The sequence below is a fragment of the Geodermatophilus ruber genome (assembly GCF_900114385.1).
In the GTDB taxonomy this organism is placed as follows: domain Bacteria; phylum Actinomycetota; class Actinomycetes; order Mycobacteriales; family Geodermatophilaceae; genus Geodermatophilus; species Geodermatophilus ruber.
The window spans coordinates 55,671-97,865 of sequence record NZ_FOSW01000017.1; the positions used below are offsets into that span (position 1 = coordinate 55,671).

General features: G+C 75.3%; 39 protein-coding genes (1 of these 39 cut by a window edge). 18 read left to right on the forward strand and 21 right to left on the reverse strand.

The window, feature by feature from the left end:
* A protein-coding gene (locus BMZ50_RS21130) for an MFS transporter (protein WP_245753782.1) crosses the window boundary here: on the forward strand, positions 1 to 818 show its 3' portion. Its footprint begins 322 nt before the window's first position; 818 of the gene's 1,140 nt are visible here — the last part of the coding sequence; its start codon lies beyond the left edge, outside the window; the stop codon is at positions 816 to 818.
* 29 nt (positions 819 to 847) lie between these two features.
* Here the strand turns inward: BMZ50_RS21130 and larC are convergent, their stop codons facing one another.
* The 3 genes from larC to BMZ50_RS21145 all read right to left on the reverse strand — a co-directional run bounded on the left by larC (position 848) and on the right by BMZ50_RS21145 (position 6,588).
* The gene (larC, locus tag BMZ50_RS21135) at positions 848 to 2,020 is read right to left on the reverse strand and encodes a nickel pincer cofactor biosynthesis protein LarC (RefSeq protein WP_091329180.1); all 1,173 of its coding nucleotides are present in this window, start codon (positions 2,018 to 2,020) and stop codon (positions 848 to 850) included.
* Between the two features lie 9 nt (positions 2,021 to 2,029).
* A complete protein-coding gene (locus BMZ50_RS21140) occupies positions 2,030 to 4,819 on the reverse strand; it encodes a diguanylate cyclase domain-containing protein (protein ID WP_245753783.1) in 2,790 nt (929 codons plus the stop codon).
* 113 nt (positions 4,820 to 4,932) lie between these two features.
* A complete protein-coding gene (locus tag BMZ50_RS21145; RefSeq protein ID WP_091329183.1) occupies positions 4,933 to 6,588 on the reverse strand; it encodes a GGDEF domain-containing protein in 1,656 nt (551 codons plus the stop codon).
* A gap of 111 nt (positions 6,589 to 6,699) precedes the next feature.
* On the opposite strand from BMZ50_RS21145, the gene pheA reads away from it, so the two are divergent.
* The gene (gene pheA, locus BMZ50_RS21150) at positions 6,700 to 7,635 is read left to right on the forward strand and encodes a prephenate dehydratase (protein WP_091329186.1); all 936 of its coding nucleotides are present in this window, start codon (positions 6,700 to 6,702) and stop codon (positions 7,633 to 7,635) included.
* A gap of 23 nt (positions 7,636 to 7,658) precedes the next feature.
* Here pheA and BMZ50_RS21155 read toward each other — a convergent pair whose 3' ends face one another.
* The 4 genes from BMZ50_RS21155 to BMZ50_RS21170 form a co-directional block, all read right to left on the reverse strand.
* Positions 7,659 to 8,537: a ketopantoate reductase family protein gene (locus BMZ50_RS21155; RefSeq protein WP_218146375.1), complete on the reverse strand. Its 879-nt coding sequence runs from the start codon at positions 8,535 to 8,537 to the stop codon at positions 7,659 to 7,661.
* A 77-nt stretch (positions 8,538 to 8,614) separates the two neighbouring features.
* Positions 8,615 to 8,953, reverse strand: a complete 339-nt coding sequence (locus BMZ50_RS21160) for a GroES family chaperonin (RefSeq protein ID WP_245753785.1) — start codon at positions 8,951 to 8,953, stop codon at positions 8,615 to 8,617.
* A gap of 121 nt (positions 8,954 to 9,074) precedes the next feature.
* Positions 9,075 to 9,422, reverse strand: coding sequence for a metallopeptidase family protein (locus tag BMZ50_RS21165; protein WP_091329188.1), 348 nt, complete (start codon positions 9,420 to 9,422; stop codon positions 9,075 to 9,077).
* Complete coding sequence (locus BMZ50_RS21170) at positions 9,419 to 10,852, reverse strand: GuaB1 family IMP dehydrogenase-related protein (RefSeq protein WP_091329190.1); 1,434 nt, start codon at positions 10,850 to 10,852, stop codon at positions 9,419 to 9,421. Before BMZ50_RS21170 ends, BMZ50_RS21165 begins: the two co-directional genes overlap by 4 nt.
* Before the next feature lie 146 nt (positions 10,853 to 10,998).
* Between BMZ50_RS21170 and serS the strand changes: the two genes are divergently transcribed.
* From serS to BMZ50_RS21190, 4 genes are all read left to right on the forward strand, one after another.
* Positions 10,999 to 12,300, forward strand: coding sequence for a serine--tRNA ligase (gene serS, locus BMZ50_RS21175; protein WP_091329192.1), 1,302 nt, complete (start codon positions 10,999 to 11,001; stop codon positions 12,298 to 12,300).
* Positions 12,297 to 13,208, forward strand: a complete 912-nt coding sequence (locus BMZ50_RS21180) for an HAD family hydrolase (protein ID WP_091329194.1) — start codon at positions 12,297 to 12,299, stop codon at positions 13,206 to 13,208. Before serS ends, BMZ50_RS21180 begins: the two co-directional genes overlap by 4 nt.
* Positions 13,201 to 14,004: a Cof-type HAD-IIB family hydrolase gene (locus tag BMZ50_RS21185; protein WP_091329196.1), complete on the forward strand. Its 804-nt coding sequence runs from the start codon at positions 13,201 to 13,203 to the stop codon at positions 14,002 to 14,004. Before BMZ50_RS21180 ends, BMZ50_RS21185 begins: the two co-directional genes overlap by 8 nt.
* 125 nt (positions 14,005 to 14,129) lie before the next feature.
* Positions 14,130 to 15,758 carry a methyl-accepting chemotaxis protein gene (locus BMZ50_RS21190; RefSeq protein WP_091329199.1) on the forward strand — a complete coding sequence of 543 codons (1,629 nt, stop codon included), beginning with the start codon at positions 14,130 to 14,132 and terminating at the stop codon, positions 15,756 to 15,758.
* Between the two features lie 127 nt (positions 15,759 to 15,885).
* On the opposite strand, the gene BMZ50_RS21195 is transcribed toward BMZ50_RS21190, so the two are convergent.
* Positions 15,886 to 16,434: a bacterial proteasome activator family protein gene (locus BMZ50_RS21195; protein ID WP_091329278.1), complete on the reverse strand. Its 549-nt coding sequence runs from the start codon at positions 16,432 to 16,434 to the stop codon at positions 15,886 to 15,888.
* A 98-nt stretch (positions 16,435 to 16,532) separates the two neighbouring features.
* Here BMZ50_RS21195 and BMZ50_RS21200 point away from each other — a divergent pair, with 98 nt between their 5' ends.
* The 5 genes from BMZ50_RS21200 (at position 16,533) to BMZ50_RS21215 (ending at position 19,570) form a co-directional block, all read left to right on the forward strand.
* The gene (locus BMZ50_RS21200) at positions 16,533 to 17,756 is read left to right on the forward strand and encodes a cysteine desulfurase-like protein (protein WP_091329201.1); all 1,224 of its coding nucleotides are present in this window, start codon (positions 16,533 to 16,535) and stop codon (positions 17,754 to 17,756) included.
* Positions 17,757 to 17,827: 71 nt separating this feature from the next.
* On the forward strand, positions 17,828 to 17,962 hold the full coding sequence (locus BMZ50_RS25100) for a hypothetical protein (protein ID WP_281245454.1): 135 nt from the start codon (positions 17,828 to 17,830) through the stop codon (positions 17,960 to 17,962).
* 20 nt (positions 17,963 to 17,982) lie between these two features.
* Positions 17,983 to 18,432 (forward strand): hypothetical protein, encoded by a 450-nt coding sequence (locus tag BMZ50_RS21205; RefSeq protein ID WP_143087246.1) that lies wholly within the window; start codon positions 17,983 to 17,985, stop codon positions 18,430 to 18,432.
* An 8-nt stretch (positions 18,433 to 18,440) separates the two neighbouring features.
* Positions 18,441 to 18,953 (forward strand): sigma-70 family RNA polymerase sigma factor, encoded by a 513-nt coding sequence (locus BMZ50_RS21210; protein ID WP_245753786.1) that lies wholly within the window; start codon positions 18,441 to 18,443, stop codon positions 18,951 to 18,953.
* Entirely contained in the window at positions 18,950 to 19,570 is a 621-nt protein-coding gene (locus tag BMZ50_RS21215; protein ID WP_091329207.1) for an anti-sigma factor family protein, read from the forward strand. The genes BMZ50_RS21210 and BMZ50_RS21215 overlap by 4 nt, the downstream gene beginning before the upstream one ends.
* 11 nt (positions 19,571 to 19,581) lie before the next feature.
* On the opposite strand, the gene BMZ50_RS21220 is transcribed toward BMZ50_RS21215, so the two are convergent.
* Complete coding sequence (locus tag BMZ50_RS21220; RefSeq protein ID WP_091329209.1) at positions 19,582 to 20,574, reverse strand: NAD(P)H-quinone oxidoreductase; 993 nt, start codon at positions 20,572 to 20,574, stop codon at positions 19,582 to 19,584.
* A 138-nt stretch (positions 20,575 to 20,712) separates the two neighbouring features.
* The gene (locus BMZ50_RS21225; RefSeq protein WP_091329211.1) at positions 20,713 to 22,305 is read right to left on the reverse strand and encodes a 4-coumarate--CoA ligase family protein; all 1,593 of its coding nucleotides are present in this window, start codon (positions 22,303 to 22,305) and stop codon (positions 20,713 to 20,715) included.
* A gap of 172 nt (positions 22,306 to 22,477) precedes the next feature.
* On the opposite strand from BMZ50_RS21225, the gene BMZ50_RS21230 reads away from it, so the two are divergent.
* On the forward strand, positions 22,478 to 23,167 hold the full coding sequence (locus BMZ50_RS21230) for an RNA-guided endonuclease InsQ/TnpB family protein (RefSeq protein WP_091329213.1): 690 nt from the start codon (positions 22,478 to 22,480) through the stop codon (positions 23,165 to 23,167).
* Positions 23,168 to 23,228: 61 nt separating this feature from the next.
* Here BMZ50_RS21230 and BMZ50_RS21235 read toward each other — a convergent pair whose 3' ends face one another.
* Positions 23,229 to 23,663: a PaaI family thioesterase gene (locus BMZ50_RS21235; RefSeq protein WP_091329215.1), complete on the reverse strand. Its 435-nt coding sequence runs from the start codon at positions 23,661 to 23,663 to the stop codon at positions 23,229 to 23,231.
* A gap of 72 nt (positions 23,664 to 23,735) precedes the next feature.
* Positions 23,736 to 24,119 (reverse strand): VOC family protein, encoded by a 384-nt coding sequence (locus BMZ50_RS21240; RefSeq protein WP_091329218.1) that lies wholly within the window; start codon positions 24,117 to 24,119, stop codon positions 23,736 to 23,738.
* A gap of 214 nt (positions 24,120 to 24,333) precedes the next feature.
* On the opposite strand from BMZ50_RS21240, the gene BMZ50_RS21245 reads away from it, so the two are divergent.
* A complete protein-coding gene (locus BMZ50_RS21245) occupies positions 24,334 to 24,777 on the forward strand; it encodes a hypothetical protein (RefSeq protein WP_091329220.1) in 444 nt (147 codons plus the stop codon).
* A gap of 26 nt (positions 24,778 to 24,803) precedes the next feature.
* On the opposite strand, the gene folP is transcribed toward BMZ50_RS21245, so the two are convergent.
* The 3 genes from folP to BMZ50_RS21260 all read right to left on the reverse strand — a co-directional run bounded on the left by folP (position 24,804) and on the right by BMZ50_RS21260 (position 27,453).
* Positions 24,804 to 25,664 carry a dihydropteroate synthase gene (gene folP, locus BMZ50_RS21250; protein ID WP_091329222.1) on the reverse strand — a complete coding sequence of 287 codons (861 nt, stop codon included), beginning with the start codon at positions 25,662 to 25,664 and terminating at the stop codon, positions 24,804 to 24,806.
* A gap of 130 nt (positions 25,665 to 25,794) precedes the next feature.
* Positions 25,795 to 27,048 carry a serine hydrolase domain-containing protein gene (locus BMZ50_RS21255; RefSeq protein ID WP_091329224.1) on the reverse strand — a complete coding sequence of 418 codons (1,254 nt, stop codon included), beginning with the start codon at positions 27,046 to 27,048 and terminating at the stop codon, positions 25,795 to 25,797.
* 120 nt (positions 27,049 to 27,168) lie between these two features.
* Positions 27,169 to 27,453 (reverse strand): HU family DNA-binding protein, encoded by a 285-nt coding sequence (locus BMZ50_RS21260; protein WP_091329227.1) that lies wholly within the window; start codon positions 27,451 to 27,453, stop codon positions 27,169 to 27,171.
* 190 nt (positions 27,454 to 27,643) lie between these two features.
* Here BMZ50_RS21260 and BMZ50_RS21265 point away from each other — a divergent pair, with 190 nt between their 5' ends.
* Positions 27,644 to 28,567 (forward strand): aldo/keto reductase, encoded by a 924-nt coding sequence (locus BMZ50_RS21265; RefSeq protein WP_091329228.1) that lies wholly within the window; start codon positions 27,644 to 27,646, stop codon positions 28,565 to 28,567.
* A 44-nt stretch (positions 28,568 to 28,611) separates the two neighbouring features.
* Here BMZ50_RS21265 and BMZ50_RS21270 read toward each other — a convergent pair whose 3' ends face one another.
* Both BMZ50_RS21270 and BMZ50_RS21275 read right to left on the reverse strand, forming a co-directional pair.
* Positions 28,612 to 28,785, reverse strand: a complete 174-nt coding sequence (locus BMZ50_RS21270) for a DUF1059 domain-containing protein (protein WP_091329229.1) — start codon at positions 28,783 to 28,785, stop codon at positions 28,612 to 28,614.
* 67 nt (positions 28,786 to 28,852) lie between these two features.
* Positions 28,853 to 29,923 (reverse strand): EAL domain-containing protein, encoded by a 1,071-nt coding sequence (locus tag BMZ50_RS21275; protein WP_245753788.1) that lies wholly within the window; start codon positions 29,921 to 29,923, stop codon positions 28,853 to 28,855.
* Positions 29,924 to 30,118: 195 nt separating this feature from the next.
* On the opposite strand from BMZ50_RS21275, the gene BMZ50_RS21280 reads away from it, so the two are divergent.
* Positions 30,119 to 32,857, forward strand: coding sequence for a SpoIIE family protein phosphatase (locus BMZ50_RS21280; protein ID WP_245753789.1), 2,739 nt, complete (start codon positions 30,119 to 30,121; stop codon positions 32,855 to 32,857).
* Positions 32,858 to 32,860: 3 nt separating this feature from the next.
* On the opposite strand, the gene BMZ50_RS21285 is transcribed toward BMZ50_RS21280, so the two are convergent.
* Both BMZ50_RS21285 and BMZ50_RS21290 read right to left on the reverse strand, forming a co-directional pair.
* Positions 32,861 to 34,090, reverse strand: a complete 1,230-nt coding sequence (locus BMZ50_RS21285) for a saccharopine dehydrogenase family protein (RefSeq protein ID WP_091329280.1) — start codon at positions 34,088 to 34,090, stop codon at positions 32,861 to 32,863.
* A 38-nt stretch (positions 34,091 to 34,128) separates the two neighbouring features.
* Positions 34,129 to 34,884 (reverse strand): trimeric intracellular cation channel family protein, encoded by a 756-nt coding sequence (locus tag BMZ50_RS21290; RefSeq protein WP_091329243.1) that lies wholly within the window; start codon positions 34,882 to 34,884, stop codon positions 34,129 to 34,131.
* Positions 34,885 to 35,092: 208 nt separating this feature from the next.
* On the opposite strand from BMZ50_RS21290, the gene BMZ50_RS21295 reads away from it, so the two are divergent.
* Complete coding sequence (locus tag BMZ50_RS21295; protein WP_091329244.1) at positions 35,093 to 36,643, forward strand: amidase; 1,551 nt, start codon at positions 35,093 to 35,095, stop codon at positions 36,641 to 36,643.
* 96 nt (positions 36,644 to 36,739) lie between these two features.
* Here BMZ50_RS21295 and BMZ50_RS21300 read toward each other — a convergent pair whose 3' ends face one another.
* Complete coding sequence (locus BMZ50_RS21300; protein ID WP_091329246.1) at positions 36,740 to 38,764, reverse strand: acyl-CoA dehydrogenase family protein; 2,025 nt, start codon at positions 38,762 to 38,764, stop codon at positions 36,740 to 36,742.
* The gene (locus tag BMZ50_RS21305; protein ID WP_245753790.1) at positions 38,761 to 39,405 is read right to left on the reverse strand and encodes a TetR family transcriptional regulator; all 645 of its coding nucleotides are present in this window, start codon (positions 39,403 to 39,405) and stop codon (positions 38,761 to 38,763) included. The genes BMZ50_RS21300 and BMZ50_RS21305 overlap by 4 nt, the downstream gene beginning before the upstream one ends.
* An 85-nt stretch (positions 39,406 to 39,490) precedes the next feature.
* On the opposite strand from BMZ50_RS21305, the gene BMZ50_RS21310 reads away from it, so the two are divergent.
* Positions 39,491 to 40,774, forward strand: coding sequence for an acetyl-CoA C-acetyltransferase (locus BMZ50_RS21310; RefSeq protein ID WP_091329248.1), 1,284 nt, complete (start codon positions 39,491 to 39,493; stop codon positions 40,772 to 40,774).
* A 104-nt stretch (positions 40,775 to 40,878) separates the two neighbouring features.
* Positions 40,879 to 42,195 (forward strand): 3-oxoacyl-ACP reductase (locus tag BMZ50_RS21315; RefSeq protein ID WP_091329250.1); only part of this gene is annotated, 1,317 nt, incomplete at its 3' end.

Below are 42,195 nucleotides of genomic sequence, written 5' to 3' on the forward strand. Positions count from 1 at the left end.
TGGCCTCCGGCGCCGTGGAGGCGCTGGTCTACGACGGCCTGGCCGCCCTCGGCGCGCGGGACTCCTACGCCCGGGTCAACGGCTGGATGACCTCGGCCGAGCTGCTCGTGCAGGTGCCCACGGCGGCCGCGGCCACCGTGCTGTTCGCCGTGGGCGGGTACCCGCTCGTCGGGTGGGTCAGCGTCGGGGTGTGCCTGGCCGCCGCCGCGCTCGCGCTGCGCTTCCCCGAGGCCCGGCACGTCGCCGAGGACGACCCCGCGGGCGCCCTGCGGCAGGGGCTGGCCCAGGCGCTGCGCCGTCCGGGCCTGCGGCTCGTGGTGCTCGCCGTCGCGCTGCTCGGCGGCCTCGACGCGGTGGAGGAGTACATCCCGGTGATGGCCCGCGACTGGGGCGTGCCGACCGCCGCCGTCCCGGCCGCCGCCCTCGCCGTCGCGCTGGCCGGGGCGCTGGGCGCCGCGCTGGGGGGCCGGGCCGAGCGGCTGCCCACCCGCTGGCTGCTCGCGCTGCTGGTGGGCGCCGGGCTGAGCCTGGCGGCTGCAGCCCTGTGGGCCCGGCCGGCCGCGCTCGCCGCGGTCGCCGCCGGGTACGGGCTGTACCTGGCGGTGCTCGTCGTCGCCGAGGCCCGGCTGCAGCACCGGATCGTCGGTGCACACCGGGCGGCGATCACCTCGGTGGCCGGCCTGGGCCTGGAGCTCGCCTCGCTGCTGGTCTTCGCCGCGTGGGCGGTGGGCGGGCCGTTCGCGGTCGCGGGGCTGTTCCTCGCCGTCGTCCCGGTGGTCGCCGCGGGGCTGCACACCCGCACCCCGGTGGCCCGGTAGCCGACCGTCCGCGCTGAGAGCCCGCCGCCTCAGGTCACCGGGTGGGCCGCCTCGGCGGCCGCCGTGGCCGCGCGGAGCACCTCCTTGACCGGCAGGCCACGCTCGCGGGCCAGCGCGGCGACGTCCTCGAACTCCACGCTCACGTTGACCGGCCGCCCGCCGGCGACGGCGAGCTTCACGCCCACCCGCCCGCCGAGCACCTCCACCGACCCCGTTGTCCGCTCGAGCGCCACCTTGCCGACCGGCACCACCCGCAGCCCGATCGTGGAGGTCGTCGCGAAGACCGCCGCCTGCACCGCCGCGACCCGCTCGGGCGGGCACAGCGCGGAGAGGGTGTGCGCGGGCCGGCCCTTCTTCATGAGGATCGGCGTGAGCCAGGCGTCCGAGGCGCCCGCGGCGTGCAGGGTGTCGAGGACGCCCGGCCACAGCCGCGGGTCGAGGTCGTCGACGTTGGCCTCGAGCACGACCGTCGTCGCCGGGGTGGGGCCCGCCGGCTCGCCCAGCACCAACCGCACGACGTTGGGCGCCTCGACCGGGTCCCGGGCGCCGGCGCCCACCCCCACGCGCTGCACGCGCATCGGCGGCAGCGTCGTCCACTCGTCCACCCGGGCGGCCAGCAGCGCGGCCCCGGTGGGGGTGCACGCCTCGGCCGGGACCGGGCCGGCGTGCACGGGCGCGCCGGCGAGCAGCTCGAGCACGGCCGGGGCGGGCACCGGCACCACGCCGTGCGCGCTGCGCGCCGAGCCGCTGCCGAGCGCGACCGGCGAGGCGGTCAGCCGGTCCAACCGCAGGTGCTCCAGCGCCGCGACCACGCCGACCACGTCGGCGAGCGCGTCCAGCGCGCCGACCTCGTGGAAGTGCACGGTCTCCGGCGCCACGCGGTGCACCCGCCCCTCGGCGAGGGCCAGCCGCTCGAAGACGGCGAGCGCCCCGTCGCGCACGGCCGGGGCCAGGGCGGCGCCGGCGAGCAGGGCGCGGACGTCGTCCCACGTCCGGTGCTCGGTGGTCACCGGCGCGTGCACGTGCACGCGGGTGGCGCCCAGCCCGTGCCGGCTCACGAGCTCGGAGGTCAGCTCGATGCGCTCGACCGGGAGCGCGGCCACGGCGGCGGCCGGCACGTCGAGCGGCACCCCCGCGTCGACCAGCGCGCCGAGCAGCAGGTCACCCGAGGCGCCCGCCGCGAGGTCCAGCCAACCGATCACGCCGTCGTCCTACCGGACGACACCGCGGCCAGGCGCCGTCCCCGACCTGGTCCTCCTGGCGATGCGGGCGGCGAAGACACCGGCGGCGTGGCCGTTGTCGATGTTGCTCACCACGACGCCGGGGGAGGCGGAGTTGAGCATGGTGATCAGGGCGCTGAACCCGCCGAACGAGCCGGGCTGCCCGGTCGAGGTGGGGACGGCGACGATCGGCACGTCGGTCAGCGCCGCGACCAGGCCGGCCAGCGAGGCGTCCAGCCCCGCGACCACGACCAGGCAGTCGACGTCCTGCAGCGCCGCGGGGTCGGCCAGCAGCCCGCGGATCCGGGTGCCGCCCAGGTCGTCGACCCGCACGACCTCGGTGCCGGTGATCCGGGCGACGAAGGCGGCCTCCGCGGCCACCGAGGTGTCGCCGCCGTTGCCGCTGAGCACGGCAACCCGGCCGACGGCCTCGGGGAGCGGGCCGACCGCCGCGGACATCGCCGCGGCGTCGACGGTGGTGTAGGCGTCGTGCTCGCTCGCCAGGGCGACCAGGGTCTCGGCGGTGGCGCGCACCACGACCGCAGGCCGGTCGGGGAACTGCCGGCGCGCCTCACGGACCAGCGCCAGCACCTGCTCGGTGGTGCGGCCGGTGCCCCAGATGACGTCGGGCTCGGAGGGCACATCGCGGAACGGCAGGGCCGGGGCGGGGGCCGTCGTGCGCGCGGGCTCGGCCGGGCCGGAGGAGGCCGGCGGGGCGGGTGCCAGCGGCGGGTCGGTGGGGCCGCCCAGGCCCAGCGGCGGGTCGACGAGGAGGGGGGCGAAGCCGCCGGGATCGCCGGTCGGGTCGTCCAGCGGGGAAGGCTGCACGGCAGGGACACTAACCGCCGCGGGGACCTTCTCCGGGGCTCCGACCAGGGCCGTGTCGTCCCCGGCAGGCTCGTCCGTCACAGCCGCCGCAGCCGCCCTCGGCGGGCCGAAGAGCGCGTCCAGCGGGCTGGCGCCGGCCCGGGTCTGGGTGACCGCCGAGAGCCGGACGACGCGGTCGCGGCCCCGCCGCTTGGCGTCGTAGAGCACGCCGTCGGCGGCGGCGAAGAGGGTGCGCCGGTCGTCGCCGCGGGTCGCCGAGGCGATCCCGACGCTGATGGTCACCGGCAGGCCGACACCGAGGCCGGCCCAGTCGTGGGCGGCGACCGCGCGGCGGGTGCGCTCCAGGGCGCGCTCGGCCTGCTCGGCGGTGGTCTCGGGCAGCAGGATGACGAACTCGTCGCCGGCCCAGCGGCAGACCTCGTCGGTGTCCCGGACGCCGGCGACCAGCAGCTCGGCGACCCGGCGCAGCACGGCGTCGCCCCCGGGGTGCCCGACGGCGTCGTTGATGGTCTTGAACCGGTCGACGTCGACCACCGCGAGCGCCGGCGCCGCGCCGGAGGACAGCAGCCCGTCCAGCCGCGCCTCGGCGTAGCGGCGGTTGGGCAGGTGGGTGAGCGGGTCCTCGTAGGCCTGCCGGCGCAGCTGCCCGGCGGCCCGCTCGGTCTCCAGCAGGCTCTTGCGCCGGCCGAACAGCTCCACCCAGCGGGTGCGCCGCTCGTCGACCCGGTCCAGCTCGTCGGCGAGGTAGGCCTGCAGGTAGGGCAGGGCCCGGCCGGCGTCGTCCAGCTCGGAGTGCAGCGTGCACAGCTCGCGCAGCGCCGCCCGGCGCAACCGGGAGAGGCCGTGCTCGGTGGCGATCGCCAGCGCGCCGGCCAGCTGCTCGTCGGCGCCCGCACCGTCGCCCTGCCGGCGCAGCGCCCGGCCCAGGGCCAGCAGCGCCGCGGCCAGCAGGTCGCGGTCCCCGGAGGTCGCGGTGGCCCGGACGGCGGCGCGCAGCGGGCCGGCCGCGGCGGTGTGCTCGCCCAGCCCGACCAGCGCCCAGCCGTGCACCACCTGCGCGGCGACGACGGCCTCGGCCGACTCCGGGGGCAGCAACGCCAGCGCCTGCTCGGCCAGCCCCCGCGCCTCGGCGAAGTGCGGTCCGGCCGACTCCGGGACGCCGTCGTCGAGCAGCCCCTCCCCGAGCTCGGCGCACAGCTCGCCCAGCCGGGTGGCGGTGCGGGCCACGAGGACGTCGGCCTCCCCGTCGGCGGCATCCAGCGCGCCCGGGGTGGCCGCCGCCTGCACGGCGGTCTCGTGGGCCCGCCGCTGGTAGTCCAGGGCCAGCGGCATGAGCTCCAGGTCGGCGAGCACGCCGGCGAGCGTGCTCAGGGTGTCGACCAGCAGCAGCGACGCCGGGAGCCCGGGGTCGAGCAGGCTGGCCGCCTCCACCGCCTCGTCCATGGCGGCGTCGACGCGGCGGGACAACAGCTCGATGCGGGCGTGCCGGGCCAGCCCGGCGGCTCGCTGCAGGTCGTCGGCGGTCGCGTCGAAGGCGGCCCGGGCCGAGCGGACCAGGGCGATGGCCAGGGCGGCGCGGGCGGCGCACTCCGCGCGGAGGTCGCCGTCGTCGCCCGGCCCGTCGCCGTCGATCAGCTCGGCCACGCCCGCGTGCAGGTCCAGGGCCGGCGGGGAACCGGTGCCGTGCGGCGGTTCGACCGGGTCGCCGACGAGGGTGAAGCCGGCCTGGCGCAGCCGGCGGACCAGCAGCTCGGCGTGCAGGGTGTCGGCCCAGGCCCGGCCGAGGTCGGCGGGCTCCTCGGCGGGTTCCTCGTCGGGGGAGCCGTCGCGGGGGGCGGGGGCCGCGTAGGGGGAGAGCTCGCCCTCGACGCCGGCGAGCAGCTCCTCGGCGTCGTCGAGCCGCCAGTGCGCGAGGGCGGCGGTCACCCTCTGGTGCAGGGTTCCCGGTGGCACGAGCGCACTGTGCACGGCGGTGGGGTTGGTGTCGAGCACCGGTCGGGGGGCGCGCCGGAGGGTGTGGTGCGCGTCGTCCGTTTCGTCACAGGAGCCCCATCCGGGCTGGGCGCTCACGCCGACCCCCCGGCGGCCGGGCGGGCGCCGGGCGCGCGCACCCGGTTGCGGCCACCGCGCTTGGCGGAGAACAGGTGCAGGTCGGCGGCGTCGAACAGCGAGCGCCAGCCCACCGGCTCGTCGGCGGCCGGGCAGGCGGTGGCCACACCGATGCTGACGGTGACCGGTTCGGGCAGCTGCAGGTCGCCCCAGTCGGCGCCGGCCACGGCGGCGCGCAGCCGTTCCATGGCGGCCAGGGCCTGGTGCTCGGTCGCCGTCGGCAGGACGACGAGGAACTCGTCGCCGGCCCAGCGGTACACCTCGTCGCCGGTGCGGCTGTGCTCGCGCAGCAGGTGGGCCACCCGGCGCAGCACCTCGTCGCCGTGCGAGTGCGAGGTGTCGTCGTTGACGGCCTTGAACCGGTCGATGTCGACGACGGCCAGCGACAGCGGCTGCTCGTCCAGCCGCAGGCTGCGCAGCCGGCGCTCGGCGCTGCGCCGGTTGCCCAGCCCGGTGAGCGGGTCCTCGAGGGCGTGCCGGCGGAGCAGGTCGGTCTGCCGCTCGGCCTCGCGCAGCCGGCTGCGGCGCACGAACATCTCCGCCCACAGCTCGCGGCCGCGGGCGTGCGCCCGGCCGGTGTCGGCGCGGTAGGCCTCCAGCCAGTGCAGCGCCTCGGCGGGGCGGCCCATCGCGGCGGTGCTCTGCCCCAGCTCGAGCAGGCACTGGCGGTAGCGCCGCCGGTCGCCCGCGGCGGCGAAGGCCCCCGCGGCGTCGACGAGCAGGTCGGTCGCCTCCGCGCCGTGGCTCCCGCCGGCCTGCGCCTGCGCGAGCCGGCCCAGGAGCTGGGCCAGCACCAGGTCGGCGTAGCCGCGCAGCCAGGTCCCGCCGTGGGCGTGGACCCGCCGGTGCGCCCGGCGCATCGGCCCGATCGCCTCGTCCAGCTCGCCGCGGCAGGTCAGCCCCCACGCCTGGACGACATCGAGCAGGTCCTGCTCGGCGGGGTCGGGCTCCCAGTCCAGCGCGCGGGCGGCAGCGGCGCAGTCGACGGCCACCCCGGCCAGCTCCCGGGAGCGCTCGACGCGGCCGCGCCGGTGCAGGGTCTGGGCCAGCTCGGCGTGCTGCTGGGCGCACAGCCGCAGCAGCAGCCACTGGTCGGCCACGTCGGGCAGCGCCGCGGCGATGACGTGGCCGCGCAGCGCCTGGGTGACGGCGAGCTCCTCGAGGTCGAGGGCGGTGAGGGTCAGCGACAGCCACAGGTGGGCCTGGTGCAGCGCCCGGGACGGCCGGCCGGCGGTGGGGCTCTCGGTGAGCAGGCTGGCGTCGACCGCGAGCAGCATGGCGGCGTCGAAGTGGTCGGCGGTGGCCTCGACGTGGGCGAGGTAGGCCAGGGTCAGTGCGGTCTGCGGGCCCGGGGGGCAGGCGCCCAGGGCCTCGCGGGCCGCCGCCACCCCCGCCGCGGTGGCGTCCAGGTCGGACCCGACCAGCCCGCGGCGGGCGTCCAGGGCGTGCCGCCAGGCGATCCAGCGCGGGTCGGTCGAGGCGGCGAGGGCGTCCTCGACCCGCTCGTGCTCGGTGACGAAGGCGGCGGGGTCCTCCCGGTCGTTGACGGCCAGCAGGCGCCAGAGCGCAGCATCGAGATCACTCTCGGTGAAGCGCACGGTGCCAGGCGTCACGCATTCCTCCATCGACGGGGTGTCGGCCGGTGCGGCCGTTCTCTGCCGGCAGCGAGGCAGCTTCCCCCGGGGGGAGCTACCGCCCCGACCCCGCCGCACTACCCTCGTCGGATGCGTGCGACGCCTCCGACTCGGTTCGCCTATCTGGGCCCCGAGGGTACCTTCGCCGAAGCGGCGTTGAGCAGGGCCGTTGCCTCCTCGGAGGGAGCCCGGTATCCCGCGCCGAGCATCGCCGCCGCGCTGTCGGCCGTCCGGATCGGGGACGCCGACGCCGCTCTCGTCCCGCTGGAGAACTCCGTCGAGGGCTCGGTGCCGGCCACCATGGACGGCCTGGCCGACGGCGAGCCGCTGCTGATCACCCGCGAGGTGTTCCTGCCGGTGTCCTTCGTGCTCGCCGTCCGCCCGGGCACCGAGCTCCCCGACGTGGGCAGCCTGGCCAGCCACCCGCACGCCCTGGCGCAGACCTCCCGCCGGCTGACCGAGCTGCTGCCCCGCGTCGTCCCGCTGCCGATCGCCTCCACCGCCGAGGCGGCCCGGCTGGTAGCGGCCGGGAAGTACGACGCCGCGGTCTGCGCCCCGTTGGCGGCCGAGCGCTACGGGCTCACCGCGCTGGTCGACGACGTCGCCGACCACCCCGGCGCGGTGACCCGGTTCGTGCTGGTCGCCCCGCCCGGCCCGCTGCCCGCGCCCACCGGCAACGACAAGACCTCGCTGGTCGCCGTCGTCGGTGACCGCACCGGCGCGCTGCTGGAGCTGCTCCGCGAGTTCGCCGTCCGCGGGATCAGCCTGACCCGCATCGAGTCACGCCCGACCCGCGAGCGGCTCGGCGTCTACTCCTTCTCCCTGGACTGCGAGGGGCACGTCGCCGACGCCCGGGTGGGGGAGGCGCTGGCCGCGCTGCACCGGGTGTCCGACGACGTCCGGTTCCTCGGCTCCTACCCGCGCGCCGACGGCCGGGAGAACAAGCCGCTCGAGCCGACGTCCACCGACGCCGCCTTCACCGAGGCCAGCGGCTGGCTGGCGGACGTGCGCGCCGGCCGCGCCTGAGCCCGCACCTTCCGCCGTCCGCGTCAGCGCAGGCGGGCGCGCAGCTCGGTGACGATCCGGCGGGTCACCGGGGCGTCGACGCCGAGGCGGTCGGCGGCCCGCAGGACCGCCCCGCCGATCGCCTCCAGCTCGGTGGCGTTCCCCGCGGCGGCGTCCCGCTGCATCGAGGACCGCATCCCGCCCGGGACGCCCTGCATGAACGCGAGCGTGGCCGCGGCGTCGGATGCGGCGCCGTCGGCCCGGGCCACCGCGGCGACCTCCTCGACCACCGCGCGCAGGTCCTCGCCCCGCTGCTCCCGGACGGTGCCCAGCGGCGCGCCCAGGGTGGTGGTCAGCAGCGCGACCGGCGCGAGGAAGGCCAGCTTGTCCCACAGCAGGCCCGCCTCGTCCGGGCGGACGGCGACGTCCAGGCCGGCCTGCTCGAGGGCGCTCGCCAGCGGCTCGGCGCCCGGGGCCAGCTGGACGGCGGCCAGCTGGCCCTCGTGCCGGATCTCGCCCGGCGCCGTCCGGCTGGCCACCACCCGGATCGCGCCGGCGACCGTGCGGGCCGCGGGGTAGCGCTCACGCAGCAGGGCCATGTGCTCGATCCCGTTGAGGAACGGCACGAGCACGGCGCCGTCCAGGACGTCGGCCGGGACCCGTTCCAGGGCGGTCTCGAGCTGGGTGGCCTTGGGCGTGACCAGGACGGCGTCGACCGGCGCGTCCAGCCGTTCGGCGCCGCGGGCGGGTGCGGTCAGCTCGCCGTAGCGGTCGCTGGTCAGCCGCAGCCCGCGCTCCTCGATGCGGGCCGCCGTCGCCGGCCCGGCGAGGCAGAGGACGGCGTGGCCCTGGCCGGCGAGGAGGGTGCCGAGCAGCCCGCCGACGCCGCCGGGACCGAGCACCGCGATCCGAAGAGTCTCCACGCGCCGACGCTATCCGTCCGACGCGGGCCGGCTCGCCGGGCCGGTGCGTGCACCCACCGGCGTCTCCGGCGGCGGCCTCAGAGGTAGAGGCCGGTGGACTCCTCGATCCGCTCGGCCGCGACGGCGTGCACGTCCCGCTCGCGCAGGATGAGCAGGTCCTCGCCGTGCACCTCGACCTCGTGCTGGTCCTCGGGGGAGAAGAGCACCTGGTCGCCCACCTTCACCTGGCGGACGCTCGCGCCCACACCCCGCGCCTCACCCCAGATCAGCCGCTTGGCGACCTGGGCGGTCGCCGGGATCAGGATGCCGCCGCTGGAGCGACGCTCACCGTCCTCCTTGCGCAGCGCCACGAGGATGCGGTCGTGCAACATCTTGATCGGCAGCCCGCTGCCCTTGACCTCGAGCACGGTGATCACGTTACGCGGTGGTGAAGTGCTCGAGCGGCCCGCTCCCGGGGCCGGCCGCGAGCCTGCCAGCGGTGGGGAGGACCCCCTCCCACGTGCCCTTCGCACGCTCAGGCCACGACCGGAGGGGGCCTCATCCCCAGCCGAGCTCGTGCAGCCGGCCGTCGTCGATTCCGAAGTGGTGCGCGATCTCGTGGACGACGGTGATCGTGACCTCCTCCGTGATCTCCTCCGCGGTCTCGCAGATCTCACAGATCGCCTCGCGGTAGATCATGATCCGGTCCGGCAGGGCCCCGCCGTAGTGCCAGCCGCGCTCGGTCAGCGCGTACCCCTCGTAGAGGCCGAGCAGCTCCGGCTCGTCGGGATTGCGGTCCTCGACCAGGACGACGACGTTGTCCAGCAGCGCCATCAGCTCCGCCGGCACCTCGTCGAGGGCGTCGGCGACCAGCGCCTCGAACACCGGCAGCGGCAGTGGCTTCACCAGCTGGTCGGCAGCGGCCGGCCCTCCTCGTACCCGGCCGCGCTCTGCACCCCCAGCACCGCGCGCTCGTGCAGCTCGTCGACGGTGCGCGCGCCGGCGTAGGTGCACGAGGAACGCACCCCGGCGACGATCTGGTCGATGAGGTCCTCCACGCCGGGCCGGGCCGGGTCCAGGTACATCCGCGAGGAGCTGATGCCCTCCTCGAACAGCCCGGCCCGTGCCCGCTCGAAACCGCTCTGGGTCGACGTCCGGGCCTTGACCGCCCGCGCCGACGCCATGCCGAAGGACTCCTTGTAATAGCGGCCCTGGCCGTCGTCGTGGATGTCGCCGGCGCTCTCGTAGGTGCCGGCGAACCAGGAGCCGACCATGACGTTGGCCGCGCCGGCGGCCAGCGCGAGGGCGATGTCCCGGGGGTGGCGGACGCCGCCGTCGGCCCACACGTGCTTGCCCAGCGCGCGGGCCGCCGCGGCGCACTCCTCGACGGCGGAGAACTGCGGCCGGCCGACGCCGGTCATCATCCGCGTGGTGCACATGGCGCCGGGTCCGACGCCGACCTTGACGACGTCGGCGCCGGCCTCGATCAGGTCGCGCGTCCCCTCGGCGGTGACCACGTTGCCCGCGACGACCGGTACGGAACCGGCCACCGACCGCACCGCGCGCACGGCCTCGATCGCCTTCTCCTGGTGCCCGTGCGCAGTGTCCACGACGAGCACGTCGACCCCGGCGGCCAGCAGGGCGCCGGCCTTGCCCGCCACGTCGCCGTTGATGCCGACGGCCGCGGAGGTGAGCAGGAAGCCGTCCTCGTTGACGGCCGGGGTGTACAGCGCCGAGCGCAGCGCGCCCTTGCGGGTGATGATCCCGACCAGCCGGTCGCCCTCGACCACCGGTGCCGCGCTGACCCGCGCGTCGGACAGCACGTCGAACACCTTGGGCAGGTCGGTGCCCGCCGGGATGGTCAGCGGGTCGGGCGCCATCACCTGGGAGAGCTGGGTGAAGCGGTCGACGTCCTGGCAGGCGCCGTCGGTGACCACGCCGACCGGGACGCCGTCCTCGACCACGACGACCACGCCGTGCGCCCGCTTGGTCAGCAGCGACAGCGCCTCGGCCACGGTGGACGACGGCGACAGTGTGATCGGGGTGTCGTAGACCGGGTGGCGCGATTTCACCCAGGAGACCACCTCGCCGACGACGTCGACCGGGATGTCCTGCGGCAGCACGGCCAGCCCCCCGCGGCGGGCGACGGTCTCGGCCATCCGCCGTCCGCTGATCGCGGTCATGTTGGCGACGACGACCGGGATGGTCGTGCCGACGCCGTCCGGCGTGGTCAGGTCGACCTCCAGCCGGGAGCCCACCGTGGAGTGGTTGGGCACCATGAACACGTCGGCATAGGTCAGGTCGGTGGCCGGCCGGGTCTCGCCGAGGAAGCGCATTGCCTCATTGTCGCCCTCCGGAGCACACCCCGGCCAATGGCCGCGCCCCCGCTGCGACGAGGGCATCCTGCCCACGGCGCCGGGAGGCCTCCGGTCTCCGCGCCACCGCGCCCACCCTCGCGGGGCGGCTCCGTACCATCGTCTGGGTGATCGACCTGCGACTCGTGCGCGAGCACCCCGACCTCGTCAAGGCCAGCCAGCGCACGCGTGGGGCCGACGAGTCCCTGGTCGACGTCCTGCTCGCCGCCGACGCCGCCCGCCGCGAGGCGGTCCGGCGGGCCGACGACCTGCGGGCCGAGCAGAAGGCGGCCTCCCAGGCGGTGAAGAAGGCCTCCCCCGAGGAGCGGCCCGCCGTCCTGGAGCGCGCCAAGGCGCTGGCCGCCCAGGTGAAGGAGGCCGAGGAGGCGCAGCGGGCCACGGACGCCGCGCTGCGCGAGGCGCACCTGGCGATCCCGAACGTCGTCCACGACGACGTGCCGCCCGGCGGCGAGGACGACGCGGTGACCCTGCGCACCGTCGGCGAGGTGCCCACCTACGACTTCCCCGTGCGGGACCACGTCGAGATCGGCGAGCTGCTCGGCGCCATCGACATGGAGCGCGGCGCGAAGGTCTCCGGCGCCCGGTTCTACTTCCTGACCGGCCCGGGCGCGCTGCTGGAGTTCGCGCTGGCCCAGCTGGCGATCAGCCGGGCCGTCGCCGCCGGGTTCACCCCGGTCATCGCGCCGGCCCTGGTCCGCCCCGAGCCGATGGAGGGCACCGGCTTCCTGGGCGCGCACGCCGAGGAGGTCTACAAGGTCGAGCGCGACGACCTCTACCTGGTGGGCACGTCGGAGGTCCCGCTCGCCGGCATGCACATGAACGAGGTCCTCGACCTGGGCGCGCAGCCGCGGCGCTACGCCGGGTGGTCCTCCTGCTTCCGGCGCGAGGCCGGCTCCTACGGCAAGGACACCCGCGGCCTCATCCGCGTGCACTGGTTCGACAAGGTCGAGATGTTCAGCTACTGCCGGCCGGAGGAGTCCGCCGCCGAGCACCAGCGGCTGCTGGCCTGGGAGGAGGAGTTCCTCCAGGCGCTGGAGGTGCCCTACCGCGTCGTCGACATCGCCGCCGGCGACCTGGGCACCAGCGCCGCGCGCAAGTTCGACATCGAGGCCTGGTTCCCCAGCCAGGGCACCTACCGCGAGCTGACGTCGGCGTCGGACTGCGCGACCTTCCAGGCCCGGCGGCTGAACATCCGCTACCGGGACGAGGACGGCAAGCCGCAGACCGTCGCCACCCTCAACGGCACCCTGTGCGCGATCGCCCGCACGATCGCCTGCCTGCTCGAGGTGCACCAGCGCGCCGACGGCTCGGTCCACGTGCCCAAGGCGCTGCGGCCCTGGCTCGGCGGGGTGGAGCTGCTGACCCCGGGCATGACCCTGACGGCGGCGGTCCCGCCGACGGCCGCATGAGTCCACCGCACCCGGGGGTGCTGCCCTCCTCCGGGCACGCCGGGCTCGGCTCCGACGTCGTCGTCGACCTCGGGGACCTCGACGGCTGGCGCCCCCGGCTGGTCGCCACCGATCTCGACGGCACGCTGCTGCACTCGACCGGCGCGGTCACCCCGCGCACCCGCGCGGCGATGGAGGCCAGCTGGGCCGTCGGCATCCCGGTCGTCGGCGTCACCGGGCGCGGGCCGCGGCTGCTGGACAGCGTCCGCGGCGCGCTCGACGGCCGGGGCATCGCCGTCCTCGCCCAGGGCGGCTTCGTCGTCGACCTGGAGCGCGACGAGGTGCTGCGCACCGTCGGGCTGCCCCGCGCGCAGGCCGTGGCGGTCATCGAGCGGATCGAGGAGGTCGCCGGCGAGCTGATCGTCGCCGTCGAGGACGCCGCCGAGCAGGCTGAGTCCCAGGGGCCGCTCCGGGTGCAGCACGGGTTCGACTGGCCCTACCCGGAGCCCGCGCACCTGCTGCCCCGCAACGAGGTGCTCCCGCCCGGGCCGGTGCTCAAGGTCTTCCTGCGGTCCTCGTCGGTGGGGCAGGACGAGCTGCTCGCCCGCGCCCGCCAGGTCGTCGACCCCACCGAGGCCGAGGTGACCCACGCGGGGCTGGGGTTCATCGAGGTGCTGCCGCCGGGGATCACCAAGGCCACCGGGTTGGCGCTCGCGCTGGAGCGCTACGGGGTGGGGTTCGGTGACGTGCTCGTCTTCGGCGACATGCCCAACGACCTGCCGATGATCGAGGCGGTGCAGGCCGCGGGCGGGCGGGCGGTCGCGGTGGCCAACGCGCACCCCGCCGTCCGGGCGGCCACGCCGCTGGTGACCAGCGGCCACGACGTCGACGGCGTCGCGCGGTACCTGGAGGCGGTGCTGGGTGTCTGACTGGCGGCCGCGGCTGATCGCCAGCGACATGGACGGCACCCTGCTGCGCGCGGACGACACGGTCAGCGACGCGACCGTGGCCGAGCTGGAGCGCTGGCGGGCCGACGGCGTGCCCGTGGTGCTGGCCACCGGGCGGCCCCCGCGTTGGATGCACCGCATCCGCCAGGTGTTGCGGCACGGGACAGCGGTGTGCTGCAACGGTGCGGTGCTGCTGGACCTGGAGAGCTTCGAGATCCTCGACGAGGACCTCCTGCACCCGGAGGTGCTGCGGGAGATCACCGCCGAGCTGCGCCGGCACCAGCCCGACACCTGGTTCGCCGTCGAGTACGGGCTGGAGTTCCGGCACGAGCCGATCTACCAGCCGCGGTGGGACGTCGACGCGCCCGGCGTGGCCGTCGCGGAGCTGCCCGAGCTGATCGCCGCGCCGGTGGCCAAGCTGCTGGCCCGGCACGAGGCGGTGCCCCGGGACGAGTTCGTCGCGCTGGTGGAGACCGTGGTGGGGAGGAGCGCGACGGTCACCAACTCCTCGAGCGAGGCGCTGGCGGAGATCTCCGCGCTCGGCGTCACCAAGGCCACCGGGCTGGCCAAGGTCGCCGCCCGGCACGGCGTCGACCCGGGGGACGTCGTCGTCTTCGGCGACATGCCCAACGACATCGCCGCCTTCGAGTGGGTCCGCGAGGGCGGCGGCCGGGCGGTGGCCATGGCGCACGCCCACCCCGATCTGCTCGCCGCCGCCACCGACGTCACCGGCACCAACGGCGACGACGGCGTCGCGGCCTTCCTCGCCTCGCTCTGACCGCTCCGCGGACCGCTGTCCGTCGGTTCGGTGGTCTGACTCAAGAATGTGAGATCGCTGACGAAAGTCGGTGTACGAGGACCGCTCACCCGGCGGTCCACCGTCCCGACCCGAGGAGCCCCGGCATGGATGCCGCTCACGCCCAGGTACCGCCCGCCGCGCCCGAACCAGGTCTCCTCGGCCGGGTGGGGCTGCGCGGGCGCTTGATGGGCGCCATCCTCGTGGTGGCGCTGACCACCCTGGCCGTCGGCGTCCTCGGGGTGCAGCGGATGAGCGCGCTCAGCGACAGCGCCGAGCGGGTCTACACCGAGGGGACCGTCCCCCTCAACGAGTTGCAGAAGCTGCAGGCGAGCTGGTGGACTTTCCAGACCTTCGCCTCCCGGGCGAACATCGTGACGGTGGCGCCCGAGGTCATCGCCGCGAACCGGGCCAAGGCCGAGGACGCGCGCGAGGCGCTGCTGGCCCAGGGCGAGGTCGTGTCGGCGGTTCCGCTGGGCCGGGAGGCGGCCGAGCGCTTCCGCGAGTTCGTCACCGCCCAGGACAGCTACCTGGTGGTGCTGGAGCAGGTGAACGTCGCGCTCCGGACGAACGACTGGGCCACCGCCGTGCCCGCGATCGCGCAGCTGGAGGCCGACGAGGCGGCCGGGGTGGCGGCGCTGGACGCGGCCACGGAGGCGGAGGCGCACTACGCGGCGCAGATCGCCGCCGCCGCGCACGACGCGTACGTCAGCGCCCGGAACATCACCGTCGCGCTCATCGTCGTGGGGCTGGTCGTCTCCCTGGTGCTGGCGGTGCTGGTCGCCCGGAGCGTCACCCGGCCGGTGCAGCGGATCCGGGACGTGCTCGGCCGGGTGGCCGGCGGCGACCTGACCGTCCGCAGCGGGCAGGCCGGAGGGGGCGAGCTGGGCGAGGTGGCCCGCTCCCTCGACCACACCCTCGACGCCATCGGCAGCGTGCTGACCCTGGTCGGCGACTCGGCCCACCAGCTGGAGGGGGCGTCGCACAAGCTGAAGGCGGCGGGGGACGCGATCGCCGACAACGCGCGGACGGCGGCGGGCCAGGCCGACCGGGTCGTGGCCTCGGCCGGTGAGGTCGCGACCAGCGTGGACACGGTGGCGACCGGGTCGTCGCAGATGGAGACGGCGATCCGGGAGATCGCGCAGAACGCGACGGAGGCCGCCCGCGTCGCCGGTCAGGCGGTGTCGGTCGCGGAGACGACGACGCAGACGGTCGGGAAGCTCGGGGACTCCTCGAAGGAGATCGCGACCGTGGTGAAGCTGATCAACGGGATCGCCGAGCAGACGAACCTGCTGGCGCTCAACGCCACCATCGAGGCGGCCCGCGCGGGGGAGGCGGGCAAGGGCTTCGCCGTGGTCGCCAGCGAGGTCAAGGAGCTGGCGCAGGAGACGGCGCGGGCGACCGAGGACATCTCCCGGCGGGTGGAGGCGATCCAGGCCGACACCGCCGGCGCGGTGGAGGCGATCGGTCAGATCAGCGCGGTGATCGCGGAGATCAACGATTTCCAGGCGACGATCGCCGCCGCGGTGGAGGAGCAGACGGCGACCAGCAACGAGATGAACCGCAACGTGGCCGAGGCCGCGAGCGGGTCGCGGGACATCGCCGCGGCGATCACCGGCCTGGCCGCCGGAACGCAGCAGACCAACGACCGGGTGTCCGACGCCCAGCGGGCCTCGGCGGAGCTGGCCCGGATGAGCGGGGAGCTGCAGGCCGCCGTCCGCCGGTTCACCGTGTGACCGCAGACGGATGACGAACTGACGTGTCCCGGCGTGGAGGCCGGAGGCCTCCACGCCGGGACACGTGCAACGGCTCCGCGCACCTCGGCGGCTCCTGGCGACACGGTCGTCCGGTCGGACGACAGCGTCAGAGGTACTGGCCGCCGCCGGGGCGCAGGTGGTGGTCGGGCTGCTGCGGGGGGTGGCCGCCCGGCAGCGCCCGGCGCATCTCCTCCAGCTGGGCGCGGGCGGCCATCTGCTGGGCGAACAGCGCGGTCTGGATGCCGTGGAAGACGCCCTCGAGCCAGCCGACCAGCTGCGCCTGTGCGATCCGCAGCTCGGCGTCCGAGGGGGTCTCGCCCTCGCTGAACGGCAGCGTGATCCGCTCCAGCTCCTCGCGCAGCTCCGGCGCCAGGCCCTGCTCGAGCTCCCGGATGGAGGAGGCGTGGATGTCGCGCAGCCGGTTGCGGCTGGCGTCGTCCAGCGGCGCCGCGCGGACCTCCTCGAGCAGCTGCTTGATCATCGTGCCGATCCGCATGACCTTCGCCGGCTGCTCGACCATGTCGTTGACGCTCACCGCGACCTGCCCCTCGGCCCCCTCGGGCGGTGGTGCGGGCATCGCGCCGACCGGCCGGCCGTCGGGCCCGACGACGAGGACCTGCTGAGAACGTTCACTGCCGTTTCCCGGTGCGGTCATGCCGTCCATGTTCCCCCGCTGACCGAACGGGTGAACGTCGGAGGGTGGGCGGCCGGGCCGGCGTCGGCCCGTGCTGCCAGCGTCTAGGGTCGATGGCCATGGGGACGGGGGAGGGGCGGCTGGACGTCGCCCGCGTCCGCGGCCTGTTCCCGGGGCTCTCCGACGGCTTCGTGCACGCCGACGGCGCGGCCGGCACCCTGCTCCCGGAGAACGTGGTGCTGGCCGTGGCCCAGGCGATGCGGGTGCCGATCGCCGCCCGGGGCGGGGCGTTCCCGGCCTCGGCGCGCGCCGAGGGGCTGGTCGCCAGCGCCCGGGCCGCCGTCGCCGACCTGGTGGGCGGGGTCTCCACCGGCGTCGTCCTGGGGCCGAACATGACCACGCTGACCTACGCGCTGGCCCGGGCGCTGGCCCGCACCTGGCGCCCGGGCGACGAGATCGTCGTCAGCCGGCTCGACCACGACGCGAACGTCCGGCCGTGGGTGCAGCTGGCCGAGGAGATCGGTGTGCTGGTGCGGTGGGCCGAGGTGGACATCGAGACCGGTGAGCTGCCCGACTGGCAGTACGACGAGCTGCTCGGCGACCGGACCCGGCTGGTGGCGGTGACCGCCGCCAGCGGCGCGATCGGCACCCGCCCCGACGTGGCGGCGATCGCCGAGCGGGCACACGCGGTGGGGGCGCTGGTCTACGTCGACGCCGTGCACGCCGCCGCGCACCACTTCCTCGACGCCCGGGCCATGGGTGCGGACTTCCTCGCGGTCGCGGCGGACAAGTGGTGCGGCCCGCACGTCGGCGCGGTGGTCGCCGACCCGGCGCTGCTGCAGGAGCTGGAGCCCGACAAGCTGGTGCCCGCACCCGAACGGGTGCCCGACCGGTTCGAGAACGGCAGCCCCGCCTTGGAGCTCCTGGCGGGTGTGAGCGCCGCCGTGGACCACCTCGCCTCGCTCAGCGAGGACGCGACCGGCTCGCGGCGCGACCGGCTGCGCGGCTCGATGGGCGCGGTGGCCGCCTACGAGAGCAGCCTGTTCGCCTGGCTGGACCAGGCCCTGCGCGCCATGCGGCACGTCCAGGTGCTCGGCTCGCCGGGGGACCGCACCCCGGCGCTGTCGTTCACCGTCGACGGCATGCGGCCGCGGCAGGTCGCCGTCGAGCTGGCCCGGCGCGGCATCTGCGCCTGGGACGGCGACTTCTACGCCCGCGAGCTCTTCGACGCGCTCGGGGTCAACGAGCAGGGCGGGGCGGTCCAGCTGGGACTGATGCACTACAACACCGCCGAGGAGGTCGGTTACGTGATCGACTCGGTGGCCGCGCTCCGCGCCCGCTGAACCGTTCCCGCTCCCCGGCCGTGCTCCCTGGTGACGGCCCCCGCCCGGGGGCCGCCGGGAGGAGAGCTGCCGTGCGGACGAGACCGGTCCTGACCGCCGCGCTGGTCCTGGGGGCGCTCCGGACGGCCGGGTGCGCCGACGACGACACGTCCGAGGGCACCCGCGTCACCGAGCCCCCCGCGACGGCCCCGCTGCCCGGATACTGACCGGCCCGGAGGAGAGCCCCGTGAGCCGTTCCCGTCCCGCCGTGCCGTGGTCGCAGCTGTCGCAGTTCGGGCTGCTGATGCTGCGGGTGCTCGGGGCCGGCCTGCTGGCCGCCACGGCCGGGATCCACCTCTACCTCTGGAACGCCGGGTACAGCACGATCGACTGGATCGGGCCGCTGTTCCTGTTCGACGTCATCGCGGCCGTCGTGCTCTGCCTCGCCGTCCTGGCCGTGCCGCGCCGCTGGCTGCCCCTGGCCGCCGCGCTCGGGGCGCTGCTGCAGGCCGGCACGCTCGCCGCGCTGCTGCTGGCGGTGGCGGTCGGGCTGTTCGGCTTCGTCGAGGCGACGCAGGCCACGCTGTTCTGGCCGAGCGTGGTGGTGGAGTTGTTCGGCGCGGCGGTGCTGCTCGCGCTCGCCGTCGTCCACCCCGGAGCCGGGGCGGGGGCCGCACCGGTCCGTCCGGACCGGTGAGGGTGCGCGTGGGCGACACCCGGGAGCGGAGCCTGCGCGCCCTCTACGACGCCCACGTCGCGGCCCTGCTGGCCTACGCGCTGCGGCTCTGCGACGGCGACCGCGCGCGGGCCGAGGACCTGGTCCAGGAGACGCTGGTCCGCGCCTGGCGGCACCTCGACCGGCTCGAGCCGGCCGCCGCGCCGGTCCGCCCGTGGCTGTTCACCGTCGCCCACCACCTCGCCGTGGACGCGCACCGGGCCCGCCGGGTCCGGCCCGCGGAGGTCCCCGACGACGGGCTGGAGGCGGTGCCCGGCCTCGACGACCTGGACGGTGCCCTCGACCGGATCATCGTCACCGACGCGCTGGCCTCGCTGTCGGCCGAGCACCGGGCGGTGATCGTCGAGACCTACTTCCGGGGGCGGTCGGTGGGCGAGGCGGCCGCCGCGCTCGGGATCCCGCCGGGCACGGTGAAGTCACGCAGCTACTACGCGCTCCGGGCGCTGCGTCTGGCGCTGGCCGAGCGAGGGGTGACGACGTGAGGTGCCCGCAGGTCACCGACCTCGGGGGCTACGTGCTGGACGGGCTCGAGCCCGACGGGCGGCGCCGGGTGGAGGAGCACCTGCGCGGGTGCGCGGCCTGCCGTCAGGAGCTCGCGGAGCTGTCCGGCCTGCCGAGGCTGCTGGCGCTGGTGGACCCGGCGGACCTGCGGTCGGCCCCCGTCGCGCCGTCCCCGGACCTGTTCGACCGGGTGGCGGCGGCGACCGGCCCACCGCCCCGGCGCGCCCGGCTGCTGCCGGCTGCGGCAGCCGTCGTCCTGGCGGTCGGGGGCGCCGCGGCCGGCGTCGCCGTCTGGCCGGAGGGAAGCGAGGCCACCACCGTGACAGCCTCCTCGGGGCCGGTGGAGCTGACGGTCACCCTCAGCGGTCGGGGCGACGGCACCGAGCTGGACGTCGACGTCGCCGGGCTCGCCGAGGGCGCTGAGTGCCGGCTGGTCGTGGTCGACGCGAGCGGCCGGCGGCACCCGGCCGGGGAGTGGGCGGTCGACGCGGCCGGCGGCGGCACCTGGACCGGCTGGACGGCGGTGGATCCCGGCGCCGTGTCCGACGTCCTGCTGCTCGGCGGGGAGGGGCAGGAGCTGCTGCGGATCGCGCTGTGAGCGTCCCCGGCTCAGTCGCCGGTCAGCAGCAGCACCTTGCCGACGTGCTCGCTCGCGTCGACCACCCGGTGCGCCTCGGCCGCCCGGGCCATCGGCAGCCGGCGGTCGACGATCGGCCGGATGACCCCGCGCTCGACGTCCGGCCAGACGTCGTGCCGCACCGCGGCGACGATCTCCGCCTTGCTGCCGGGCCCCGTCGCCGGCCGGGCGCGCAGTGTCGTGGCGTGCACCGAGCCGCGCTTGCGCATGAGCCCGCCGAGGTCGATCTCGGCCTTGGTGCCGCCCTGCATGCCGATGCAGACCAGCCGGCCCCCGGTGGCCAGCGCGTCGACGTTGCGGGACAGGTACTTGGCGCCCATGTTGTCGAGGATGACGTCGACGCCGGCGCCGTCGGTCTCCTCCCGCACCCGCTCGACGAAGTCCTCGTCGTGGTAGTTGATGCCCACGTCGGCGCCGAGCTCCCGGCAGACGTCGAGCTTGGCCTGGGTGCCGGCGGTGGTGAGCACCCGCGCCCCGGCGCGGGCGGCCAGCTGGATCGCCATGGTGCCGATGCCGCTGGCGCCGCCGTGCACGAGGAAGTTGTCGCCGCGGGTCAGCCCGGCCAGCATGAACACGTTCGACCAGACGGTGCAGACCACCTCGGGCAGCGCCGCCGCGGTGGCCAGCTCCACGCCGGCCGGGCGCGGCAGCAGCTGCCCGGCGGGGACGGCGACCCGCTCGGCGTAACCCCCACCCGACAGCAGCGCGCACACCTCGTCGCCGACCTTCCAGCCGGTCACGCCCTCGCCGACCTCGCTGATCACCCCGCTGCACTCCAGCCCGAGGATCTCGCTGGCCCCGCGCGGCGGCGGGTAGAAGCCGGCGCGCTGCAGCAGGTCGGCCCGGTTGACGGCGGTGGCGACGACGTCGACGAGCACCTCGCCGGGCGCGGGGTCCGGGTCGGGGACCTCGCCCCAGCCCAGCACCTCAGGTCCACCCGCTCCGTCGAGAGTCACCGCACGCATGGCCCCGACCCTAGAAGGACCCCGTCCTCCTCACCGCTCGCAGGCTCGCGGCGAGCCTCTGGACGGGGCCGGCCTCCTCACCGCTGGCAGGCTCGCGGCGAGCCTCTGGACGGGCCGGCCCGAGAAGTGCCGGCGACCTCACTTCGCGGCCCGGAGGTCCTTGCGCAGGATCTTGCCCGCCGCGGACTTGGGCACCTGCTCGATGAACTCGACGAGCCGGACCTTCTTGTGCGGCGCCACCTTGCCGGCCATGTACTCCATGACCGCCTCCTCGGTGACCCCCGAGCCGGGCGCGCGGACGACGAACGCCTTGGGCAGCTCCTCGCCGCTCTCCTCGTCCAGGACGCCGATGACCGCGGCGTCGGCGATCTCCGGGTGGCCGATCAGCACGGCCTCCAGCTCGGCCGGGGCCACCTGGTAGCCCTTGTACTTGATCAGCTCCTTGACCCGGTCGACCACGGTGTACGCGCCCCGCTCGTCGACGATCGCCACGTCGCCGGTGTGCAGCCAGCCGTCGGTGTCGAGGGTGTCGGCGGTGGCCTGCGGGTTGTTCAGGTAGCCCTTCATCACCTGCGGCCCGCGCACCCACAGCTCGCCGCGCTCGCCCGGGGCGGCGTCCTCGCCGGTCGCCGGGTCGACCAGCCGGCACTCGGTGTTGGGGACGGCGAAGCCGACCGAGCCCTTGGGCACGTCGAACCCGGCCGGCTCCGAGCCCGGGTCCGGGGTGGTGTGGGAGACCGGCGACAGCTCGGTCATCCCGTACCCCTGCGCCACCGTGACGCCGGAGTCGGCGCCCTTGCGCAGCCGCTGCTCGGCGGCCAGCGCCAGCTGCTCGTCCAGCGGGGCGGCGCCGGACAGGACCGAGGTGAGCGAGGAGAGGTCGTACTGGTCGACCAGCGGGTGCTTGGCCAACGCCAGCACGATCGGCGGCGCGACGAACGCACGGGTGATCCTGTGCTCCTGGATCGTGCGCAGGAAGCCCTCGAGGTCGAAGCGCGGCAGGGTCACCACCGCACCGCCCCAGGCCAGGCCCTGGTTCATCAGCACGGTCAGCCCGTAGATGTGGAAGAACGGCAGCACGGCGATGATCCGCTCGTCCTCGCCCAGCCGGATCAGCGGCCGGCACTGCGCGACGTTGGCCACCAGGTTGCGGTGGGTCAGCATGACGCCCTTGGGCAGGCCGGTGGTGCCGCTGGAGTAGGGCAGCGTGACCAGGTCGGTGGCCGGGTCGATGTCGACCTGCACCGGGGGCGCGGCGGCATCCAGCAGGTCGAACAGGTTGGCGTGCCCCTCCGCGCCGTCGAGCACGATCACCTCGTCGACCGGGGTCTGCTGCACGGCCGCGCCCGCGCGGTCCATGAACAGCGAGATCGTGATGAGGACCTTCGCGCCGGAGTCCTTGAGCTGGTAGGCGATCTCGTCGGGCGTGTAGAGCGAGTTGATCGGGCTCATCACGCAGCCGGCCGCCGCGATCCCGTGGAACACCACCGGGAACCACGGCGTGTTCGGGCAGAAGACGGCGACGACGTCCCCCTTGCGCAGGCCGCGGGCGTGCAGGTTGGCCGCCACCCGGTCCACGTGGGCGGCGAGCTGGCCGTGGGTGATCACGTCGCCCTTGAGGCCGTCGATCAGCGCGGGGGCGTCGGGCTTGGCCCTCCCCGCGGCGAGGACGAATTCGGGCACCGAGAGGTCGGGGATCTCGACATCGGGAAACGGGCTGGCCAGGGCCACGGCGAACTCCTTCTCGGTTCCGGTGTGGCGCCAGTCTCACATCCGCAGTGATCTGGGCCACGAGCGGCTTCCGGTGAGTTCGCCCGACCGCGTGCAGGCCGACCCCGGCTCAGCGCGGCACACCCTTACGGTGAGAGTGTGATGCGGGTTCCCTGAAACTGTCCGGCCCGAGTTGCCGGCGTCGCGGGCGCTTCGCGACCGGCTGCGGCAGGTCAAGCACTTGCAGCGGACCGTGTCCCGGGCGCGCAAGGGGTCGGCGAACCGGCGGCGCGCGGTGGCTCGGCTGGGCCGGGCGCACGCCCGCGTCGCCGCGGTCCGCGCGGATGCGCTGCACGGCTTCACCGCGCGGCTCGCCCGCGCCTACGGCGTCGTGGTCGTCGAGGATCTCGCCACGGCCAACCTTATGGCCAACCGGGCACTCGCGGCCGCGATCGGCGATCAAGGCTGGGCCGAACTCGCCCGGCAGTTGCCGTACAAGACGGCCCGCTCCGGCGGGCAGTGCATCGTCGCGGACCGCTGGTTCGCGTCCTCCAAGACATGCTCGGCGTGTGGTGCGGTGAGACCCAAGCTCACCCTCGCCGAGCGCACCTACCGCTGCGACAACGACGCCTGCGGCCACGTGGCCGACCGGGACGCCAACGCAGCAGCCAACCTCGCCGCCTGGGGCGAGCACACGCTCGGGCTGTGTCCTTGTGCGCAGAGCCCGTGCGTGACCCAGGTCGGGGACCGCCACCCGGGCGGCCCGTCAGCCGAATCTGTTCGGCATGCCTGTGGAGGGTGGGTGTCAGCCGCAGCCGTCCCGGCCGCGACGGTGCTGCCCGGTGAAGTAGGAACCAGCCGGCCACGCTTCGGCGTGGCGTAAGCACTGGACGCCCCGGACAGGGGCGCTTACGGGATGGGTGTGATGGGCAACCATCACACTTTCACCGTAAGGGGGGGCGCGGCCAGAGCACCGACTGGGTGCAGCGGAACAGCGCGATCGTCTTCCCCGAGTCGGCCTGCACGACGGCGTCCCAGACCTGCGTCGTCCGCCCGGCGTGGACGTTGGTGGCCACGGTGCTGATCCGGCCCTCCCGCGCGGTGCCCAGGAAGTTGCTCTTCAGCTCGATCGTGGTGAAGCCGGCTGACCCCTCGGGCAGCAGGGCCCGCGTGGCCAGACCGCAGGAGGTGTCGGCCAGCCCGACCACGGTCGCGGCGTGCAGGTAGCCGTTGGGCGCCAGCAGCTCCGGCCGGACCTCGAGCGCCGCCTCCAGCCGCCCGGGCTCGTGGGCGGTGATCGTCAGGCCCAGCAGCCCCGGGAGGGTGCCCGGGAGCAGGGCGTTGAGCTCGTCGGCGGTGCGGAACCCGGTGGCGGCCATGCGTCGGAACCTAGTGGCCGCCTTCCTCGGGTCCCTCCGGTGGGGAGGGAGGCGACCCCACGGTGCGGGCCGTCATCCGGCGGCGGACTCCCACAGGCCGACGACGTTGCCCTCGGTGTCCCGCAGGTACGCGGTGAACCCCATCGCGCCCACCGGCTGCTTGCCCAGCACGGTCGCCCCGCCCAGCTCGGCGACCCGCTCCAGCGCGACGTCGATGCTCTCCACCTCGACGACCACGAGGGGTGCGGCCGCGGGGCCGTCCCGGCGGGGCAGCAGCCCGCCGTTGATGAACCCGGGCTCGGCCGGCCCCTGCTGGCCGCTGGGGCCGGTGGTGACGAGCGTGTAGGACATCTCCGGCATCTGCTGCACCTGCCAGCCGAAGGCCTCCTTGTAGAAGCTGCGCGCGCGGTCCCCGTCGTCGACGGGGATCTCGAAGTGCACGACCCGGCCGCTCATCTGGGGCACCTCCCGGTTCGGCGGGCTCCTCGGCGGTCGAGGCTAGGCCCGGGGCGGAGATCGGGACAGGACCTCCGGTGCGGAGTGGCCGCCGCCGGGATTCCGGCCCGATCCGGGCCCTTCGACCTTGGCGGAACGGATCCGGCCGGTCGACGCTGGAGTCATGACGTCGGCTCCCGCCGCTTCCCCAGCCGGCAGCCCGCCCGAACCCCCCGTGACCCAGACCCCCGAGACCTCGCACGCGGACGGCATCGCGCCGCTGTACCTCGACACCCTCGTGCCACGCCGGGAACATCCCCGGCTGCTGGTGCTGGTCGATCCCACCGCTCCCGTCCAGCCCGAGCTGGTCTGGGCGCTGCAGGAGGCCGCCCGTCGCGAGGCGACCGTCCTCGCCGTCGCCCTGCTCGACAGCGGCGCCCGGGAGGACCGCCGCATCCGGACACTCGTCGCCCTCGACGCCCAGCTGCTGCGCGCCGTCGGGCAGACCGGCGTCCACGGCCGCAGCCGCACCGCCCTGGTCGACCCGCTGGTCTTCGAGGCCATGGCCGCCACCGCGCGCGGCGGCGACCTGGTCGTCGTCCGGCCGCACAGCAAGACCGTGCTGCGCCCCGCGGTGCCCCGCAGCACGGTCCGGCGCCCGGTCCGGACCGCCGGCTGACCTCCGCGCGTCCCCCGCGGCCGGGCTCAGGCCAGGCCGCGGGTGGTGCGCAGCGGCGGCCGGTCGCCGCGGATCGAGGCCACCATGTCCAGCGTCTGCCGGGTGGCGGCCACGTCGTGCGCCCGGAACACCGTCGCCCCCAGCCAGGCGCTCACCGCCGTGGCCGCCAGCGTGCCGGTGAGCCGCTGCTCGAGCGGGACGTCCAGCGTCTCCCCGACGAAGTCCTTGTTCGACAGCGCCACCAGCACCGGCCAGCCGGTGGCCACCAGCTCGCCCAGGCGCCGGGTGGCCTCCAGCGAGTGCCGGGTGTTCTTGCCGAAGTCGTGCCCGGGATCGATGAGCACCCGCTCGCGGTCCACCCCGGCCGCGACCGCGGCCTCGGCCAGCGCCGTCGTCCGGCTCAGGACGTCGGCCACGACGTCGTCGTAGGTGATCCGGTGCGGCCGGGTGCGCGGCGGGAGGCCGCCGGCGTGCGTGCAGACGAGCCCCGCGCCCGCCTCGGCGGTCACCTCGGCCAGCTTCGGGTCCACGCCGCCCCAGGCGTCGTTGACGACGTCGGCGCCGGCGGCCAGCGCCTCCCGGGCGACCTCTGCGCGCCACGTGTCGATCGAGATGGGCAGCGTCGGGTGCGCGGCGCGGATCGCGGCGACAAGATCGACCGTGCGGCGGATCTCCTCGGCGGCGTCGACCTCCTCACCGGGGGCGGCCTTCACCCCGCCGACGTCCACCATGTCCGCGCCCTCGGCGACCACCCGGTCCACCCGCTCGACGGCGGCGGCCAGCTCGTAGGTGGCGCCCCGGTCGTAGAAGGAGTCGGGGGTGCGGTTGACGATCGCCATGACGACCAGCCGGCCGGCCGGCACCTCGAGGGCCCCCAGTCGCAGCACGCCGTCACCCAACCAGACGGCGAAGCGGCCCGTCTCGGCCCGTCCCGAACCGGGCCCCCTGCAGGGCCCGCCGCGGCCCCGTCCCGGCTCCCCCCGGAGCCGGCGAACGGTGGGGAGGACGGGGCCTCGTTCAGTCGACGAGGGCCTGGTTGACCAGCTGGCGCAGGTGGTTGCGGATGGGCAGCGTGCTCGAGGGCAGCAGCTGGGTGTAGAAGCTGACCGTCACGTCCTCGACCGGGTCGACGTAGAACGCCGTGGACGCCGCCCCGCCCCAGCTGTAGTCGCCGGCGCTGGCCACCACGCCGTAGCGGGTCGGGTCGATGACCATCGAGAAGCCGAGCCCGAAGCCCACCCCGCGCAGCGGTGTCTCGGCGAACAGCGGCCGCCCGAAGGTCTCCAGATCGGCGTCACCGGGCAGGTGGTTGCGGGTCATGTGGGCGATCGTCCGCGGGCCGAGCAGCCGCCCGCCGTCGTAGGCGCCGCCGCGGCGCAGCAGCTCGACGAAGCGCAGGTAGTCACCGGCGGTGGAGACCAGCCCGCCGCCACCGGAGAGGAACGCGGGCTTGCGGTGCGCCGCGGCGCCCATGGCGTCGAGCGGGGCGAACCCGGTCGCCGCACCGTCGGGCGTCCCCGGGACGGCGGTGTAGAGCCGGGCCAGCGACTCCACGTCGTCGCCCTCGCGCAGGCCGAAGGAGGTGTCGCGCATGCCCAGCGGCGCGAAGATGCGCTGCTCGAAGAACTCGTCCAGCGGCGAGCCGGAGAGCACCTCGACCAGGCGGCCCAGCACGTCGGTGGAGACGCCGTAGTTCCACTCGGAGCCGGGCTGGAAGACCAGGGGGATGGCCGCCCACTGCCGGCACACCTCGGCGGAGTCGGCGCCGGCCGGGGTACCCCACTCGTGGCCGGCGGCCCGGTACAGCGCGTCGACCGGGTGGGCGTGGTGGAAGCCGTAGGTGAGCCCCGACATGTGGGTGAGCAGGTGCCACACCCGGATGGGCTCGGTCTGCGGCGCGGTCACCGGCTTCTGCGCCGAGCCGGCGACGTACACGCGGGTCTCGCCGAACTCCGGCAGCCACCGCGCGATCGGGTCGGAGAGCTCGAAGGCGCCTTCCTCGTAGAGCATCATCGCCGCGACGGAGGTGACCGGCTTGGTCATGGAGTAGATGCGCCAGCGGGTGTCGTCCTCCACCGGCAGGCCGCGCTCGACGTCCCGGTGTCCGTACCGGCCCACGTGCACCAGCCGCCCGTGCCGGGCGACCGTGACGAGGTGGCCGGGGAGCCGGCCGTCGTCGACCCAGCGGGCCAGCCGCCGATCGAGGCGGGCCAGCCGGGCGGGGTCGAAGCCGACCTCGGCCGGATCGGTGTCCACCTGCAGCGCCGTCATGGGTCCTCCGTCCCCGGTGTGCCGGCCCGTGCCGGGCGGCGGCTGCCCCGCATCCTGGCCCACGAGCCCGTGGGCCAGGTCACAGGGGCGGCGCCGCCCGGCCGGCGACGGCGCGGTCGATCAGACCGGGACGCTGCTGGCGGCCTTCTTGAGGTTCGAGCCCGCGCTGACCTTGACCGTGTTGGCCGCGGGGATGTCGATCGCCTCGCCGGTCTGCGGGTTGCGACCGGTGCGGGCCGAGCGCTGCGTGCGCTCGACGGTCAGCAGGCCGGAGACGGCCACCTTCTCGCCGCGGGTGATGGCGTCGACGAGCTCGTCCTGGAGGCCGGCCAGCACGGAGTCGACCGTGGAGGCGGGGACGTCGGCCCGCTTGGCGATGGCGGAGACGAGTTCGGCCTTGTTCATGAAGCTTCCTCTCGGGAGTGGGACAGGTTCGAGGGCCGGACCGCCGCGCAAAACGGGAGGTCCGGACCGGGGGCACGGTGTCATGCCGGGTAGGGGGGCCGCCACCGCGGGGGGTCGAACGGGTCCCTCACGCCCCAGCGGCCCCACCGGCCGGAGAGCGCGGCGGGACGGGCCGACCTAGCGTGGGGGCATGCCGCAGATCCCAGGGACCGACCTGACCGTGAGCGATCTGTGCCTGGGCGGCAACGTCTTCGGGTGGACGGCGGACGAGCCGACGTCCTTCGCGGTGCTGGACCGCTTCGTCGACGCGACCCCGAGCACCGAGTCCCCGTTCGTCGACACCGCGGAGATGTACGGCAACGGCCGCTCCGAGGAGATCATCGGCGCCTGGATGGCCGCGCGGGGGGTGCGCGAGCGGATGGTCGTGGCGACCAAGGCCTCGCCGGGGCAGAAGGAGCACCCGCTGTCCGCGCCGGAGATCCGGGCCGCGGCCGAGCGGTCGCTGCGCAACCTGCAGACCGACGTCATCGACCTGTACTACGCGCACTACGACGACGAGACGACGCCGCTGGAGGAGACGCTCACGGCCTTCGACGAGCTGGTGCGCAGCGGCAAGGTCCGCTACATCGGGGCGTCGAACTACTCGGCGCCCCGGCTGGCCCTGGCGCTGGACATCTCCGAGCATCGGGGTCTGGCCCGCTACGTCGCGCTGCAGCCGCACTACAACCTGATGGAGCGCGCGGCCTACGAGGGCGAGCTGCGCGACGTCGTCGCGTTGCACGGGCTCGGCGCGATCCCCTACTTCGGGCTGGCCCGCGGCTTCCTGACCGGCAAGTACCGCGCCGGCGAGCGGGTGGACTCCCCGCGGGCGGCGGGCGCCTCGCAGTACGTGGGGGAGCGGGGCGACCGGGTGCTGGCCGCGCTGGCCGAGGTGGCCGCGGCGCACGGCGTGACCCCGGCCGCGGTGGCGCTGCGCTGGCTGGCCGAGCAGCCGACCGTCGTGTCGCCGATCGCCAGCGCCCGCAACGTCGAGCAGCTGGCCGAGCTGTTGCCGATGCAGGACCTCCGGCTCACCGCCGACGAGCTGAAGCTGCTCACCGACGCCTCGGCCTGAGCGTCGGGGACCCGGCAGCCGAGCTGCGCGGGCCCCCCGCGGGCTCAGGTCGTGTGGATGTGGTCGCGGACGGCCTGGACCAGCTCCGGGGTGACGTCGGTGACGCCGTGATCGGCGGCCGCGTGACCGGCGACCTGGGCGAGGATGCCGCCCTCGTCCGAGGCGGAGAAGCGGGCGCTGCACCCGGGGATGACGTCGCCGCAGGCGAAGGCCTTCATCGGGAACTCCTTGTCGTGGTGGTGTCGTGGTACCGGGCTGCCCGGGCGGGCGTCCGGGGTCTGGGGGTCAGCGGGCGGACCCGGCCGAGGCGAGGTCCTCGATGCGCAGCAGGCCGAGCACGTTGCCGGTCGGGTCGGTGCAGACGACGGGGTCGAAACGCTGCGCCGGTGGCCGGGTCAGCGCCCGCTGCAGCGTCTCCTCGATGCCGGCTGAGGGGTGCACGCGCAGCGACACCGGGGCGGTGTAGACCTCGGCCGTCCGCGGGTCGGCCAGGAGCAGCCCGACCGGCTCGCCCAGCCCACCCACCAGGACCGCCGGCGGGACGCCGGGGTGCTTGGCGGTGATGTCGCTCTGGCGGACCGGGCGCAGCAGGCTGGCCACGCTCTCGGTGAGCCGGGCGCGGGCGACCTGCGCGCGCACCAGGCGGGTGGCCTCCGCGGACAGCGGGAGGAAGTCCGGCGCGGGACGGCCCAGCAGCCAGCCCTGCGCGAGGGGCACGCCGAGCCGGGCGAAGACGGCCAGCTCGCCGACGGTCTCGATCCCCTCCGCGAGCAGCCAGGCGTCGATCCGACCGGCGAACTCGCCCACCATCTCGGCCAGCGCCGTCCGGACCGGGTCGGTGTCGACGTGGCTGACCAGGGCCCGGTCGAGCTTGACCAGCTGGGGCCGCAGGGCGGCCATCTGCTGCAGCCCCGAGTAGCCCGAGCCGGCGTCGTCCAGGGCGATCAGGGCGCCGCGGGCGCGCAGCTCCTCGGTCTGGCGGTGCAGCTGCGCCAGGTCGTCGACCGGCGTGTGCTCGGTGAGCTCGATGGCCACCCGCTGCAGGTCGGGGCGGGTGGCCAACGCCTCCTGGATCGGTGCGGTGCCCAGCAGGTGCGGGCTGACGTTGACGGTCAGGAAGGTGTTGTCGGGCAGCCGGGGGACGGTCGCCAGCGCCTTGACGATGGCCAGCGCCTCGAGCTCGGCGGCCAGCCCGCACTCGGCCGCGGCGGCGAACCACACGTCGGGGCCGGCGGTGCCCGGGAAGCGGGACAGCACCTCGTAGCCGGCGACCCGCGCCGCGGCCAGATCGACGATCGGCTGGAACAGCAGCGTGAGGTCGTCGGGATCGGCGAGCAGCGGACGGCAGTCCGGCATGCTGCTCGTTCGGGTGCCCTGCATGCTCCCCCATCGGTTCGCGGGCGACCCGGCTTGATCCTGGGGTGGCCGGCTCACCCGGTGGGGGGAGACGGCGGCACGCCCGGCAGACGGTCCGGTTTCGTCCCCTTCACGCGTGTCAGCATGGGGGCACGCGGCTGGCAGGGAGTCCGCTGCAACGGCGGAAGAGGGAGCGTGGTCACGCTGTCGACGCTCCCCGCCGCCGAGCCGGACCTGCTGCGCGACCCGCACCGGATCGCCGCCGCCCGCCGGCTCCTGGTCGAGGTGCCCGGCCCGGCCGCCTTCGACCGGCTCTCCGGCCTGGCCGCCCGCCTGCTCGGCACCGGGCACGCGAAGGTCACCCTCTTCACCGACCAGGACACCGTGGTCGGCGGGTACGGTCTGCCACCCGGCGTCGTCGGCGGGCCGGCGCTGCTGACCGGGGCGCTGTCGGCACTGACCGTCCGGCGCGGCCGCCCGCTGGTCGTGCCCGACGCGACCGCGGACGAGGCGGTCGCCGGCCTCCCGGCGGTCACCTCCGGGCAGGTGGCCTCCTACCTCGGCGCCCCGCTGGTCGCGGACTCCGGTCATGTCGTCGGCGTGCTGGCCATCTACGACCCCGCCCCGCACACCTGGTCGGACGACGATGGCGCGCTGCTGGCGCAGATGGCCGCCTCGGTCGTCGCGGAGCTGGAGCTGTCGGCCGCCCGCTCGGCCATCGGCGCCTCGCTCGCCCGGCTCGACATCGCCCTGGAAGCCAGCTCCATCGGCATCTGGGAGCAGGACCTGCGCACCCGCGCGGTGCACTGGGACGAGCGCTGCGCGGCGATCTTCGGGTTCGACGGGGCCGTCGACATCGACTCGACCGAGCAGATGATCACCGAGCGGATCCACCCGGACGACCGCGAGGTGGTCCAGCAGGCCATGCGCGAGGCGCTGAGCGGCAGCGGGGAGTACCTGGTGGAGGCGCGGGTGCTCCACGTCGACGGCAGCGTGCGCTGGACGGTCTCGCGCGGGCGGGTGGTGACCGATCCCGCGGGGCGGCCGGTGCGCGTGCTCGGCAGCGCGGTCGATGTCACCGCCGCCCGCGAGCAGTCCGAGCGGCGGATCGCGGCGGTGCATCGGGCGGCCGCGATCGCCGAGGTCGCCGCGGAGCTGGCCAACGCCACCCGGATCTCCCAGCTGGCCGAGATCGCCCTGCGCGGCGGTGCGGTGCTGGGCGCGGAGTCCATCGGGCTGGCCGTGATCGACCCGCAGGACGACGCGCTGTACCTGCACCTGACGCGGCAGATCGTCGACGCCGTCGCCAGCGAGGCCGACGTGGCCCTGCCCGCTGATGGCGTGCAGACCCCGCTCGACGACGCGCTGCCCCACCAGTACGTGGCCCGGCACGGCGAGCGGCTGCTCTTCGCCGACGCGGCGTCGGCCGAGGCCCGCTTCCCGCGGATGGCCGAGGTGAACGCGCTGCTCGGCACCCGGGCGCTGGCCGCGCTGCCGCTGCGCGTCGAGGGCCGCCTGATCGGCAGCTTCATCGTGGCGTGGACCACCGACCACGTGTTCACCGACCCCGACATCGAGCTGCTGGAGGGCCTCACCGCGCAGATCGCGCTCACCGCGTCCCGGCTGCAGGCCGACCGGGTGCGGGCCGACGCCGTCGCCGCGATGACCGAGGCGAACGCGCGGCTGCAGCTGCTGGCCGACGCCGGGCGGGTGCTCTCGGGCAGCCTGGACATCACCCAACAGATCGGCCAGCTCGTCGAGCTCGTCGTCCCGGCCCTGGGCGACTGGTGCTGGCTGGTGGTCACCGACGAGCAGGGTCGGCTGCACGAGCTGGCCTCCGCGCACAGCGACCCGAACCTCTCCACCGAGCTGGAGAAGTACGTGCACGGCATGGTGACGGTGATGACCGACGCGGCCGCCGCGCGGATCGTCACGCGCACCGGCCGGCCGCTGGTGCTGCGGGACATCGACTGCGCCCGGGTGGAGCGGGCCCTCCCCGATCCGGTGACCCGCGAGCTGCTGCTCCGGCTCGGGCTGCACTCAGGGGCGATCGTGCCGCTGGTCGCCCGCGGGCAGACCCTCGGCGCCCTGGGCCTGTTCACCGGTGCGGCGCGCGGCCCGCACACGCCGGGTGAGATCGAGACCGCCATCGAGGTGGGCCGCCGGGCCGGCCTGGCGCTGCACCATGCCCGGCTCTACGGCCAGCAGCGCGCCCTGGCCGACGCGCTGCAGCACAGCATGCTGACCGACCCGCCGGAGCCGGAGAACTGCGAGATCGTCGTCCGCTACGTGCCGGCCGCCGCCGGGGCGGAGATCGGCGGCGACTGGTACGACGCGTTCCTCGAGGCCGGCGGGGCGACGGTGCTGGCGATCGGGGACGTGGTGGGGCACGACAGCCGGGCCGCCGCCGCGATGGGCCAGCTGCGCGGGCTGTTGCGGGGGATCAGCTACTCCAGCGGCGCCCCACCGGCGCAGGTGCTCACCCAGCTCGACCGGGCCGTCCGCGGGCTGGCGCTGGACACGATGGCCACCGCGCTGGTCGCCCGCCTCGAGCCCGGCGACGGCGGCCTGACCCGGCTGCGCTGGTCCAGCGCCGGCCACCCGCCGCCGGTGGTGGTCGGTGCCGACGGCGAGGTGACCGCGCTCGATTCGGAGCCGACCGACCTGCTGCTCGGGGTCGACCCGGGCACGCGGCGGCGTGACCGGGTCACCGACCTGCCGGAGGGCAGCACCCTGTTCCTCTACACCGACGGGCTGGTCGAGCGCCGCGACCGGGACATCGACACCGGAACCGCGGCGCTGGCCGCCGTCCTGCGCCGGTCCGCCGGCCTCCCGCTGCCGGAGCTCTGCGACCGCGTGCTGGCCGAGCTGTTCCCGCCCGACGCGCAGGACGACGTCGCGCTGCTGGCCCTCCGGCTGTTCCCGCGGACCTGAGCCTCAGGCCGGGGTGACCGTGTAGGTGTGCCCCGCGGCGCGCAGCCGCTCGACGAGCACCCCGCCCAGGGCCGTGGCCGGGGTGAGCGAGCCGGCGCGGGCGGGCAGCCGGTCGCCGTCGAGGGCCAGGGCGAGCGCGCTCTCGCCCAGCATGACTGCGGTGGCGGCGTACCCGGGGTCACCGCTGCCGGCGGCGACCGCGCGGTAGCGGCGGCCCTGCTCGGTCTCGGCGTCGACGACCATGCGGAACCAGCCCTTCTCCCGGGCGGCCGCGCTCGGGCCGGTGCCGGGCGCGGGCAGCACGCGGTCGAGCAGCGCCCGGGTCGGAGGCAGGGCCATCGCGGCCAGCCCGGCGGCCAGCCCGGCGGTGAGCCCGCCGGCCGCCACCGCCCCCGCCGGTCCCCGGCCGCAGCCCATCACCTCGCCGTAGCGCAGCGACCGGCCGTAGGCCCAGTCCTGCAGCGCGTTGCTGCGCCGCACGATCCGGGTGTTGTAGGGGGCCATCACGAACGGGGCGGTCCACCGGCCGTCGGGGGTGCGCCGGGGCGGGGCGGCGTCCGGCGGCTGCGGCGTGTCCGGTTCGGCGTCCCGGTCGGGGCTCAGCGCGAACGGGTCGGCGGCCAGCCGGCGCAGGGCACGGTCGCGGCGGACCGCGTCGACCTGCCCGCGCACGGAGTCGATCGTGCCGCCGCTGAACCCGCCGCGGGCGGTGGCGACCAGCCGGACCTCGCGCAGCCCGCCCGCCCCGTCGGACGCGGCCCGCTCGGCGAGCAGGAACGTCGCGAGGTCCGAGGGGATCGAGTCGTAGCCGCAGGCGTGCACGAGGCGGGCGCCGGTCTCCCGGGCGACGGCGTCGAACCGGTCGATCGCCTCGCGGACGAACAGGACCTCGCCGGTGAGGTCCGCGTAGTGCGTGCCGGCCCGGGCGCAGGCCTCGGTGACCGGCAGCCCGTACTTCGCGTACGGGCCGACCGTGGTGGCGAGCACGCGGGTGCTCTCGGCCAGCGCCCGCAGGGACGCCGGGTCGCCGGAGTCGGCCTCGACGATCGGCCACGTGCGGGCGGTCGCGGGCAGTTCGTCGCGGACCGCTGCCAGCCGGGCCCGCGTCCGGCCGGCCAGCGCGACCCGGGTGCCCTCCGGAGCGTGTTCGGCCAGGTAGGCGGCGAGCAGCTTCCCGACGAAGCCGCTCGCGCCGTAGAGGACGACGTCGTGGTCCCGCGCGGTGTTCGACACGCCGTCATCCTCACCCGACGCCCGGTGACCGCGCGCGGTCAGCCGCGGCGGCGCCACCGGGTGCCGATCCGGCGCGCCTCCCCGGGGGTTCCGGTCCGGCGCGCCATCCGGAAGGCGCGGACCTGGCCCAGCCGGTGGCGGGTGCGGAGGGGGAGGTCGACGGCGACGGGCGCCTCCCATCCGCGCCACACCGAGAGCACGCGCAGCGCGGCGACCAACAGGATGACCACGGCGGCCACCGGGATGGGGTCGAGGCCGAGGGGCCCGGCGAGGACGGTGAGGGCGCTGGCTCCGAGCAGCGCCGCGACGGCGTTGTACGGCCCGGGCTGCACGATGTCGGCGCGCTGGGCGAGCAGGACGTCGCGGATGAGCGCCCCGCCGACCGCGGTCAGCGTGCCGATGAAGACCACCGACGCGCTGGGCAGGCCGGCCAGCTCGGCCTTCTGCGCGCCGACGACGGTGAAGAAGCCCAGCGTGAGGGCGTCGAGCACGACCAGCAGCGCGGTCAGCCGGGACAGCCAGCCGGAGAAGAAGAACGTGACCATCGCGGTGATCGCGACCGTGGGCAGGTAGGCCGGGTTGGTCAGCGCCACCGGCGGCCCCTCGGCCAGCAGGACGTCGCGGATCAGCCCGCCGCCGAGCCCCCCGCTGACCGCCAGCAGCAGCACACCGGAGAGCGCGAAGCCCTCCCGCGCCGCCAGCAGCCCGCCGGTGAGCGCGCCGACGACGACGGCTGCCAGATCGACCGCAGCCGGGACCCGCAGCGTCTCGGCCGCCACGGCGAGGATCTCCACGGCGGGCCATTCTCCGTCCGCCGTCCGCCGTCCGCCCGCCCCGGGCCAGTTGGTCGTGATCATGAGGATGTTGCCGGCTGCCGCGGCGTGTCCTGCCGTGTCGCGCGCAACAAGCCCATGATCACGGGGGAGGGGCGGTCGGCGACGGGTGACAGGGCGGGCCGGTGTCGCTAGCTTGCCGACCATCCGCCCTCACCTGGAGGCCGCCGTGCCCGTACGCCCGCCGGACCAGAACGAGGTAGCCGCGCTCGCCCGCAGCTACGGCATGCACCCCGCCGCCGAGGAGGTGGCCGCCTACACCCCGATCGTCGCGGCCTTCCTCAGCTCCTACGACGCGGTCGAGGAGCTCTACGCGGAGATCGCCCCGCAGGCGCCGGACGATCGGCCGAGCACCCGGCCCGCCGAGGCCGACAACCCGCTGGGCGCCTGGTACGTGACCACCGACATCCGCGGCGCCGCCGAGGGCCCGCTGGCCGGGCGGACGGTCGCGGTCAAGGACAACGTCGCGGTCGCCGGCGTCCCGATGATGAACGGCTCGCACACCGTCGAGGGCTTCGTCCCCCGCGAGGACGCCACCGTGGTCACCCGGCTGCTGGCGGCCGGGGCGACGGTCGCCGGCAAGGCGGTCTGCGAGGACCTCTGCTTCTCCGGCGGCAGCCACACCTCGGTCAGCGGCCCGGTGCGCAACCCCTGGGACCCGGCCCGGACGACGGGCGGCAGCTCCAGCGGCAGCGCCGCGCTGGTCGCCTCCGGCGCGGTCGACCTGGCGCTCGGCGGGGACCAGGGCGGGTCCATCCGGATGCCGGCGGCCTTCTGCGGGATCGTCGGCCACAAGCCCACCCACGGCCTGGTGCCCTACACCGGGGCCTTCCCCATCGAGCTCACCCTCGACCACCTCGGCCCGATGACCCGCACGGTGGCCGACGCGGCCGCGATGCTCGACGTCCTCGCCGGCCGCGACGGGCACGACCCCCGGCAGCCGACGGACCTGGCGCCGCAGCGGTACGCCGCGGCGCTGGACGGTGAGGTGTCCGGGTTGCGGGTCGGGGTGGTCACGCAGGGCTTCGGCTGGGACCAGCTGTCCGAGCCCGGCGTCGACGACGCGGTGCGCGCGGCGGCGGAGCGGCTGCGCGAGCTGGGCATCGAGGTGGTGGACGTCGACCTGCCGTGGCACCGGCACGCCCTGCACGTCTGGAACGTCATCGCCACCGACGGCGCGACGGTGCAGATGATCGAGGGCAACGGGTACGGCTGGAACTGGGAGGGCCGCTACGACCCCGAGCTGATCGCCCACTACGGCCGGCAGCGGCGGCAGGTGGCCGACCGCTGGTCGCCGACGGTGACCGCGGTGGCGCTGGCCGGGCGGTGGTCGATGGAGCAGGAGCAGACCCGGCACTACGCGATGGCGCGGAACCTGGCCACCGAGGTGCGCCGCCAGTACGACGCCGCGCTGGCCGACGTCGACCTGCTCCTGCTGCCCACGGTGCCGATGGTGGCCCGGGAGATCCCGGCGGCGGAGGACCCGCTGGAGGTCCGGATCGCCCGCGGGCTGGAGATGATCGTCAACTGCGCGCCGTTCGACGTCAGCGGGCACCCGGCGATCAGCGTCCCGGCCGGGCTGTCCGACGGGCTGCCGGTCGGGATGATGCTGGTCGGCCGGCGGTTCGAGGACGCCACCTGCCTGGCGGTGGCGCACGCCTTCGAGCAGCTGGTGGGCGGCTTCCCCCGCCCGCCGGAGCGGGAGCCCGCCGCCGTCTGAGCCCCTCGGTGTGCCGCCGTGATCATGGGGTTGTTGCGGGCCGCTACGGCGTGTCCAGCCGCGTCGCGCGCAACAACCCCATGATCACCGGGGGCTCTACTGCGCGGGCGGGACCTCCACCGAGGTCGCCGTCCCCCGCTTGCCGCCGGTCCGCAGCTCGGTGTCGCGCGCGGCCATCGCCTCCTGCCGGTCGCCCTCCTCGCGGAGGATGGCCGCGGCCTTCCAGTCCTCGGGGATGGCGAAGGCGTCGACCAGCGTGACCATGTGCGGCCGCAGCTCCTGCAGCAGCGAGTTCACCGTCGCGGTGAGCGCCTTGGCGCGGGTCGGGGTGAGCCGGCCGTGCTCCAGGAACCAGGCCTTGTCCGCCTCGATGGTGGTGAGCGCGTAGAGGTCGCAGACCCGGTCGAGCAGGGCGCGTGCCTGCAGGTCGGTGGTGCGCTCGACGCCGGCGACGAAGGCCTCCAGCACGATCCGGTCGATGTGCGCCTGCGCCGTCCGGAGCACGTGGTCCTGGACGTCGTTGAACATGTCGAAGGGCGCCATCCCGCTGGTGCCCGCGTTCTTCCGCAGCCGCCGGATCGCGCCCTCGAGGGTGTGCTTCTCCCGGTCCTCGAGCATCTTCAGCTGCCAGCCGCGGTCGAGCAGCGGCACGTCGTCGTCCCGGCCGGGGACGGCGTCGACCAGCCGGGCGATCAGCCCGCGGGCCGCCGTCCGCTCGAGCACCGTCTCGCGGACCATGTCGGCGATGAAGCCGACCTTGCCCCAGCCGTCGAGGGAGCCGAAGGCGTCGCGGTAGCCGGTGAGCAGCCCCTTGGCGACCAGCTGCAGCAGGACGGTGTTGTCCCCCTCGAAGGTGGTGAACACGTCGGTGTCGGCCTTCAGGTGCGGCAGCCGGTTCTCCTGCAGGTAACCCGCGCCGCCGCAGGCCTCGCGGCACAGCTGGATGGTGCGGGTGGCGTGCCAGGTCTGGGCCACCTTGAGCCCGGCGGCCCGGGACTCGAGCTCGCGCTGGGCGGCCTCGTCGAGATCCTCCGCCGCCTGGACGTCGTGCATCGTCCCGACCAGCTCCTCCTGCGCGAAGTGCAGCGCGTAGGTGGTGGCCAGGGCGGGCAGCAGGGTGCGCTGGTGCACGAGGTAGTCGTTGACGACGATCTCGCGGTCGGCACCGGGGGCGGAGAACTGGCGGCGCACGTCGCCGTAGCGGACGGCGATGTCGAGGGCGAGCTTGGTCGCCGAGGACGCCGAGCCGCCGACGCTGACCCGGCCGCGCACCAGCGTGCCCAGCATGGTGAAGAAGCGGCGGGTCTCGTTCTCGATCGAGCTGGTGTAGGTGCCGTCCTCGGCGACCTGGCCGTAGCGGTCCAGCAGCATGTCGCGGGGGACGGTGACGTGGTCGAAGGCCAGCCGGCCGTTGTCCACGCCGTTCAGGCCGGCCTTGGGGCCGGCGTCCCCGATGGTCACCCCGGGCATCGGGTTGCCCTGCGCGTCGCGGATCGGCACCAGCCAGGCGTGTACCCCGTGGCTCTTCCCCTGGGTGACCAGCTGGGCGAAGACCACCGCCATCCGGCCGTCCTTGGCCGCGTTGCCGATGTAGTCCTTGCGCGCGGCCTCGTGCGGGGTGTGCAGGTCGAAGGTCTGCGTCGCGGGGTCGTAGGTGCACGTCGTCCGCAGCTGCTGGACGTCGGAGCCGTGCCCGGTCTCGGTCATCGCGAAGCAGCCGGGCAGGTCGAAGCTCATGATGTCGGCGAGATAGGCCTCGTGCTGGCGCTGCGTGCCCAGCAGCTGGACGGCGCCGCCGAACAGACCCCACTGGACGCCGGCCTTGACCATGAGCGACAGGTCGCCGAAGGCCAGCATCTCGATCGAGGTGACCGAGCCGCCGGCGTCGTCCTCGCCGCCGTACTCCTTGGGGAAGCCCAGGCCGACCCGGCCGGACTCGGCGAGCTTGCGGGCCATGCGGGTGACCCGCTCGCGGGCCTCGGCGACCGTCTCGCCGTAGACGGGGAGGAACTCCGGTTCGTGCAGGTGCTCGCGGATGTCGCGGCGCACGTGGCCCCAACGGCCGTCGAGCGCCGCGGTGAGCGCCGCGGGGTCGACGGAGTTCGGCAGAGTGGATGTCACTGGTCCTCCTTGCGGGTCACGACGCCGGACAGTCCGGCCCAGGCGAGAGCGGTCAGGTGCGCGGCGAGGTCCCCCCGCGGCATGGGGCGCTCGGCCCGCAGCCACCAGTCGGCGGCCGAGCGGACGAGCCCGACCAGCCCGTGCCCCCAGGGCTGCGCCGCGGCGGGATCGCGGCCGGCCTGCTCGAGCGCGACGGCGACGAGCGCGGCGGCCTGGTCGCCGACGAGGTGGGAGAGGCTGCCGATCGGGTCGGCATCGGCCGGCGGCCCGTGGACGACGAACCGGTAGAGCTCGGGATCGGCCTCGAGGAAGGCCAGGTAGGTGTCGACCGCGGCGGCCACCATCTGCCGTGGCTCGGTGCTGCTGGTCATCGCCTCGCGCAGCTTGGCGGTGAGGTGGCCGGCCACCCGGGCGCAGACGGCGACGTGCAGCTCGCTGCGGTCGGCGAAGTGCCGGTAGACGACGGTCTTGCTGGTGCCGGCCTCCGCGGCGATCTCGTCCATGCCCACGCCGGCGCCGTGCCGGTGCACCGCGGCCAGGGTGGCGTCGACCAGCTGCTCACGCCGGGCCCGGCGGTGCTCGTCCCACCGCGAGTCGCGGCGATCGCGCCCCGGGGCCGGCACCCCCGTCTCCGATTTCACGACACCGACAGTACCTGATACTCTCGGTCCCGCGCACCGCGTCCCGCCACAGTGGCCACTTTGGCCCTCGATCTGGAGGTCCCCGATGGCACCGCAGACCCGCAAGGCCGCGATCGTCGGCGGCAACCGCATCCCGTTTGCCCGGTCCAACTCGTCCTATGCCCAGGCCTCCAACCAGGACATGCTCACCGCGACGCTGGACGGCCTCGTCGCCCGCTTCGGGCTGCAGGGCGCGCAGGTGGGGGAGGTCGTCGCCGGCGCCGTCCTCAAGCACTCGCGGGACTTCAACCTGACCCGGGAGTCGGTGCTCGGCTCGCGGCTGGCGGCCAGCACGCCGGCCTACGACGTCCAGCAGGCCTGCGGTACCGGCCTCGAGGCCGCCGTCCTGGTGGCGAACAAGATCGCCCTCGGCCAGATCGAGTCGGGCATCGCCGGCGGGGTCGACACCACCTCCGACGCGCCGCTCGCAGTGAACGAGGACCTCCGCCGGGTGCTCCTCAAGGTCAACGCGGCGAAGACCGTGCAGCAGCGGCTCAAGGCGCTGGCCGGGCTCCGGCCGGGGCAGCTGGCGCCGGAGATCCCGCGCAACGCCGAGCCGCGGACCGGGCTGGCGATGGGCGACCACGCCGCGCTCACCGCCGCGGAGTGGGAGATCGGCCGGGAGGAGCAGGACGAGCTGACCGTCCGCTCGCACCAGAACCTCGCCGCCGCCTACGACCGCGGCTTCTTCGACGACCTGGTCACCCCGTACCTCGGGCTCGCCCGCGACCAGAACCTGCGGCCGGACTCCTCGATGGAGAAGCTGGCGAAGCTCAAGCCGGTCTTCGGCGGCGGGCCCGGCGCCACGATGACCGCGGGCAACTCGACCCCGCTGTCCGACGGCGCCTCCGCCGTCCTGCTGGCCTCCGACGAGTGGGCGGCCGCGCGCGACCTGCCGGTGCTCGCGCACCTCGTCGACGCCCAGACCGCGGCGGTCGACTACGTGCACGGCGGGGAGGGGCTGCTCATGGCGCCGGCCTACGCGATGCCGGTGCTGCTGGCCCGCAACGGCCTCACCCTGCAGGACTTCGACTTCTACGAGATCCACGAAGCGTTCGCCTCGACGGTGCTCTCGACGCTGAAGGCCTGGGAGGATCCGGAGTTCTGCAAGGAGAAGCTGGGGCTGGACGCCCCGCTCGGCCCGATCGACCGGGCCAAGCTCAACGTCAACGGCTCGTCGCTGGCCGCCGGGCACCCGTTCGCAGCGACCGGCGGCCGGATCGTCGCGACGCTGGCGAAGATGCTGCACGAGGCGGGCCCCGGGAAGCGCGGGCTGATCTCCATCTGCGCGGCCGGCGGCCAGGGCGTCGTCGCCATCCTCGAGTCCTGATCCCCTCGGCTCCTGATCCACTCCGCCGGTTCTCGCGGAAACCGTCCACGTTCCCCGGACGGTTTTCGCGAGAACCGTCCGTTGCAGAGAGGAAGACACCCGCAGTGAGTGACTGGTACCGCGACTTCGCGAACTCCGGCGTCGGCAGCACCCTCGCCAAGCAGTTCGGGCTGCCCCGCCCGGCCGTGCTGCGCCGCTACGAGCCGGGGCAGCCGCTGCTCCCCGGGCCGGCGGTGGTCGGCTCGGCGGGGGAGGGCCGGCTGCGCGACGCCCTCACGCAGGTGCTCAAGGGCGCCGGCGTGACCGTGCTGTCCCCGGTGGTGGCCGACGGTGGCACGGACGGCGGGAAGCTCGGCGCCGTCCTGCTCGACGCCACCGGCCTGACCGCACCGGGCGACCTCGCCGCCGCGCACGACTTCCTCGCCCCGGCGATGAAGCGGCTGGGCCCATCCGGGCGGGTGTTGGTGCTGGCCGACCCGCCGGGCGCGGCCGCGGCCCCCGCGCAGGCCGCCGCCCGCCAGGCGCTGGACGGACTGGTCCGCTCGGTGGCCAAGGAGCTGCGGAACGGGGCCACGGCGAACCTGCTCCACGTGCCCGAGGGCGCTGAGGCCGGCTTGCCGAGCCCGGTGCGGTTCTTCCTCTCCGGCCGGTCGGCCTACGTCGACGGCCAGGTGGTCATGCTCTCCCCCGCCGAGGTCCCGGCGGGGGAGGACGACGAGAAGCCGCTGGCCGGCAAGGTCGCCGTCGTCACCGGGGCCGCGCGCGGCATCGGCGCCGCGATCGCACGCGTCATGGCCCGGGACGGCGCGCACGTCGTCGCCGTCGACATCCCGGCGGCGGGGGACAGCCTCGCGACGGTCGCCAACGAGATCGGCGGGACGGCGCTCCAGCTCGACATCACCGCGCCCGACGCCCCGCAGCGGCTGATCGAGCACCTGCGCGAGCGGCACGGCGGGGTGGACATCGTCGTCCACAACGCCGGGATCACGCGGGACAAGCTGCTGGTCAACATGGACGCCGGCCGCTGGAACTCGGTGATGGCGGTGAACCTGCAGGCGCAGCTGGACATCACCCAGGCACTGCTGGACGCCGACGGTGTCCTGAGGCCCGGCGCGCGGGTGGTCTGCGTCAGCTCGCAGTCCGGCATCGCCGGCAACCGCGGGCAGACGAACTATGCGGCGTCGAAGGCCGGCGTCATCGGCATGGTGCGCGCCTGGGCGCCGGCGTTCGCCGAGCGCGGGGCCACGATCAACGCCGTCGCGCCCGGGTTCATCGTCACCGAGATGACCGCGAAGATGCCCTTCGGCACCCGCGAGGTCGGCTCGCGGATCAACTCGCTGCAGCAGGGTGGGTTGCCGGTCGACGTCGCGGAGACGATCGCCTGGCTCTCCCAGCCGGGCAGCGCCGGGGTGAACGGTCAG

Excerpts from the sequence above, each read along its gene's own strand:
- BMZ50_RS21310 (WP_091329248.1), top strand. The coding sequence starts at position 39,491 with ATGGCACCGCAGACCCGCAAGGCCGCGATCGTCGGCGGCAACCGCATC.
- BMZ50_RS21265 (WP_091329228.1), top strand. The coding sequence starts at position 27,644 with ATGCCGCAGATCCCAGGGACCGACCTGACCGTGAGCGATCTGTGCCTG.
- BMZ50_RS21275 (WP_245753788.1), bottom strand. The coding sequence starts at position 29,923 with ATGCCGGACTGCCGTCCGCTGCTCGCCGATCCCGACGACCTCACGCTG.
- BMZ50_RS21195 (WP_091329278.1), bottom strand. The coding sequence starts at position 16,434 with ATGACCGCACCGGGAAACGGCAGTGAACGTTCTCAGCAGGTCCTCGTC.
- BMZ50_RS21270 (WP_091329229.1), bottom strand. The coding sequence starts at position 28,785 with ATGAAGGCCTTCGCCTGCGGCGACGTCATCCCCGGGTGCAGCGCCCGC.
- BMZ50_RS21220 (WP_091329209.1), bottom strand. The coding sequence starts at position 20,574 with ATGCGTGCGGTGACTCTCGACGGAGCGGGTGGACCTGAGGTGCTGGGC.
- BMZ50_RS21255 (WP_091329224.1), bottom strand. The coding sequence starts at position 27,048 with ATGACGGCGCTGCAGGTGGACACCGATCCGGCCGAGGTCGGCTTCGAC.
- BMZ50_RS21200 (WP_091329201.1), top strand. The coding sequence starts at position 16,533 with ATGGGGACGGGGGAGGGGCGGCTGGACGTCGCCCGCGTCCGCGGCCTG.
- BMZ50_RS21170 (WP_091329190.1), bottom strand. The coding sequence starts at position 10,852 with ATGCGCTTCCTCGGCGAGACCCGGCCGGCCACCGACCTGACCTATGCC.
- BMZ50_RS21190 (WP_091329199.1), top strand. The coding sequence starts at position 14,130 with ATGGATGCCGCTCACGCCCAGGTACCGCCCGCCGCGCCCGAACCAGGT.
- BMZ50_RS21180 (WP_091329194.1), top strand. The coding sequence starts at position 12,297 with ATGAGTCCACCGCACCCGGGGGTGCTGCCCTCCTCCGGGCACGCCGGG.
- pheA (WP_091329186.1), top strand. The coding sequence starts at position 6,700 with ATGCGTGCGACGCCTCCGACTCGGTTCGCCTATCTGGGCCCCGAGGGT.
- BMZ50_RS21235 (WP_091329215.1), bottom strand. The coding sequence starts at position 23,663 with ATGGCCGCCACCGGGTTCCGCACCGCCGACGAGCTCAACGCCCTGCTC.
- BMZ50_RS21240 (WP_091329218.1), bottom strand. The coding sequence starts at position 24,119 with ATGAGCGGCCGGGTCGTGCACTTCGAGATCCCCGTCGACGACGGGGAC.
- BMZ50_RS21260 (WP_091329227.1), bottom strand. The coding sequence starts at position 27,453 with ATGAACAAGGCCGAACTCGTCTCCGCCATCGCCAAGCGGGCCGACGTC.